The organism is Promicromonospora sukumoe 327MFSha3.1 (assembly GCF_000385135.1).
Taxonomy (GTDB): domain Bacteria; phylum Actinomycetota; class Actinomycetes; order Actinomycetales; family Cellulomonadaceae; genus Promicromonospora; species Promicromonospora sukumoe_B.
Window position 1 is genome coordinate 171899 of record NZ_ARQM01000011.1, and the last position, 57056, is coordinate 228954.

At 72.4% G+C, this 57056-nt stretch carries 50 protein-coding genes and 4 tRNA genes (1 of these 54 cut by a window edge); 23 read left to right on the top strand and 31 right to left on the bottom strand.

The window, feature by feature from the left end; all coding sequences use genetic code 11:
- Positions 1-33 precede the first annotated feature (33 nt).
- On the bottom strand, positions 34-1356 hold the full coding sequence (locus tag H291_RS0114530) for an acetyl-CoA C-acetyltransferase (protein ID WP_020015737.1): 1323 nt from the start codon (positions 1354-1356) through the stop codon (positions 34-36).
- 181 nt (positions 1357-1537) lie between these two features.
- Here H291_RS0114530 and H291_RS0114535 point away from each other — a divergent pair, with 181 nt between their 5' ends.
- Together H291_RS0114535 and H291_RS0114540 are read left to right on the top strand one after the other, a co-directional pair.
- A complete protein-coding gene (locus tag H291_RS0114535) occupies positions 1538-2272 on the top strand; it encodes a TetR/AcrR family transcriptional regulator (protein ID WP_020015738.1) in 735 nt (244 codons plus the stop codon).
- Between the two features lie 59 nt (positions 2273-2331).
- Positions 2332-4470: an acyl-CoA dehydrogenase family protein gene (locus H291_RS0114540; RefSeq protein WP_020015739.1), complete on the top strand. Its 2139-nt coding sequence runs from the start codon at positions 2332-2334 to the stop codon at positions 4468-4470.
- A gap of 108 nt (positions 4471-4578) precedes the next feature.
- Here H291_RS0114540 and H291_RS0114545 read toward each other — a convergent pair whose 3' ends face one another.
- Together H291_RS0114545 and H291_RS32620 are read right to left on the bottom strand one after the other, a co-directional pair.
- Positions 4579-4878, bottom strand: a complete 300-nt coding sequence (locus H291_RS0114545) for a hypothetical protein (RefSeq protein WP_020015740.1) — start codon at positions 4876-4878, stop codon at positions 4579-4581.
- A gap of 265 nt (positions 4879-5143) precedes the next feature.
- Positions 5144-6001 (bottom strand): DUF2599 domain-containing protein, encoded by an 858-nt coding sequence (locus tag H291_RS32620; protein ID WP_020015741.1) that lies wholly within the window; start codon positions 5999-6001, stop codon positions 5144-5146.
- A gap of 93 nt (positions 6002-6094) precedes the next feature.
- On the opposite strand from H291_RS32620, the gene H291_RS0114555 reads away from it, so the two are divergent.
- Complete coding sequence (locus H291_RS0114555) at positions 6095-6784, top strand: hypothetical protein (RefSeq protein WP_157237048.1); 690 nt, start codon at positions 6095-6097, stop codon at positions 6782-6784.
- On the opposite strand, the gene H291_RS34590 is transcribed toward H291_RS0114555, so the two are convergent.
- The 3 genes from H291_RS34590 to H291_RS30195 all read right to left on the bottom strand — a co-directional run bounded on the left by H291_RS34590 (position 6750) and on the right by H291_RS30195 (position 9998).
- Complete coding sequence (locus H291_RS34590) at positions 6750-8117, bottom strand: T6SS immunity protein Tdi1 domain-containing protein (RefSeq protein ID WP_232216072.1); 1368 nt, start codon at positions 8115-8117, stop codon at positions 6750-6752. The two genes, H291_RS0114555 and H291_RS34590, sit on opposite strands and share 35 nt — an antisense overlap.
- A gap of 112 nt (positions 8118-8229) precedes the next feature.
- Entirely contained in the window at positions 8230-8880 is a 651-nt protein-coding gene (locus H291_RS0114565; RefSeq protein ID WP_020015743.1) for a response regulator, read from the bottom strand.
- Complete coding sequence (locus H291_RS30195) at positions 8877-9998, bottom strand: sensor histidine kinase (RefSeq protein WP_020015744.1); 1122 nt, start codon at positions 9996-9998, stop codon at positions 8877-8879. The genes H291_RS0114565 and H291_RS30195 overlap by 4 nt, the downstream gene beginning before the upstream one ends.
- 230 nt (positions 9999-10228) lie before the next feature.
- Between H291_RS30195 and H291_RS30200 the strand changes: the two genes are divergently transcribed.
- Both H291_RS30200 and H291_RS0114580 read left to right on the top strand, forming a co-directional pair.
- Entirely contained in the window at positions 10229-10810 is a 582-nt protein-coding gene (locus H291_RS30200; RefSeq protein ID WP_198012506.1) for a hypothetical protein, read from the top strand.
- Complete coding sequence (locus H291_RS0114580; RefSeq protein ID WP_020015746.1) at positions 10807-11364, top strand: GNAT family N-acetyltransferase; 558 nt, start codon at positions 10807-10809, stop codon at positions 11362-11364. The genes H291_RS30200 and H291_RS0114580 overlap by 4 nt, the downstream gene beginning before the upstream one ends.
- Here H291_RS0114580 and H291_RS0114585 read toward each other — a convergent pair.
- Positions 11322-12260, bottom strand: a complete 939-nt coding sequence (locus tag H291_RS0114585) for an EamA family transporter (RefSeq protein ID WP_020015747.1) — start codon at positions 12258-12260, stop codon at positions 11322-11324. The two genes, H291_RS0114580 and H291_RS0114585, sit on opposite strands and share 43 nt — an antisense overlap.
- A gap of 176 nt (positions 12261-12436) precedes the next feature.
- Here H291_RS0114585 and H291_RS0114590 point away from each other — a divergent pair, with 176 nt between their 5' ends.
- The 10 genes from H291_RS0114590 to purM all read left to right on the top strand — a co-directional run bounded on the left by H291_RS0114590 (position 12437) and on the right by purM (position 28653).
- The gene (locus tag H291_RS0114590) at positions 12437-13315 is read left to right on the top strand and encodes a glycoside hydrolase family 16 protein (RefSeq protein ID WP_020015748.1); all 879 of its coding nucleotides are present in this window, start codon (positions 12437-12439) and stop codon (positions 13313-13315) included.
- A 131-nt stretch (positions 13316-13446) separates the two neighbouring features.
- Complete coding sequence (gene purL, locus H291_RS30205) at positions 13447-15786, top strand: phosphoribosylformylglycinamidine synthase subunit PurL (RefSeq protein ID WP_020015749.1); 2340 nt, start codon at positions 13447-13449, stop codon at positions 15784-15786.
- Between the two features lie 64 nt (positions 15787-15850).
- Entirely contained in the window at positions 15851-16813 is a 963-nt protein-coding gene (locus H291_RS0114600; RefSeq protein ID WP_157237052.1) for an endonuclease/exonuclease/phosphatase family protein, read from the top strand.
- A gap of 48 nt (positions 16814-16861) precedes the next feature.
- Positions 16862-19672 carry an RNB domain-containing ribonuclease gene (locus H291_RS34880; RefSeq protein WP_084468142.1) on the top strand — a complete coding sequence of 937 codons (2811 nt, stop codon included), beginning with the start codon at positions 16862-16864 and terminating at the stop codon, positions 19670-19672.
- Positions 19673-19697: 25 nt separating this feature from the next.
- The gene (locus tag H291_RS0114610) at positions 19698-20141 is read left to right on the top strand and encodes a hypothetical protein (RefSeq protein WP_157237054.1); all 444 of its coding nucleotides are present in this window, start codon (positions 19698-19700) and stop codon (positions 20139-20141) included.
- Positions 20141-20557 carry a sterol carrier family protein gene (locus tag H291_RS0114615; RefSeq protein WP_020015753.1) on the top strand — a complete coding sequence of 139 codons (417 nt, stop codon included), beginning with the start codon at positions 20141-20143 and terminating at the stop codon, positions 20555-20557. Before H291_RS0114610 ends, H291_RS0114615 begins: the two co-directional genes overlap by 1 nt.
- A 358-nt stretch (positions 20558-20915) precedes the next feature.
- Positions 20916-25466, top strand: coding sequence for an ExeM/NucH family extracellular endonuclease (locus H291_RS30215; protein WP_020015754.1), 4551 nt, complete (start codon positions 20916-20918; stop codon positions 25464-25466).
- A gap of 134 nt (positions 25467-25600) precedes the next feature.
- Complete coding sequence (locus H291_RS32625) at positions 25601-25900, top strand: hypothetical protein (RefSeq protein WP_157237056.1); 300 nt, start codon at positions 25601-25603, stop codon at positions 25898-25900.
- 58 nt (positions 25901-25958) lie between these two features.
- Positions 25959-27506, top strand: coding sequence for an amidophosphoribosyltransferase (purF, locus tag H291_RS0114630; RefSeq protein WP_026365759.1), 1548 nt, complete (start codon positions 25959-25961; stop codon positions 27504-27506).
- A 37-nt stretch (positions 27507-27543) separates the two neighbouring features.
- Complete coding sequence (purM, locus tag H291_RS0114635) at positions 27544-28653, top strand: phosphoribosylformylglycinamidine cyclo-ligase (protein WP_020015757.1); 1110 nt, start codon at positions 27544-27546, stop codon at positions 28651-28653.
- A gap of 60 nt (positions 28654-28713) precedes the next feature.
- On the opposite strand, the gene H291_RS0114640 is transcribed toward purM, so the two are convergent.
- On the bottom strand, positions 28714-28926 hold the full coding sequence (locus H291_RS0114640) for a DUF3073 domain-containing protein (protein ID WP_020015758.1): 213 nt from the start codon (positions 28924-28926) through the stop codon (positions 28714-28716).
- Positions 28927-29519: 593 nt separating this feature from the next.
- On the opposite strand from H291_RS0114640, the gene H291_RS33390 reads away from it, so the two are divergent.
- Complete coding sequence (locus H291_RS33390) at positions 29520-29729, top strand: BldC family transcriptional regulator (RefSeq protein ID WP_026365760.1); 210 nt, start codon at positions 29520-29522, stop codon at positions 29727-29729.
- A gap of 64 nt (positions 29730-29793) precedes the next feature.
- On the opposite strand, the gene H291_RS0114650 is transcribed toward H291_RS33390, so the two are convergent.
- The 6 genes from H291_RS0114650 to H291_RS0114675 form a co-directional block, all read right to left on the bottom strand.
- A complete protein-coding gene (locus tag H291_RS0114650; protein ID WP_020015759.1) occupies positions 29794-30117 on the bottom strand; it encodes a DUF3618 domain-containing protein in 324 nt (107 codons plus the stop codon).
- On the bottom strand, positions 30114-30566 hold the full coding sequence (locus H291_RS0114655) for a phage holin family protein (RefSeq protein WP_020015760.1): 453 nt from the start codon (positions 30564-30566) through the stop codon (positions 30114-30116). Before H291_RS0114655 ends, H291_RS0114650 begins: the two co-directional genes overlap by 4 nt.
- 436 nt (positions 30567-31002) lie before the next feature.
- Positions 31003-31467 carry a hypothetical protein gene (locus H291_RS32630; RefSeq protein WP_020015761.1) on the bottom strand — a complete coding sequence of 155 codons (465 nt, stop codon included), beginning with the start codon at positions 31465-31467 and terminating at the stop codon, positions 31003-31005.
- Between the two features lie 129 nt (positions 31468-31596).
- Positions 31597-31669: transfer RNA gene (locus tag H291_RS0114665), tRNA-Phe, on the bottom strand.
- 51 nt (positions 31670-31720) lie between these two features.
- Positions 31721-31794 (bottom strand) — tRNA-Asp (locus H291_RS0114670).
- 144 nt (positions 31795-31938) lie between these two features.
- Positions 31939-32011 (bottom strand) — tRNA-Glu (locus tag H291_RS0114675).
- A 99-nt stretch (positions 32012-32110) separates the two neighbouring features.
- Between H291_RS0114675 and H291_RS0114680 the strand changes: the two genes are divergently transcribed.
- The gene (locus H291_RS0114680) at positions 32111-32455 is read left to right on the top strand and encodes a metallopeptidase family protein (protein WP_084468234.1); all 345 of its coding nucleotides are present in this window, start codon (positions 32111-32113) and stop codon (positions 32453-32455) included.
- 144 nt (positions 32456-32599) lie between these two features.
- Here H291_RS0114680 and H291_RS32635 read toward each other — a convergent pair whose 3' ends face one another.
- The gene (locus H291_RS32635) at positions 32600-33922 is read right to left on the bottom strand and encodes a M15 family metallopeptidase (protein ID WP_020015763.1); all 1323 of its coding nucleotides are present in this window, start codon (positions 33920-33922) and stop codon (positions 32600-32602) included.
- 516 nt (positions 33923-34438) lie between these two features.
- Between H291_RS32635 and H291_RS0114690 the strand changes: the two genes are divergently transcribed.
- Positions 34439-35050, top strand: a complete 612-nt coding sequence (locus H291_RS0114690; protein ID WP_051109496.1) for an antibiotic biosynthesis monooxygenase — start codon at positions 34439-34441, stop codon at positions 35048-35050.
- 3 nt (positions 35051-35053) lie between these two features.
- Here the strand turns inward: H291_RS0114690 and H291_RS0114695 are convergent, their stop codons facing one another.
- Complete coding sequence (locus H291_RS0114695) at positions 35054-35902, bottom strand: glycerophosphodiester phosphodiesterase (RefSeq protein WP_051109497.1); 849 nt, start codon at positions 35900-35902, stop codon at positions 35054-35056.
- Positions 35903-36089: 187 nt separating this feature from the next.
- Between H291_RS0114695 and H291_RS0114700 the strand changes: the two genes are divergently transcribed.
- Entirely contained in the window at positions 36090-36578 is a 489-nt protein-coding gene (locus H291_RS0114700) for a hypothetical protein (protein WP_020015766.1), read from the top strand.
- Here the strand turns inward: H291_RS0114700 and H291_RS0114705 are convergent.
- The 3 genes from H291_RS0114705 to H291_RS0114715 form a co-directional block, all read right to left on the bottom strand.
- Positions 36553-37959: an FAD-binding protein gene (locus H291_RS0114705; RefSeq protein ID WP_020015767.1), complete on the bottom strand. Its 1407-nt coding sequence runs from the start codon at positions 37957-37959 to the stop codon at positions 36553-36555. The two genes, H291_RS0114700 and H291_RS0114705, sit on opposite strands and share 26 nt — an antisense overlap.
- Positions 37960-38164: 205 nt before the next feature.
- On the bottom strand, positions 38165-39079 hold the full coding sequence (locus H291_RS0114710) for an alpha/beta hydrolase (protein WP_020015768.1): 915 nt from the start codon (positions 39077-39079) through the stop codon (positions 38165-38167).
- A 75-nt stretch (positions 39080-39154) separates the two neighbouring features.
- Positions 39155-39227 (bottom strand) — tRNA-Lys (locus tag H291_RS0114715).
- A gap of 221 nt (positions 39228-39448) precedes the next feature.
- Here H291_RS0114715 and H291_RS0114720 point away from each other — a divergent pair.
- Positions 39449-39733, top strand: coding sequence for an iron-sulfur cluster biosynthesis family protein (locus tag H291_RS0114720; protein WP_020015769.1), 285 nt, complete (start codon positions 39449-39451; stop codon positions 39731-39733).
- Between the two features lie 114 nt (positions 39734-39847).
- Here the strand turns inward: H291_RS0114720 and H291_RS0114725 are convergent, their stop codons facing one another.
- Positions 39848-40615, bottom strand: coding sequence for a M50 family metallopeptidase (locus H291_RS0114725; protein ID WP_020015770.1), 768 nt, complete (start codon positions 40613-40615; stop codon positions 39848-39850).
- Between the two features lie 187 nt (positions 40616-40802).
- On the opposite strand from H291_RS0114725, the gene H291_RS30235 reads away from it, so the two are divergent.
- On the top strand, positions 40803-42335 hold the full coding sequence (locus tag H291_RS30235) for a DEAD/DEAH box helicase (protein WP_232216074.1): 1533 nt from the start codon (positions 40803-40805) through the stop codon (positions 42333-42335).
- 119 nt (positions 42336-42454) lie between these two features.
- A complete protein-coding gene (gene msrB / locus H291_RS0114735; protein WP_020015772.1) occupies positions 42455-42853 on the top strand; it encodes a peptide-methionine (R)-S-oxide reductase MsrB in 399 nt (132 codons plus the stop codon).
- 16 nt (positions 42854-42869) lie between these two features.
- Here the strand turns inward: msrB and H291_RS0114740 are convergent, their stop codons facing one another.
- From H291_RS0114740 to acs, 11 genes are all read right to left on the bottom strand, one after another.
- A complete protein-coding gene (locus H291_RS0114740) occupies positions 42870-43415 on the bottom strand; it encodes a MarR family winged helix-turn-helix transcriptional regulator (protein WP_020015773.1) in 546 nt (181 codons plus the stop codon).
- A 68-nt stretch (positions 43416-43483) separates the two neighbouring features.
- Positions 43484-45100, bottom strand: a complete 1617-nt coding sequence (locus H291_RS0114745; protein ID WP_020015774.1) for an MDR family MFS transporter — start codon at positions 45098-45100, stop codon at positions 43484-43486.
- Complete coding sequence (locus H291_RS0114750) at positions 45097-45600, bottom strand: MarR family winged helix-turn-helix transcriptional regulator (protein WP_020015775.1); 504 nt, start codon at positions 45598-45600, stop codon at positions 45097-45099. Before H291_RS0114750 ends, H291_RS0114745 begins: the two co-directional genes overlap by 4 nt.
- A 166-nt stretch (positions 45601-45766) precedes the next feature.
- Positions 45767-47209, bottom strand: a complete 1443-nt coding sequence (locus H291_RS0114755) for a sugar porter family MFS transporter (RefSeq protein ID WP_020015776.1) — start codon at positions 47207-47209, stop codon at positions 45767-45769.
- A 108-nt stretch (positions 47210-47317) separates the two neighbouring features.
- Positions 47318-48322 carry an inorganic phosphate transporter gene (locus H291_RS0114760; protein WP_020015777.1) on the bottom strand — a complete coding sequence of 335 codons (1005 nt, stop codon included), beginning with the start codon at positions 48320-48322 and terminating at the stop codon, positions 47318-47320.
- A gap of 1 nt (position 48323) precedes the next feature.
- The gene (locus H291_RS0114765; protein WP_026365765.1) at positions 48324-48941 is read right to left on the bottom strand and encodes a DUF47 domain-containing protein; all 618 of its coding nucleotides are present in this window, start codon (positions 48939-48941) and stop codon (positions 48324-48326) included.
- Positions 48942-49279: 338 nt separating this feature from the next.
- A complete protein-coding gene (locus tag H291_RS0114770) occupies positions 49280-49879 on the bottom strand; it encodes a hypothetical protein (protein WP_020015779.1) in 600 nt (199 codons plus the stop codon).
- A 94-nt stretch (positions 49880-49973) separates the two neighbouring features.
- A complete protein-coding gene (locus H291_RS0114775; protein WP_232216075.1) occupies positions 49974-50987 on the bottom strand; it encodes an NUDIX hydrolase in 1014 nt (337 codons plus the stop codon).
- Positions 50988-51004: 17 nt separating this feature from the next.
- Positions 51005-53554, bottom strand: coding sequence for an RNA degradosome polyphosphate kinase (locus H291_RS0114780; protein ID WP_020015781.1), 2550 nt, complete (start codon positions 53552-53554; stop codon positions 51005-51007).
- A 114-nt stretch (positions 53555-53668) separates the two neighbouring features.
- Positions 53669-54628, bottom strand: coding sequence for a mycothiol synthase (mshD, locus tag H291_RS0114785; RefSeq protein ID WP_020015782.1), 960 nt, complete (start codon positions 54626-54628; stop codon positions 53669-53671).
- Between the two features lie 90 nt (positions 54629-54718).
- A complete protein-coding gene (gene acs, locus H291_RS0114790) occupies positions 54719-56749 on the bottom strand; it encodes an acetate--CoA ligase (RefSeq protein WP_020015783.1) in 2031 nt (676 codons plus the stop codon).
- A gap of 181 nt (positions 56750-56930) precedes the next feature.
- Here acs and H291_RS0114795 point away from each other — a divergent pair, with 181 nt between their 5' ends.
- Positions 56931-57056 carry the 5' end (the start) of an NADH:flavin oxidoreductase/NADH oxidase gene (locus H291_RS0114795; protein WP_020015784.1) on the top strand. It continues 966 nt past the right edge of the window, so only the first 126 of its 1092 coding nucleotides appear in the window; it begins with the start codon at positions 56931-56933; its stop codon lies beyond the right edge, outside the window.

Here is a 57056-nt window from a genome sequence, read left to right on the forward strand (position 1 = left end):
GATTGCGTGGCGTACGGGCGGGCTCGGCCAGACTTACACGGACTCGACGAGGGCCACCGCGCCCAGGCCGCCGGCCGCGCAGACCGAGATCAGCGCACGCGCCGGCCGGCCGGTCTCCTTGGCCTTCGCGGCGACCAGCTTGGCCGCCGTCGCGATGATGCGGCCGCCGGTCGCGGCGAACGGGTGGCCCGCGGCGAGCGAGGAGCCGTTCACGTTCAGCTTGCTGCGGTCCACCTTGCCGAACGCGCCGTCCAGCCCGAACTCCGTGCGGCAGTACTCCTCGTCCTCCCACGCGGCGAGCGTGGTCAGGACGGTGGAGGCGAACGCCTCGTGGATCTCGAGGAAGTCGAGGTCGTCCAGTGTGAGCCCGTTGCGGGCCAGCAGGCGCGGGACCGCCGCGACCGGGGCCATGAGCAGGCCCTCGTGGCCGTGCACGAAGTCGACCGCCGCCGTCTCGGCGTCCACGAACTTCGCGAGGATCGGCAGCTCGCGCTCCTCCGCCCACGCCCGCGAGGCGAACAGGACGGCGGACGCGCCGTCGGTCAGCGGCGTGGAGTTGCCCGCGGTCATGGTGGCGGGGTCCGCCAGCTTGGCGCCGAACACGGGCTTGAGCTTGGCGAGCTTCTCGAGCGAGGTGTCGGGGCGCAGGTTGTCGTCGCGGGTCAGGCCCTTGAACGGGGTGACCAGGTCGTCGAAGAAGCCGGCCTCCCACGCGCGGGCGAGGTTCTGGTGCGAGTTGTACGCGATCTCGTCCTGCGCCTCGCGGGTGATGCCCCACTTGGCCGTGGTGATGGCCTGGTGCTCGCCCATGGAGAGGTGGGTGCGCGGCTCGCCCGTGCTCGGGGTGGCCGGGGCCAGGTCCTTCGGACGGATCTGTAGCAGCGCCTTGACCTTGGCGCCGGTGGTCTTGGCGTGGTTGGCGTCCAGGAGCGCGGCGCGCAGCCGGTCGCTGACGACGATCGGCGCGTCCGACACGGTGTCGGTGCCACCGGCGATCGCGGACTCGATCTGGCCGAGCTTGATCTTGTTCGTCACCGCGATGGCGGCCTCGAGGCCCGTGGCGCACGCCTGCTGCACGTCGTACGCGGGCGTGGTGGGCGCCAGGGAGGAGCCCAGGACGCTCTCGCGGATCAGGTTGAAGTTCTTGCTGTGCTTGAGCACCGCGCCGCCCACCACCTCACCCAGGCGCTCGCCCTGCAGGCCGAAGCGGGCGACGAGGCCCTCCAGAGCCGCGGTGAACATGTCCTGGTTGCTGGTCCGGACGTACTTCTTGCCGGCGCGGGAGAACGGGATGCGGTTGCCGCCGATGATCACGGCCTCGCGCGTGGACGGGACGGGGGAGGGGGTAGTGGACACGTCGCTGTTCCTTCTCGGTTCGTCGTCGGGGGCTTCGTCGGGTCGAGCCTTGTCGAGACCTTGGCAGGACGCGACCCGGGTTTCGACCCGGGTGGTGCCCAGGACTCACAGTACCTGATACTCTCAGTCTCGTGAGACGAATCACAAGACCTCTAGCGAGTCAAGGTGGGGAGGCGGAGCGATGAGTATCGGAGTCGACGGTCGTTCGACCCGCTGGGACGACCACCGCACGGCGCGTCGGGCAGAGCTCGTCCGTGCCGCGCGCAAGGCCGTGCACCGCCTGGGGCCTGCGGTCTCGATGGACGAGATCGCCGCCGCAGCGGGTACGTCCAAGTCGATCGTCTACCGGTACTTCGACGACAAGGCCGGCCTGCGGCTCGCCGTCGCCGAGACCGTGGTCATGCAGATGCACGACGCGCTGCGCGCCGCCGCGCAGCAAGCGGACAACCCCGAGATGGCGCTGCGCGAGATGGTGCGCGTCTACCTCGAGATGATCGAGAGCTCACCCAACGTCTACTGGTTCGTGACCCGGACCGCGATCGGTGGCAACGAGCCCGCTCCGGTCGAGAGCGGCCGTCGCGGCCGTCGTGCGCCGGCCCCCGCCGCCGACGACGCCGCGCCGACCTCGCCGGCCGACCTGCATCCCCTGGGCGCCTACCTCGACTCCGTGATCGAGCTCGTCGCCGAGCCGTTCGCGCGTGCCACCGACGTCCCTCCCGCCGACGCCGCGGCGTGGGCCGCCGGCGCCGTCGGCTTCGTGCGCGGCTCCGGCGAGTGGTGGCTCGGCCACCGCACCGTCGAGTCGACGCCGCTGACCCGTGAACAGCTCACCGAACGCGTGACGCTCTGGCTCTGGACCGGTCCGGTGGGCGTGCTCCACCAGGCCCGGCCCGGCGCGGCGCCCGCGACCGCCTGATCCCGACCCACCCTCCCGACACCAGACCTGGCCCTCCGGCCGAACACCGAGGAGAACCGATGACGACCACCTCCGAGCCCGTGACCACCACGGCGACGGCCCCGCAGGCCGTGGCGCCCCAGCCCGAGGCGACCCGTCCGGCGTCGGGCACCCGAGTGGACGTGCCGGCCCTGCAGCAGATGCTGCTCGGGCGCTGGCCCGAGGAGCGGTCCGAGGCCCGCCGGATGGTGGCCGAGCACCCCGAGCTGTGGAAGCAGGAGGGGATCACCAAGGAGGAGCACCGGGAGATCACCCTCGCGCAGATGAAGCAGATGGTGCCATACGGCCAGGTGCTGCGGGCCTTCCCGGAGCGGCTCGGCGGTCGCGACCAGGCCGGCGCCAACCTGGTGGGCTTCGAGGAGCTCGTCGCCGCCGACCCGTCGCTGCAGATCAAGTCGGGTGTGCAGTGGGGGCTGTTCGCGTCCGCGATCAACCACCTCGGCACGGAGGAGCAGAAGGACCGCCTGCTGCCGGGCGCCATGGACCTGAGCGTCCCGGGTGCGTTCGCGATGACCGAGACGGGCCACGGGTCCGACGTCGCCGCGATCGGCACGACGGCGACGTACGACCCGGAGACCGAGGAGTTCGTCATCAACACCCCGTTCCGCGGGGCGTGGAAGCAGTACCTCGGCAACGCGGCGAAGCACGGTGTGGCGGCGACGGTGTTCGCGCAGCTGATCACCAACGGCGTGGACCACGGCGTGCACTGCTTCTACGTGCCGATCCGGGACCCGCAGACCATGGAGTTCCTGCCCGGCGTCGGCGGCGAGGACGACGGCCAGAAGGGTGGCCTGAACGGCATCGACAACGGCAAGCTGCACTTCACGGACGTGCGGGTGCCCCGCCAGGACCTGCTGGCCCGGTACGGCCAGGTGGCGGCGGACGGTACCTATACCTCGTCGATCGACAGCCCCGGACGCCGCTTCTTCACCATGCTCGGCGCCCTCGTGCAGGGCCGGGTCTCGCTCGACGGCGCGGCGATCACCGCGGCGAAGATCGGCCTCGCGATCGCCACGAAGTACGCCGAGCAGCGCCGCCAGTTCTCGCCCGCGACCGGCGCCGACGAGCTGACGCTCCTCGACTACGCGACGCACCGCCGCCGGCTCTTCCCCCGGATCGCCGAGGCGTACGCGATGCACTTCGCCCACGACGAGCTGCTGGACCTGTTCGACGACGTCTTCTCGGGCCGTGAGGACACCCCCGCCAAGCGCGAGGACCTGGAGACGACGGCGGCGGCGCTCAAGGCGACCTCCACCTGGTACTCCCTCGACACGCTGCAGGAGTGCCGCGAGGCCTGCGGCGGCGCCGGGTTCCTCTCCGAGAACCGGTTCACCGGGCTGCGCGCGGACCTCGACATCTACGCCACCTTCGAGGGCGACAACCACGTGCTGCTGCAGCTCGCGGCGAAGCGCCTCGTGGGCGACTACGGCAAGAAGATGGCGCGGGCCGCGAAGTCCCCGGCGGGCATGGCGGGCATCGTGGCCGGGCAGGCCAAGGACGCCGTCCTGCACAAGACCCCGCTGCGCCGGTTCGGCCAGTCGGTGGCCGACGGCGGCGCCGCCCGGTCCGCGGGTCGCCTGCTCGACGCGGACGTGCAGCGCGGGCTGATCGCCGGCCGCTACGAGGGCATGGTCGCGGCCACCGCGATGGGCATGCGCCCCGCGCTCAAGGCCGACTCGATCAAGGCGCAGGAGATCTTCGACGACAACCAGGTCAACCTCATCGGGTCCGCGGCCGCGTGGGCCGAGCTGGTCCGCTGGGACGCGTTCACCAAGGCCATCGGCAAGGTGACCGACCCGGGTACCCGTACGGTGCTGACGCTGCTGCGCGACATCTACGGCCTCACGACCATCGAGCGCCACCTCGACTGGCACCTGACCAACGGCCGCATCTCGACGGGCCGGGCCAAGGCCGTCACGGCGACGATCGACCGCATGCTGAAGGCCCTGCGCCCGCACGTGCTCGACGTCATCGACGCCTGGGGCTTCTCGCAGGAGCACCTGCGCGCCCCGATCGCCGACGGCTCCGAGAAGGAGCGGCAGGACGAGGCCCGCGCGTACTACCGCGAGCTGCGGGCGAGCGGCACGGCGCCGGTCAGCGAGAAGGAGCTGCGCAAGCAGGAGGCCAAGAAGGCCAAGGCGGCCGCGCAGGCCCGGTAGGCGGAGCGACGAGCAACCGCAGGCGCGGCGCACACCCTCGGAGGGTGCGCGCCGCGGCTGCGGTTCTCCTTTGTCACGGCGCCGCCGCGGTGGGCGACGGCGACCTGGTCAGGCGGCGTCCGGGACCGCGGCCACGACGGGTACCGGGAGCTGCTGCACCGGGACCGGCTCGGACTCGGTGTCGGGCTCCTCGTTGTCGGCGGGGCGCGCGAGCGGCCCGCTGAGGATGATCGGGGCACCCATGGCGGGCGCCGGTTCGGGGATGGCCCGGACCACGACGAAAATGCCCGCCAACCCGAGGAGGGCGGCGAGCACGGCGAGCGGTACGAGCTGATATGCGAGTGTGATTCCGAGGAGCGCACCGCCGCCGACCGCGACGGATGATCCCAGGATGATGACGCGGGTCATCTGGAGCCTCCCTGCCAAGGTGTCTCCGAGGAGAAGTTGCCCTGCCCCAGGGGGGAACTCTGTGGCGCCGCACCACCGGAAGATGTTCGTCGTGCAGCTGAGGGCGCGCGAGGAACAGGTGCCGGAGCCCGGCTGAGCTGGGGCTCATAGATTGTTTGGCGAGCCTGCCTCGCCGTCTTTCCAGGAAACCCCACCCCGACCTTCCCCGCACCTCGAATGGCTCCGGTACTGGTCACGACTGGGTCACGGCCGCGTTGGCCGCAGCTCAGACCGGGTTGCAGTGCGCGGTGGCCGTGAGGATCAGCCCGACGTCGGGCCGCCACGGCTCCAGGTTCCACGTCTCCTTGTCCGCCGCGCCCAGGGCGTGGCACACGAGCTGGTGCTCCATGGTGTCGCTGTCGGCCTCCGGCTCGGCGGCCACGAGCTGCGTGCGGATCAGGTCGAGGCCCGCCTCCCCGGCGTGCCGGGCCCAGTCCGCCGGGTCGAGGGCGAGGGACCGGCCGCCCTCGTTCTCGCCCCAGCTCATGCCCTCGATCGCCTGCGTGCCCACCACGAACGTGAGGGTGAGCGGCGTGGTGCGCTCCGGTGCGTCCGTGCCCGCGCCGGCCGACCGGTCGTCGAGCTCCACCTGGGCCTTCGTCGCGTCGATCTCGGTGACGTCGATGCGGGGCGCGTCCGCCGCTGCGTCCGCCACGGGCTCGGGCGGGCTCAGCGCCGCGACCGGGGTGCCGTTGCCGTCGAGCACCGTGACGCTGCCGTCGGAGTCGACGTCGAGCGCCCCGGGCGAGGTGAGGGCGAGGCGAGCGGTGCGCCCGGGGGTGAGGTCGAGCGTGACCGTGCGCGTGCCCGGTCCGAGCTCGTCCTCCCGCACCTCTGCGGCCTTCCGCGAGCTGACCTCCAGCACGACGTCGCCGGCGGTGACGGTGACGGTGCTGGTCCGCGCCCTGGGCTTCGCGGTGCTCTGCTCGGGTGTCGGTGTCTCCTGCGATGCTGTGGGCGCCGGGTCGGCGGTCCCGTCCGAGCCCTGCGCGCGCTCGACCAGGCTGCAGCCACCCAGCGCGAGGAGGGTGGCAAGGGCGGCGCACGCGGCCAGGGGCGGCGTGACGGCTCGTCGGATCAGCACGTGCCCATTGTGCGGGCCGCCGGGTGCCGGGCGGGCGGTCAGGGATCGGCGTGCCGGGTGGCGCGCGCCGACCTCACCCCCTACAGTTAGAACATGCGTTCGAACAAGGTGCTGGTGGCTCGCGGTCCGGTCGACGTACCGGGCCAGTCTCCGCGTGGTGCAGCCGTGCCGCGCGAGTCGGGGTTCGCGAGCGGTTTCGCGGACCTTTCGGAGGCGGTCGACGCCGTCGCGGCGATCGACTCCCTGCTCTCCTCGCTCGCGGCGTCCCGCGCCGTGCTGATGGAATCCGTCCGGGAGTGGGTGGCCGACCAGCCCGAACTGTTCGACGCCCCCGAGGTCGAGGCGGACGATCTCGCCGGCCTGGCGCCCGAGCTCGTCGAGCGGCTCGCCAAGGCGCTGCGGGTGCCCGAGGGCTCGGCGGTCGCGCTCATCGAGGAGTCGCGGGCGCTGGTGCACGAGCACCCGCGCACGCTCGCGGCGCTGCGCGGCGGGCACATCACGCACGCCCACGCGCAGACCATCCTCGGGTACACCGACGGCCTGCGGCGGGGCAGCCGGGTGGCGCTGGAGACCCGCCTGCTCAAGCACGCGCGCACCACGACCCCCGGCGAGCTGAGCCTCGTCGCGCGGGCCGAGCGTGAGCGGCGGCTGCGTCCGGGCCGGCGGGCCGACCCACCGGTGCACCGGGCGGAACCACCGGCGCGCAGGCCGGAGCCGCAGGTCGCGGACCGGTCCCGGCGTCAGCGGGTCAGCGCCTACCCCACAGGTCGTCCCATGCCGTGAAGGCTTCCTCTGTGTGCGGGGCCTGCTGGTGGCCTCCGCCGCCGGCGGGGGCCTGGGGCTGGCCGCCCCAGGCCGGCGCGTCCCACACGGGAGCAGGCTGGCCGAACGGGTCGGGCGCGGGGTCCTGAGCGGCTCCGTGCTGGGCCCAGGGCTGCTGGTCGTACTGCGCGGGCTGCTCGGGGGCCTGGGTTGTCGCGCCGTACGGCTCGGGAGCGGCCGGGTAGGCCTGGTCGTACGGGGCGGCGTCGTAGCCCCCGGGCGGGGTGGCCGGCTGCGCTGCCTGGTGCGGCTCGAGCCAGGGCTGCGCGGCCTCGGTCTGTCCTGACCAGGGGGACTGCGCGGGGACGGTCTCCTGCGACCAGGGCAGCTCCGGCGCGCCAGGCGTCTCGTAGGCGGGGGCAGGGCCTGCCGGACCGCTCCCGCCATACCGGCTGCCCCCGAGCTGGCTGCTGCCGAGCTGGTCGCTGCCGAGCTGGTCGCCACCGGCCGGGGTGTCCTCGGCCGGCGCGCCGCCGTGCCGGCCGCCGGCGCGCGGCCTGCTGCCGGCGCCCGGCCGGCCGCCGCCTCCCGGCGCGCCTCCGGGTTCCAGCGCGCCGCCGCCGTAACCCGGGCTGACGTAGCCGGGGGTGTCCAGGGATCCGCTGCCGAACGACGACGTCCCGTAGTCCTGTGCGCCGTACAGCGGCTGCCCGAGCGGGTCCTCCCTGCGGGGCGACGGCGGCAGCGACGGGTAGCGGTCGTCGGTCCGGCGCGGCGCCGAGACCGCCGCGAAGGTCGTCGTGGCCAGGTACTGCTCGAACGGGACGTCGAAGGTCTCGTCGTGCGCCCAGGCCGAGTCCAGGGGTTCGTTGACGGGAGCGGCCGCGGCGCGGCGGCCGCCGTCGGGCAGCGGGGGCAGCCGGATCTCGCCGGAGCCGTGCAGCACGCTGTCGTGCATCTGGCCCACCCAGTTCAGGGCGAGCTCGAAGCGCATGGTGCTCAGGCCGTCCACGCCCAGCTCGCCGCCCACCGCGGGGTGCGGGTTGAACGTGTAGACGTCCTCCTCGCCCAGCACCATGCCGCGGCCGCGGGCCTCGCGGACCAGGTCGTCCATGAGGTACGTGGCACGTCCCTCGGGCGACTCCAGCTCCGCGTACATGGTCACCGCCGAGTTCCAGCGGAGCTCCAGCGTGCCCTCGACCGTGTCCAGGAACCACCAGCCGTCCAGCGACTCCAGGAAGATGTCGCCGAAACAGGTGGCGAACCGCGGGGTCTGCTCACGGAGCCCCATCCAGCGCCACGAGGCCAGCCCGAACTCGAAGGCAACCTTCGGGAAAGTCCGGAGCAGCTTCATGTCCGAATGAAACCACTTTCGGGTAAACGTCGGGAACCCCTACGTGACATCTTTGTTTCACCCTTGACGGCCGGGTTGGTTTCACCCGCGCCGGCCACCCCTGCCGGACGGCTCAGGCGAGCCCGGACTGGTAGGCGAACACCACCAGCTGGGCCCGGTCGCGGGCCGACAGCTTGATCATCGCGCGCGACACGTGCGTCCGGGCCGTGGCCGGGCTGAGCACCAGCTCCTCGGCGATCTCCTGGTTGCTCATGCCCTGCGCCACGAGGCCGACCACCTCGCGCTCGCGGTCCGTCAGGTCACCGATGCGCGGGTGCGGCTCCAGCGCGCGCGGGGACGCCGCCGTGAACTCCCGGATCAGGGTCCGGGTGGCCGACGGCGCGAGCAGCGCACCGCCGTCGTGCACCGTGCGGATCGCCGCCACGAGGTCCGCGGGCGGCGTGTTCTTGAGCAGGAACCCGCTGGCCCCGGCCCGCAGGCCGTCCACCACGTACTGGTCGTGCTCGAACGTCGTCAGCACGATCACCCGGGTCGCGGTGAGGTCCGGGTCCTCGGCGATGCGCCGCGTGGCCTCGATGCCGTCGATGCCCGGCATCCGGATGTCCATGAGCACCACGTCGGGCCGTACGCGCCGGGCCTCGGCCACGGCCGCGATCCCGTCGGCCGCCTCGCCCGCTACCGTCGTGTCCGCCTCGCCCGAGATCAGGGCCCGCAGCCCCATCCGGACCAGGTCCTGGTCGTCCACCAGCAGCACCGAGATCATGCGACACCTCCTGCGGGCAGCGCCGCCCGCACCTCGAACGACTCGTCGACGGGCCCGGCGTCCAGCCGCCCGCCCAGGGACTCGACCCGGTGCCGCATCCCGGTGATGCCGAACCCGGCCACGAACCCGCCGTCGGGCGAGCGCGGGTTGCGCACCGCAAGCCGTACGGCGTCCGGCTCGTACGCCACCTCGACGCGCGCCGCGGCGCCCGCCCCGTGCTTGACCACGTTGGTCAGCGACTCCTGGAGCACCCGGTACGCGGCCAGGTCGACGGCGTCGGGCAGGGGCCGCGGCGTGCCCGTGACCCGGAGGTCCACCGCGACCCCGGCGGACCGGACCCGCTCGGCGAGCACCTCCAGGTTCGCGAGTCCCGCCGTCGGCGCGCGGTCGGGCCCACCGCCGGAGTTCCCGCCGGGGCCGCCGCCGGGGCGGATGTCCGCGAGCGTGGTGCGCAGCTCGGTCAGGGCCTCGTTCGCGGCTCTCGAGATCGCCTCCAGGGCGGCCTGGGCGTCGTCCGGCCGGCCCAGGTGGAGCGCGATGTCGGCCTGCATCTGGATCGCCGCCAGGCCGTGCCCCACCACGTCGTGCACCTCGTGCGCGAGCCGTAGCCGCTCGTCGTCGCGGGCCTGCTGCTCGGCGGCGGCGCGGCTCGCCGACCGCGCCTCGTCCCACGTGCGCCGGGCCACGCCGATGCTGAACGGCACCGCCACGAAGGCGCTCGTGGGCACCAGCCCGGCCGGCACGCCGAGCCCGGCCGGGTGCGTGAACACGGGCAGCACCAGGAGCACGAGCGTGCCCGCCGCGTAGACCAGGGCGGGCCGGAGCGGGCGCCGTCGGGCCAGGGAGTAGACCGCCACCGCGAGGCACAGCATCACCGGCCCGTACGGGTAGGCGAGCAGCAGGTAGCCGACGGTCGCGACCGTGACCACGCCCAGCACGGGCACCGGCCAGCGGGTGCGGAACAGCGTGCCGGCCGCGGCGACGAGCGCCAGCGCGTACCCGAGCGCGTCGACCGGCCGGTCCAGCGGGGACGAGCCGTCCAGGAACGGCATGCTCACGAGCACGAGCGCCACCAGCACGGCGCTGACGCCCACGTCCTCCGGGCGCAGCCTGCCCATCCGCTCACCTCCGCTCCGTCGGTCCGACGAACCCACTGTGTCCGACGGCGTCCGCCCCGTCACCCCCTGCGCGGCGTAGCCCGGACTACGTCCGGGGACGTAGCCGGCCCCGCGAGGCGCCGCCCGGCGGCGCAGGACGGGTGTCGCCCCGCGGCCGATCCCCGCCCAGGCCCGGCCCGGGACGCTGGGAACGAGGGCGCCGGCCGGGCGCCCCGGGAAGGACGGGAACCGTGGGACGAGACCGGACGAAGACCGCCGTGAACCTGCCGCCGCGCGCCCGCAAGGCCGTGCTGACCCTGCACATCGTGTCCGGCGGCGCGTGGATCGGCATCGACGTGCTCGTCGCCGTGCTCGCCGGGATCGGGCTGGGCGGCGGCTCCGACGCGGTGCGCGGGCTCGCCCTGCGCGCCCTCGCGCAGTTCGTGGTGACTCCCATGCTCGTCGCGGCCCTGGTCTGCCTCGCCACCGGCCTGCTGCTCGGCCTCGCGACGAAGTGGGGCCTCCTGCGGTACTGGTGGGTGGCGGTCAAGCTCGTCATGAACCTCGTGCTGTGCACGCTCATCCTGGTGGCGCTCCGGCCCGGCATGGCCGACGTCGGCGCGGCCGGCGGCGCGATCGAGGCCGGCCAGGTGCCGGCCACCGACATCTCGTTCCTGGTGTACCCGCCGACGGTGTCGCTCACGGCGCTCGCGGTGGCCACCGTGCTGTCGGTCTACAAGCCGTGGGGGCGGGTGCGGCGGGCTGCCGGGCGCGCTCCTCGCGGGGCGGCGCGTCCCGGGGTGTCAGAGGCTCGGCCTACCGTTTCCGCATGAGCACCGAGGGAGCGGCCGCCGCAGGGAGCGGCCTCCGGGTACGCGACGCGGACCCCACCGAGTACGACGCGATCGGCAAGATCGTCGAGGCGGCCTTCGCCGCCGACGGGCAGCTCGCCGCGCCCGACTCCGCCTTCTACGCGGGCGTCCTGCGCGACGTCGCCGGCCGGGCGGGCACGGCCGAGATCATCGCGGCGCTGGACGACGGCGTGGTGGTGGGCGGGGTGACCTTCGTGCCGCGCGGCGGGCCCATGGCCGACATCGCCGGGGACGGCGAGGCCGAGATCCGCATGCTCGGCGTCGCGCCGGACGCGCAGGGCCGGGGCGCGGGGTCCGCGCTGATGCGGGAGTGCCTGGCGCGGGCCGCCCGCGACGGCGCCCCGGGGACGCGGCGGGTCGTGCTCTCGACCAACACGATCGCGCACGGCTCGCACCGGCTCTACGAGCGGCTCGGCTTCGTGCGCGACCCCGCCCGCGACTGGACGCCGGTGCCCGGTGTCGACCTGCTCTGCTACGTGCTGGAGCTGGAGCTGGAGCTGGAGCTGGAGCTGTAGCGGCGCGGCGGGCGCAGCAGCCCCGACGTGATCGCCACGCCGAGCAGGAGCAGCAGCCCGCCGCCCACCTCTGCCGCGTTCGGCACCTCGCCCTGCGCGAGCCAGGCCGCCGTCATGCCGAACACGGGCACGAGCATGGTGAAGGGCACCACCGCGCTCGCCCGGTGGCGCGCCAGCAGCGTGTTCCAGATGCCGTAGCCCACCAGGCTCGCGAGCCACGCGGTGTACAGGGTGGACAGCACGGCGGCCCAGGTCGGGTGCGTCAGCGAGTGGCCGACGGCGGCCGGCCCGTCCAGCACGAGCGCCAGCGCGAACATCGGCACCGGCACGACCAGCGCCGACCACACGGTCATGGACAGGCCGGCCAGCGGCGTCGGCAGGGTCCCGCTCGCCTGCGTCACGGTCCCCAGCCGCCGCACGATCACGTTGCCCGTCGCCCAGGACGCCGCGGCGCCGAGCGTGAGCAGGAACGCGAGCCCCGGCGTCGCGGCGGACCGGCCGAGGCCCACGATCACCAGGCCGACGGCGCCGAGCAGCACGCCGACGAGCTGCGGCGTCGTCGGGCGCTCGCGCAGGGCGACGCTCGCGAACAGGACGGTGAGCACCACCTGCGCCTGGAGCACGAGCGAGGCGAGGCCCGGCGGCATGTCCAGCCAGATCGCGGTGTACATCAGCGCGAACTGGCCGAGGCTGAGGAACAGCCCCACCACGAGCACGTCCTTCATCGGCACGGCGGGCCGGGGGACCAGGAAGATCGCCGGGACGAGCACCACCACGAACCGGATCGCGAGGAAGAGCACCGGCGGCACGTCGTCCACGCCGATGTCGATCGCGAGGAAGTTGGTGCCCCAGATGACCATGACGAGCACGGCGAGGAGCGAGTGGCGCAGGGGCATGGCGTCATCGTCGGGCGCTCCGACGCGGTACGTCCATCGCGTATCACTGGCCGATTGTTCAGCGCCGCTGAACGGTGACGACGGTGTGACTACGTACTTTCCCGATCTTGTTCCACCGAGCGGGTGAAATTAGCGTCGCGGGCAACGGGAGACACACGTTCGCGAAGGAGCGTCCGATGCGTAGCACCAGATTCCGCACGACCCGCACCACGGTCACGGCGGCGGCCGCCGCGGCCCTCGTCCTGTCCGCCTCGCTCGTCGCGTCCGCGGCCACCCAGCACGCGCCCGACGGCGGCTCGGCCCCGTCCGCGTCGGAGGCATCCGCCGCGGTGGGCGCCCTGACCTGGTCGGACGAGTTCGACGGCGCCGCGGGCAGCGCGCCGAACCCGGCCAACTGGAACCAGGAGACCGGCGCCGGCGGCTGGGGCAACAACGAGCTCCAGAACTACACGAGCTCGCGGGACAACTCGGCCCTGGACGGGAACGGCAACCTCGTCATCACGGCCCGCCAGGACGGGAACGGCGGCTACACGTCGGCGCGCCTGACCACCGCGGGCAAGGTGGAGCCCACCTACGGCCGCGTCGAGGCCCGCATCAAGATCCCGCGCGGGCAGGGCATCTGGCCCGCCTTCTGGATGCTCGGCGGCCAGATCGACTCCGGCGTGCCGTGGCCCAACTCCGGCGAGATCGACATCATGGAGAACGTCGGCTTCGAGCCGCACATGGTGCACGGCACCATCCACGGCCCCGGCTACTCCGGCGGCAGCGGGATCGGCGCGGCGTACACGCACCCGCAGGGCTGGTCCTTCGCCGACGACTTCCACACGTTCGCGGTGGACCGCGAGCCCGGCCGCATCACCTGGTCGGTCGACGGGAACGTCTACCAGACCCGCTCCACCGCCGACGTCGGCGGCAACCAGTGGGTCTTCGACCAGCCGTTCTTCATGCTGCTGAACGTCGCGGTGGGCGGCAACTGGCCCGGCTACCCCGACGGCACCACCCAGTTCCCGCAGCAGATGGTCGTCGACTACGTCCGGGTCTACGACCAGGGCTGACCACCCCGACACGTGTCAGACGTACAGGTCACAGGAGGGACCTGTACGTCTGACACGTGGTGGCGGGCCCACGTCGTAGACTGGCGGGGCGCTCCGGCGCCCAGAAACCTACCCCGCACGCGAGGAACTACATGACCGCGCCCGCGTCCCAGGCACCCTCCCGCCCGACTCCCGCCGTTCCGTCACTGGACACGGTCGAGGCCGCCGCCGCCACCCCTGACGAGGTGCAGCCGTACGGCGAGCTCGGACTCAAGGAGGACGAGTACCAGCGCATCAAGGACATCCTGGGCCGCCGCCCCACCGCGGCCGAGCTCGCGATGTACTCCGTGATGTGGAGCGAGCACTGCTCGTACAAGTCGTCGAAGGTGCACCTGAGCAAGTTCGGCGAGAAGGTGACCGACGAGATGAAGGAGCACCTCCTCGTCGGCATCGGTGAGAACGCCGGCGTCGTCGACATCGGCGACGGCTGGGCCGTCACCTTCAAGGTCGAGTCGCACAACCACCCGTCGTTCGTCGAGCCCTACCAGGGCGCCGCGACCGGCGTCGGCGGCATCGTCCGCGACATCATCTCGATGGGCGCCCGCCCCGTGGCGGTCATGGACCAGCTGCGCTTCGGCGCCGTCGACCACCCCGACACCGCGCGCGTCGTGCACGGCGTCGTCTCGGGCGTGGGCGGCTACGGCAACTCCCTCGGCCTGCCCAACATCGGCGGCGAGCTCGTCTTCGACGGCTCCTACCAGGGCAACCCGCTGGTGAACGCGCTGTGCCTCGGCGTGCTGCGCCACGAGGACATCCACCTCGCCAACGCCACCGGCCTCGGCAACAAGGTCGTGCTGTTCGGCGCCCGCACGGGCGGCGACGGCATCGGCGGCGCCTCCATCCTGGCCTCGGAGACCTTCGAGGACGGCGTCCCCGCCAAGCGCCCGTCGGTGCAGGTGGGCGACCCCTTCATGGAGAAGGTGCTCATCGAGTGCTGCCTCGAGCTGTTCTCGGCCAAGGTCGTGGAGGGCATCCAGGACCTCGGCGCCGCGGGCATCTCCTGCGCCACCTCCGAGCTGGCCTCCAACGGCGACGGCGGCATGCACGTCGACCTCGACGACGTGCTGCTGCGCGACCCCACGCTGAACGCCGGCGAGATCCTCATGTCGGAGTCGCAGGAGCGCATGATGGCCGTCGTCCGGCCCGACCAGCTCGACGCGTTCCTCGCCATCACGGGCAAGTGGGAGGTCGAGACCGCCGTCATCGGCGAGGTCAACGACTCCGGCCGCCTCACCATCGACCACCACGGCCAGCGGATCGTGGACGTCGACCCCAAGACCGTCGCGCACGAGGGCCCCGTCTACGAGCGGCCCTACGCGCGTCCCGAGTGGCAGGACGGCCTGCAGGCCGACTCGACGACGGCCGCGGGCCTGGCCCGCCCGGCGTCGGGCGAGGAGCTGCGCGAGACCGCGCTGACGCTCCTGGCCTCGCCCAACCTCGCCTCCAAGGCGTGGGTCACCAACCAGTACGACCGGTTCGTCCAGGGCAACACCGCGCTCGCGCAGCCCGACGACGGCGGCGTGGTCCGCGTCGACGAGTCCACCGGGCTCGGCGTGGCGCTGGCGACCGACGCCAACGGCCGCTACGGCAAGCTCGACCCGCGCTCGGGCGCCGCGCTGGCGCTCGCGGAGGCCTACCGCAACGTGGCCACGACCGGCGCCGAGCCGCTCGCCGTCACGGACTGCCTGAACTTCGGCTCGCCGGAGCACCCGGACTCGATGTGGCAGCTCGTCGAGGCGATCGAGGGCCTCGCGGACGCCTGCCAGGAGCTCGGCGTCCCCGTCACCGGCGGCAACGTCTCGCTCTACAACGGCACGGGCGAGCCGGGCCAGATCGACTCGTCGATCCACCCCACCCCCGTGGTGGGCGTGCTCGGCGTGCTCGACGACGTGAGCACCGCGCTCTCGTCCGGCTGGCAGACCGAGGGCCTCTCCCTGCTGCTGCTCGGCACGACGCGGGACGAGCTCGACGGCTCGGCCTGGGCCGACGTCGTGCACTCGCACCTCGGCGGCGTGCCTCCGCAGGTGGACCTGGCCGCGGAGAAGGCGCTGGCCTCGGTGCTCGTGGAGGCCCGCCGGTCGGGCCTCGCGGCCGCCGCGCACGACCTGTCCGAGGGCGGCCTCGTGCAGGCGCTGATCGAGTCCTCGCTGCGGTTCGGCGTCGGCGCGTCCGTGGCGCTCGAGGGTGTCACGGGCCGCGACAAGGTCGACCCGTTCGTGGCCCTGTTCTCGGAGTCGACCGGCCGCGTGGTCGTCGCCGTCGACCCGGAGCACGAGGGCGAGCTGACCCACCTCGCCGAGGACGCCGGCGTGCCGGTGCTCCGCCTCGGCAGCACCGGCGGCGACGCCGTGGTGGTCGAGGGTCAGTTCGAGATCCCGCTGGACGAGGCCCGCGAGCCCTACGAGGCGACCCTCCCGGCCATCTTCGGCTGAGCCGCCCGGCCCCGGATCGGCACGCTGATCCGGGGCCCGGCGGGGGAGCGATAGGGTCCGGCCTGTGCGATTTGTCCGTGGCCTCATCTCCCTCGTGCTCTGGGTCGTCGCGATCCCCCTGCTCCTCGTGGCGGTGGCCAGGGCGCTCCCGTTCGACAACGTGGCGCCGCTGCCGCAGCTCGTCGCGTTCACGCCGTGGGCGCCGATCGTGGTGCTGCCGCTGCTGATCGTGGCCCTGTTCTCGCGCCGCTGGGTGCTGACGGTGCTGCTCGGGGTCTCCTTCGCGGGCTTCCTGTACTGGACGGCGCCCTTCTACATGCCCCCGGAGACGTCGGCGGTCGCGAACCCTGCCGACGCCGGCACCGTGCGGGTCATGACCGTGAACGCCCTCTACGGGCAGGCCGACGCCGAGAGCGTCGTCGGCCTGGTGCGGTCCCAGAACGTCGAGGTGCTGTCGGTCCAGGAGCTGACCCCCGACTTCGAGCAGGCGCTGACCGACGCGGGCCTGGACGAGCTCCTGGCGCACAGCTTCACGGTCCCCGCCGAGGACAGCCCCGGGGGCAGCGGGCTCTGGGCCACGACCGAGCTGACGGACGTGCAGCAGCAGCGCGGGTCGAGCTTCGCGATGCCGTCGGCCCTGGTCGACGTGGGCGGCACCGACGTCCGCGTCACCGTGGTGCACCCGTACCCGCCGATGCCGGACGAGATCACCACGTGGCGCACCGAGCTGGTCGAGCTCACGGAGCGCGTCCACGAGGACGACGCACCGCAGATCCTGGCCGGCGACTTCAACGCCACCTACGACCACGCGACCTTCCGGGACCTGCTCGGCTCGCGCTTCGTGGACGCGAGCCGCGAGTGGGGCGCCGGCCCCGCCGTCACGTGGCCCGAGGGCAACCGGGTCCCGCCGCTCTTCGCGCTGGACCACGTGGTGGTGGAGCGAGACATGCCGGTCTCCGACGTGGTCGCGATGCAGGTCCCCGGCAGCGACCACCGGGCGCTGGTGGCGACCGTCGTCGTCGAATAGCACAGCGACACCGCGCGGTGATCGCGGAACCGGCTTATGTTCGCAGTTGTGCCGATCCGTCAGATGCGCCTCGCGCCCGCCGCCACCGACGACGTGAGTGGTGCCCTCGCGGCTCTTCGCGCGGAGGTCGGCCTGCCCGCGATGTTCCCGCAGGACGTGCTCGAGGAGGCGCGCGCGGCGGTCGAGAACGGCTTCTCGACGGGCCGCGCCGACCGCCGCGACATCGAGTTCGTCACCATCGACCCGCCCGGTTCCAAGGACCTGGACCAGGCGGTGCACGTGGAGCAGTCCGGCGAGGGCTACGTGGTGCACTACGCCATCGCGGACGTCGGCGCGTTCGTGACGCCGGGCGGCGCCCTGGACGCGGAGGCGCACCGGCGCGGCATGACCGTCTACGGTCCCGACGCCCGCACCCCGCTGCACCCGAAGGTGCTGTCCGAGGGCGCGGCCAGCCTGCTGCCCGAGGAGGACCGCCCGGCCGTGCTGTGGACGGTCACCCTCGACGCGCGCGGCATCATCAAGGGCGCCGCGCTGGAGCGCGCCTTCGTGCGCAGCCGCGAACGGCTCACGTACGCCGAGGTGCAGTCGACGCTGGACGCGGGCACGGCGAGCGAGTCGCTGCAGCTCCTGGCCGACGTCGGCCGGCTGCGGCAGTCGCTGGAGCTGGCGCGTGGCGGGGTCTCGCTCTCCGTGCCGGAGCAAGAGGTGGAGCGGCGCGAGGACGGCACGTACACGCTGTCGTTCCGGCGCAACCTGCCGGTCGAGGACTGGAACGCCCAGATCTCGCTGCTCACCGGCATCGCGGCCGCCCACCTCATGCGCGACGCGGGCGTGGGCATCCTGCGCACCCTGCCAGAGGCCGACCCGCGCGACCTGGCCCGGCTGCACCGCACGGCCCGCGCGCTCGGCATCGACTGGCCGGACAGCATGCCCTACGCCAAGCTCGTCCCGACGCTCGTCTCGCGCATCCCCGAGCACGCCGCCTTCCTCAACGAGGCGACCACGCTGTTCCGCGGCGCCGGGTACGTCGCGTTCGGCATGCGAGGGCCCGACGGCGCCGCGGTGCCGCCGCCCGAGAACACCCGGCACGCCGCGATCGCCGCCGACTACGCGCACGTCACCGCACCGCTGCGCCGCCTGGTGGACCGGTACGCGACAGAGGTCTGCCTCGCGGTCTCCGCGGGCCGGCCCGTGCCCGAGTGGGTGCTGGCGGCGCTCCCCGGGCTCCCCGCCGTGATGGCCGAGACCGGCCGCCGGTCCTCCTCGTTCGAGCGCGAGTGCGTGAACATCGTCGAGGCCTCGCTCCTCGCCGACCGCCTGGGCGAGGAGTTCGACGCCGTGGTGGTCGACGTCGACCAGCCGGACAAGGAACTGCAGCGCGGCGAGGTGGTGCTGCGCGACCCGGCCGTCCGGGCGCGCGTGGTCGGCAAGGCGCTCCCGCTCGGCGACGAGGTGCGGGTCCAGCTCGCCGAGGCCGACGTCGCCGCGCGGCGGGTCACGTTCACGCTCGGCGGTCCGTTCGCAGGCCTCCCGGGTCCCGCGGCGAGCCGGTCGCGGGATGCGGGGAGCCGGTCGGGTGGTGGCGCGGGTGCCACGGGTGCCGGCACGGCCGGCGGCGCGGGTGCGAACCGGGCCGCTGGTACGAGCGGGGCGGCGGGAACAGGTGGCACGGGAACGCGTGGCTCGGGCTCGGGCTCGGGCGCCGCGGCCTCGGCCGGCGCCTTCGGCGCGACCGGCGGGACCGGTGCGGCCGGTGAACCCGCCCGCGGCCGCCGCGCGGCCGGGGTGGTCGACGCACCCAGCCGGTCCGGCCGGCGGGCAGCACGCCGAGCCGCCGCGGCGGCGGACGAGCTGACCGCGCAGCCTGTGGACAGGCCTGTGGACAGAGCTGTGGACGGAGCTGCCGGCAGCATGATCCCGGACGGCCCGGCGCCGTCGTACGGCGCGCCTGCCCCGTCGTACGCCGAACCGGCAGCGTCCTACTCCGGGCCGGCCCAGTCGTACGCCGAGCCGGCGCCGGCGCCGGAGACCCCCGCCCCGATGTTCCCACCGAGCGGGTCCGCGCCCCTGCCCACGCGCCGCGCGGCACAGGTGGCCTGGCGCGAGGGCGAGCCCGGCCCGCGCGCGGACCTCGACCACGACGCGCTCCTGCGGTCCGAGGCGCGCTTCCGGTCGGAGGTCCTCCTCGAGTCGGAGGCCGAGCGCAGCTACGAGCCGCAGTTCCTGCCGTCCGCCCAGCTCCGGCCCCGCGAGCAGCAGCAACGCTGGCCCGAACCGGTGGCGAGCCACGAGCCGTGGCAGGCCGCGGAAGCGGGCCCGGACACGTGGCAGCAGGCGCCCGGACCGGATGCCGATGCCTGGCGGCTCGGCCCGGAGCCGGTCCCGGGGTTCAGCCCGGACCCACGGCCCGGCCCGAGCCCGGAACCCAGCCCGAGCCCGCAGCCCAGCCCGGTTCCCCGGCCCATCCCACGGCCGCGCCCGCAGCCCGCGCCCCAGCAGCCGCAGCCGCCCGCGGCCCGGCCGCTGACGTCGGACGCCCCGCACGGCGCGCAGCCCGACGTCCCACGGCGCGCGTCCGCCGACGTCCCCCGCCGCGCACGCCGCGCGGAGTACCCGCCGATGAGCCGCCCGGTGCGTCCCCAGGTCCGGGACGAGATGCCGCTCTCGGAGCCCTGGCCGCGCCACGCCCCCGCCGGCCGGCCTCTGTCGCAGCCGGTGCCCACGGTGCGGACGGGTGCGCAGCCGCACGTCGTGCAGGTCGCCCGGTACCCGTCGGTGTCCTCGCAGGAGCTGCCGATGGTCGTGGCCGCGGACCTCCTCGCGGTCGAGGGCCGGGCACCCGACGGTTACCGGTACTGAGGCCCCGGTCCGCGATACTGGCTCCATGACCAGTGCTGTTCCAGGTACCACGCTGCGCGCGGGGGTCGCCGTCGTGCTCGGTGCCGCCCTCCTGACCGCCTGTACGCCGTCCGACGGGACACAGGAGCTGGAGTCGCTGTTCGACGAGGAGCAGCAGGCCGAGGACGTGCTTCCCGACGCGGTGCTCGACGAGGTCGTCGTGGACGGTGACACCACGCGCCGGCTCGGCGCGGACGACGGCGCCACGTTCTACGCGGCACGGGCGAACGAGGGTGCCTCCACCTGCCTGGTGCTGGTCGACGACGCCGCTGGGGAGGGCGTGTCGAGCTGCACCATGACGCCGAACCCGACGGGGACCGAGGTGTCGAACGGCACCAGCAAGGCCATGTTCGTGGTGCCCGGCACCGACTTCACGAGCCTCGAGCAGTCCGGCTGGACGCGGCTCGGCGACTTCCTGGCGGTGCGGTAGTGCCCCCGCGGCGCCGGACCGACCCGGTCTCCGGGCGCGCCGCCGTCGGCGTCTGGGCCCGGGGCGAGGCGGAGCGCAAGGACGTGACGACGGCCGTGCGGTTCACGCTGGAGGAGCTGGCCGAGGTCGCGCCCGGGAACTCCGTGGAGGTGCGCGTGCCGCCCGCGGGCGCGGTGCAGGCCGTGGCCGGGCCGCGGCACACGCGCGGCACCCCGCCGAACGTCGTCGAGACCGACCCGGAGACCTGGCTCGGCCTGGCCACGGGCACCCTGACCTGGGCGGACGTCGTCGCGGACGGGCGGGTGCGCGCCTCGGGCGACCGCTCCGACATCTCGCACCTGCTGCCGCTGACCGCCGGACGCCGGGCGGCGTCCGCGGCGGGTGCCGAGCCGGAGCCCCCGGCCGCCGGCGGGTGAACCCGCCGCCGTCGGCGTGTACCGCACCGTGGATGTCGGTGGCACCCGCTAGCCTCGGCGTCGATCTCGTGGCTCGGCCGCGGGCGGGTTCACCCGGCGCCGGGACCGCAGTTTTCCCGGCGGGTGTCCGTCCGTAACCGCCGGTTCACGATGCAGTGATTGGTTGGTGCCGCTCGTGCCGGACCGCCTGCGCAACTGACGCGCGCCCGGCCGCGGCGATGCCGCCGAGCAAGACGTCCACCAGCAGTGCACTCCACCCCGGCCTCGGTCGGCTATTGCAGAAGGAGTCAGCGTGAGACCCAGCACGCTCCGGTCCCCGAGTCAGCACCCCCGACCCCGTGGAACGACCGCGGTCGCGGTGGCCCTGTCCGCGGCGCTCACCGTGCCCGCGACGGCGGCCGTCGCCGCTCCCGCGGTCGCCGCGGACGGCCCGGACTCCGGGCACGTCGTCATCAGCGAGGCGTACCTCGTCGGCGGCAGCTCCGGCCAGCCGTACCGCAACAAGTTCGTGGAGCTCTACAACCCGACGGACGAGCCCGTCAGTGTCGACGGCTGGTCGGTCCAGTACAAGTCCGCGACGGGTGCGTCGTTCTCCGGGCTCACCGCCCTGAGCGGCACCATCGCCGCCGGCGGCCACTACCTGGTCCAGGGCGGGTCGAACGCGGCCAACGGCGAGGCGCTCCCCACGCCCGACGCCGTCGGCAGCCTCAACCCGAGCGGCACGGCCGGCGTGATCGCGCTCGCGTCGCAGGCCACCGCTGTCACGCCCGCCAAGGGCGCCGTGCCGGCCGAGGGCGCCGCAGGCGTCGTCGACCTGCTCGGCTACGGCACCGCCGACACCTTCGAGACCGCCCAGGGCCCGGCAGGCAAGGGCACCGGCGTCGTCGGCTCGCTGGAGCGCACGGGCGACGCGGGCGACAACTCCGCGGACTTCGTGTTCAGCGACGAGGTGACCCCGACCAACAGCGAGGGCGGGGAGCCCGAGCCGGAGCCGTCGGAGCCGACCGAGCCGGGCGACGTCATCCCGATCGCCGAGATCCAGGGCACCGGCGACACCAGCCCGCTCGTCGGCGACACGGTCACGACGCAGGGCGTCGTCACCGCCGTCTACCCGACGGGTGGCTTCAACGGCCTCTACCTGCAGACCGCCGGCACGGGCGGCGGCGAGGACCCGACGCCGGGCGCGTCGGACGCCGTCTTCGTGTTCTCCGCGGCGGCCGCCGCCGACCTCTCGGCGGGTGACCACGTGGAGGTCACCGGCACGGTCTCGGAGTTCAACGGCCTGACGGAGCTCACGCCGTCGGCGGGCGGCTGGACCGTCCTGGACGAGCCCGCGACCGTCGAGCCGACCGTCACCGCCTGGCCCGCCGACGAGGCCGGCCGCGAGGCGCTCGAGGGCATGCTGCTCGCGCCCGAGGGCGACTTCACGGTGACGGACAACTACGACACCAACTACTACGGCACGGTCGGGCTGGCGGCGGGCGACAGCCCGCTGGTGCAGCCCACCACGGCCGGGCGGCCCGGATCGGCGGAGTACGACGCGCAGGTCGCGGACAACGCGGCGCGCGCCGTGCTGCTCGACGACGGCTCGTCCACGAACTACAACTCGACCGCCAACAAGTCGAAGCCGCTGCCCTGGCTGACCGGCGGCGCGCCGCTGCGGGTGGGCGCGGCCGTCACGTTCACGCGTCCCGTCGTCCTGGACTACCGGTTCGACGCGTGGGGCTTCCAGCCGACGTCGCACCTGACGCCGGACGTCGCCGACGCCGTGCAGCCGGCCACGTTCGAGAACACGCGCGAGGACGCGCCCGCCGAGGTGGGCGGCGACCTGAAGGTCGCCACGTTCAACGTGCTGAACTACTTCACCACCACGGGCGACGAGCTCACGGGCTGCACCTACTACACCGACCGCGCCGGTGACCCCGTCACCGTCTCGGGCGGCTGCGACGCCCGCGGCGCCGCCGAGGAGGAGGACCTGCAGCGCCAGCAGACCAAGATCGTCGCGGCGATCTCGGCGCTGGACGCCGACGTGGTCGCCCTGCTGGAGATCGAGAACACGGCCTCGCTCGGTGGCGAGCGCGACCAGGCGCTGTCCGACCTGGTCGACGCCCTGAACGCGGCCGAGGGTGCCGGCACGTGGGCCTACGCGGCCTCCCCGGCCGAGGTGCCCGACGCCGAGGACGTCATCCGCAACGCCTTCATCTACCGGACCGCCACGGCGGAGCCGGTCGGCGACTCGACGATCCTGGTGGGCGACGAGGCGTTCGGCAACGCGCGCCAGCCGCTGGCCCAGACGTTCCAGCCCGCGGGCGGCGTCGCCGACGCCGGTGACGACGTCGTCGTGATCGCCAACCACTTCAAGTCGAAGGGTTCGGCCGGCCCGTGGCCGGGCGACGCGGACCAGGGCGACGGCCAGGGCGCCTCGAACGAGTCCCGCACGCGCCAGGCGACCTCGCTCGCGGCCTTCGCCGAGGAGCAGGCCACCGCGGCCGGCACCGACAAGGTGCTGCTGGTCGGCGACTTCAACGCCTACGAGCAGGAGGACCCGATCCAGGTCCTCACCGACGCCGGCTACACGGACCTCGGTCCCACCACCGGCGAGTACACCTACAACTTCGACGGCATGGTCGGCTCGCTCGACCACGTGCTCGCCTCCCCGGCGGCCGCCGAGGCCGTGTCCGGTGCGGACATCTGGAACATCAACGCGTACGAGCCGGTGGCGAACGAGTACAGCCGCTACAACTACAACGCGACGATCCTGTACGACGAGACGCCGTTCCGGTCGTCCGACCACGACCCCGTCCTGGTCGGCCTGGACCTGGGCGACACCACCACCGAGCCCGGCTCGGTGGACCTGGACCTCGTGGCCATCAACGACTTCCACGGCCGCATCGACAACAACACGGTGAACTTCGCGGGCACCGTGGAGGAGCTGCGGGCGCAGAACCCCGAGGGCACGGCGTTCGTCTCGGCGGGCGACAACATCGGCGCCTCGCTGTTCGCGTCCGCGCTGCAGCAGGACCAGCCCACGATCGACGTGCTGAACGCGCTCGGCCTGAAGACCTCGGCCGTGGGCAACCACGAGTTCGACCAGGGCATGTCCGACCTCACCGGCCGCGTCGCCGACGCCGCCGACTGGGACTACCTCGGGGCGAACGTCTACGACGAGGCCACGGGCGAGCCGGCCCTGCCGGAGTACCAGGTGGTCCCGGTGAACGGCGTCGACGTCGGCTTCGTCGGCGTGGTCACCGAGGAGACCCCCACGCTGGTCACGCCCTCGGGCATCGAGGGTCTCGAGTTCGGCGACCCGGTCGAGGCGCTCAACCGCGTCACCGACGAGCTGCTGGACGGCGACGCCGCCAACGGCGAGGCGGACGTGGTGGTCGCCCTCGCGCACGACGGCGCGAGCGCGGGCACGCCCGACGGCGCCACGCTGGAGGAGGAGATCGCCGCCGGCGGTCCGTTCGCCGACCTGGTGCAGCAGACCGACCCGCGCGTCGCGGCCATCTTCACGGGCCACACGCACAAGCAGTACGCGTGGGACGCCCCGGTGCCGGGTGCGGAGGGCGAGACCCGCCCGATCATCCAGACCGGCAACTACGGCGAGTTCCTGGGCCACGTCTCGCTCACCGTCGACACCGAGTCGTTCGACGTGACGAGCTACAAGGTCGAGAACGTCGCGCGGACCACGACTCCCGCGGCCGAGCTCATCGAGACCTACCCGGCGGTCGCCGAGGTCGACTCGATCGTGGACGCCGCGCTGGCCAAGGCCGAGGAGATCGGCGCCCAGCCGATCGGCGAGGTCACGGCCGACGTCACCACAGCGTTCTCGGGCGGCTCCTACACCGACGGCGGCTACGCCGGCGGCAACCGGGACGACCGCGCGTCGGAGTCGGCGCTCGGCAACCTCGTGGCCAACTCGCTGCGCGACTCGCTCGCCGCGGACGAGCGGGGCGGCGCCGACATCGGCATCGTCAACCCGGGCGGCCTGCGCAACGAGCTGTACTTCGGCGAGGACGGGATCATCACCTACGCCGAGGCCAACGCGGTGCTTCCGTTCGTCAACAACCTGTGGACGATCACGCTCACCGGCGCACAGCTCGACACGCTGCTCGAGGAGCAGTGGCAGACCGACGCCAACGGCAACCGCCCCTCGCGCCCGTACCTGGCGCTGGGCCTGTCGGACAACGTGTCGTACACGGTGACCACGGCCGACCCGAACGCGACGCCGGGCGACAACGTCTCCTCGATCACGATCGACGGCCAGCCTGTCGACCCCGCCGCGGAGTACCGCATCGCGACGTTCTCGTTCCTGATCTCGGGCGGGGACAACTTCCGGGCCTTCACCGAGGGCACGGACGGCCGCGACTCGGGCCTGGTGGACCGCGACGCCTGGATCACCTACCTGAAGGACTCGTCCCCGGTCACGCCGAGCTTCGCCCGCACCCGCACGGTCGCCGGGGCCCTGCCGGGCACGGTCGAGGCGGGCGCCTCGACGGACGTCAGCCTGTCGGGTCTCGACCTGACCTCGCTGGGCGCCCCGCAGAACGCCTCGGTCGAGACCTTCCTGGTCCCGACCGGCGGCGAGCCCGCGGACGGCGTCTCGCTCGGCACCAGCCCGGTGACGAACGGCGCGACGTCGGCCACCGTCACGGTCCCGGCCGGTACCGCGGCCGGCGCGTACCAGCTCGTGGTGACGGCGACGCCGTCGGGCACCACCGCCCGGCTGCCGATCACCGTCGAGGCCACGACCCCCGAGGAGCCGCAGGCTCCGGCGTGGGTGCCGTGGAAGCTCTACTGGTGGGGCGACCAGGTGTCCTACAAGGGCAAGGTCTACGAGGCGACCCGGCCGACGATCCTCCAGATCCCGGGCTTCAAGAAGCACGGCCCCTGGAAGCTGATCGGCTGACCTCCTCGCCGAGGTAGAACCGCAGCGAGGTAGAACCGCAGCGCATCTCCCGCGGGTGCGCTGCGGTTCTGCTTCGCCGGGCTCCTGCCGCGCCGGGTTCCGTCCCGGTGCCGGGCGGCGCGTACCCTGGTCGGGTGAGTGAAACCCAGGCACCGCGCGAGTCCTCCGACGACGTGGAGGTGCGTGACGTCGTCGACCCGGCGACCGTGCGCCGTGCCCCGCGGTACAAGGCGTTCTTCCTGACCGGTGCGCTGGTCGGGGTCGTCCTCGGCCTCGCGCTGTCGTTCTACCTGGTCAGCACGCCCTCGGGCACGGCGCTGATGAAGCCCGGCGTGTACGTCACGGTGCTGACCGCCTTCGTCACGACCGTGACCACGCTGCTGGCCGGCCTGTTCGCGGTGATCGCGGACCGCCGGAGCCTGCGCGGGCGCTGACACAGAGGTCACAGAGCCGGCTGGCAACTTCGTTCCGGCCGCGTGGGATACTCGGATCATGCCTCTGCGCGGAGATGGCCGACTCAACCACGACCTCATGCCCGGCGAGAAGGGCCCCCAGGACGCATGTGGCGTCTTCGGGGTCTGGGCACCCGGCGAGGAGGTCGCCAAGCTCGCGTACTTCGGTCTGTACGCCCTGCAGCACCGCGGACAGGAGTCCGCGGGCATCGCCACCAGCAACGGTGAGCAGATCCTCGTCTACAAGGACATGGGACTCGTCTCCCAGGTCTTCGACGAGACCGCCCTCAACGCCCTGACCGGACACATCGCCGTCGGGCACTGCCGGTACTCCACCACCGGCGGGGTCACCTGGGAGAACGCCCAGCCGACGCTCGGCGCCACGGCGTCCGGCACGGTGGCCCTGGGCCACAACGGCAACCTGACCAACTCGGCCGAGCTCGTCAACCTCGTCGCGGAGCGCTACGGCGCGCAGCGCAGGGGCGAGCTCGCCCGCGGCAACACCACCGACACGGCCCTGATCACCGCGCTCTTCGCGGGCGACGCCGACCACACGCTGGAGGCCACGGCCCTCGAGGTGCTGCCGCGCCTCCGTGGCGCGTTCTCCCTGGTGTTCATGGACGAGAGCACGCTGTACGCGGCGCGCGACCCGCAGGGCGTGCGCCCGCTCGTGCTCGGCCGCCTCGACCGCGGCTGGGTGGTCGCCAGCGAGACCCCGGCCCTCGACATCGTCGGCGCCTCCTACGTGCGCGACGTCGAGCCCGGCGAGCTCATCTGCATCGACGCCGACGGCATGCGCTCGGTGCGGTTCGCCGAGCCCGAGCGGGCCGGCTGCGTCTTCGAGTACGTGTACCTGGCCCGGCCCGACAACACGATCAACGGGCGCTCCGTGCACGCCGCGCGCGTCGAGATGGGCCGCACCCTGGCGCGCGAGCACCCCGTCGACGCCGACCTCGTGATCCCGACGCCGGAGTCCGGCACCCCGGCCGCCGTCGGCTACGCCGCCGAGTCGGGCATCCCGTTCGGCCAGGGCCTCACCAAGAACGCCTACGTGGGCCGCACGTTCATCCAGCCGTCCGACACGCTGCGGCAGCTCGGCATCCGCCTGAAGCTCAACCCGCTGCGCGAGGTCATCAAGGGCAAGCGCCTGGTGGTCGTGGACGACTCGATCGTGCGCGGCAACACCCAGCGCGCGCTGATCCGGATGCTGCGGGAGGCAGGCGCGGCCGAGGTGCACGTGCGCATCTCGTCGCCGCCGGTCAAGTGGCCCTGCTTCTACGGCATCGACTTCGCGTCGCGGGCCGAGCTCATCGCGAACGGCCTGGGGGTCGAGGAGATCGGCCAGTCGCTCGGCGCCGACAGCCTCGGCTACATCAGCACCGAGGGCATGATCGCCGCGACCGAGCAGCCCAGCTCGCAGCTGTGCGCCGCCTGCTTCACGGGCAAGTACCCGATCGAGCTGCCCCCGGACGACCAGCTGGGCAAGCACCTGCTGGAGCAGGCGGAGCTGCCGCTCGGCCAGCCCGAGGACGGGCTCACGAAGCTCACCGTGAGCACCGGCGGCTCGACCGCGCTCGACCACCCGTGATCCCCACGTACACCACCCGAACGACGCAGGAGCACCAGTGACTTCCGAAGGCCTGACGTACGCCGCCGCAGGCGTGGACACCGAGGCGGGCGACAAGGCCGTCGAGCTCATGAAGGACGCCGTGCGGCGCACGCAGGGCCCCGCTGTGCTCGGCGGCGTGGGCGGCTTCGCCGGCCTCTACGACCTGTCGGCGTTCAAGGGCTACCGCGCGCCGCTGCTCGCCACGTCGACGGACGGCGTCGGCACCAAGGTCGCGATCGCGCAGGCCATGGACAAGCACGACACCATCGGGTTCGACCTGGTGGGCATGGTCGTGGACGACATCGTGGTGATGGGCGCCAAGCCGCTCTTCATGACCGACTACATCGCCACCGGCAAGGTGGTCCCGGAGCGCATCGCGGACATCGTGCGCGGCATCGCGCAGGCCTGCGAGGTGGCGGACACCGCCCTGGTGGGCGGCGAGACGGCGGAGCACCCGGGCCTCCTGGACCCCGACGAGTACGACGTCGCCGGCGCCGCGACGGGCATCGTGGAGGCCGACAAGGTGCTGGGCCCGGACCGGGTCCAGCCCGGCGACGTCCTCATCGCCATGGCGTCCAGCGGCCTGCACTCCAACGGGTACTCCCTGGTGCGCGCCGTGATCAAGCAGGCCGGCTGGGCGCTGGACCGGCACGTGGACGAGCTCGGGCGGACCCTCGGCGAGGAGCTGCTGGAGCCCACGCGCGTCTACGCCTCGGACTGCCTGGCGCTGGCCGCGGACGAGGCGGCGCAGGTCCACGCCTTCACCCATGTCACGGGTGGCGGGCTCGCGGCCAACCTGGCGCGCGTGCTCCCCACGGGTCTCGTGGCCACGGTCGACCGTGCGTCCTGGGACGTCCCGGCCGTGTTCCAGCTGGTGCGGAGCCTCGGCGGCGTGCCGCGGGGCGACCTGGAGAACACGCTGAACCTGGGCGTCGGCATGGTCGCCGTGGTCGGCGCAGAGGGTGCCGACGCCGCGCTGGCGCGACTGTCCGCACTCGGCGTGCCGGCATGGACGCTGGGCAGCGTGGAGACCTTGGACGCCTCGACGGCACAGGAAGACCTGGTCGCGGGGACGAAGGGCGTGTCCGGCGGCGCGGTCAGGCTCGTGAACGACTACCGCCCCTGAGGCGGTGGCTGGGCCTGACCGAGGAGCGGACGCGGGGCCGGCGCGAAGGCGCCGGCACCCTCAGCGCTTGTTGTCGTCCTGCTCTGCCCAGTCGGAGTACCTGTTGTCGTACTCCTCGTCCTCCGAGGATTCCCATCGCGACTGCGTCGCAACATCTGTATGGGAGGCTCCGCTGAGCTCCTGCTCGAGGGCGTGATAATTGGTGTCCGGGCTGTAGTACTTCAGCTCGCGAGCAACCTTGGTCTGCTTAGCCTTCTGACGGCCGCGGCCCATGGCTCCGACCCCCCTCAACGTAGGAGCGGGGCGGCACCGTGCATGGACGTGCGGCCCCGTAGCGTTTCGTCTGTCCAGGTTCCAACGTTACATGCTGGTACAGCGTTTCTTCCAGTCCGTGGACGTGATTCGTCCCATCCGCCGCTGTGACATTCCAGTCGTCCGGCCGGGCGCGGCGACCCGTTTGCGCCGAGTGTCTGACCATGTCTTGACTTATCCTTGATGTCGAGCAGGCTGGCGTGGTGGCCGGACGGCGTGCGGGGTGCCCTGGCCCGGACGGGCCGCCCCGAGTTTGCCGGCGGCCAATTCCACGCTTTGCCGACTCCTGGCGGGCGGGTGATCGCTGCTCCGGCAAGGCCTCGCGGTGATCACCAGGCTGTGCAGAGGTGTGGACCGAAAGGTGGTGTCCGTGTGTCGCACGTGTCCGAGACTCGCCCGAAACGGGCGCGCGTGGCGAGTGGCGGAGAAAGTGAGGGAATAAACCCCGTCCCCAAGTCGCCTAAATCCCGTTTGCTGCTAACAATGGTGCAAGAGCGGGTGTCGTCAACCGCCTGGTACGGCCAGGCCGACACCGTTCCGGAGGAGGTGCGGGGATGTCCATCCACGGAGAATCCGAGGTCCTGCTCACGCCTGCCGAGGTAGCGAGCTTGTTCCGTGTTGACCCCAAGACAGTAACGCGTTGGGCAAAAGCGGGAAAGCTCTCGTCGATCCGGACACTTGGCGGTCACCGCCGCTACAAGGAGTCCGAGGTTCGAGCGCTGCTCGGTGCGGCAGCGGACAGCTCGGGCGACACCGACAACTAGTCGGACGTCGTTGACGGATTGGTCGGCAAGTAGGACGAAGGCGCGCCGGGTGCTGCCCCCCAGCTCAGCCCCGCGCGCGCCTGAGCACAGCGGTTACGACCACAGCGGTGCCGATGGCCACGAGCCCGATGGCGGCACCGATCACAACCTTGGCGTTGCGGGCCCGGCGCGGATCTGGCGCCGGGCCGTTCTTGTGCCCGAACGCGCCGGTGGCCATCGCCCCGGCGTCGCTCGCGGCCTGCTTGGCCTCCTTGGCGATGCGTGAGGCCTGGTAACCCGGGCTGAGCCGGGTGGTGAGCTCGTCGATGGTGGCGGCGAGGTCCGCGCGGGTGCGGAGCACCTCGGCCTCGAGCTCGCTGCTGCTGGGCTGCGGTGTCTCGGTGCTCATCGCTGCATCCCTTCCTTGATCGACGTGATGTCGTCCTTGACCCGCTGCACGCTCTCGGGCGGGGTGGTGGCCTTCTTCAGGAGCTGGGCGCCGACGAGCGCCAGGACGGCCACCACGAGCACCATGAAGCCGCCGATGGCGAGTGCCGACAACCAGAGGGGCCAGACCGTCCCCAGGCCGTACACGGCCGCCAGGAGCAGCACGCCGACGGCATAGGCGAAGATCAGGAGCGCCACGACGAGCAGCCCGACACCGATGCCGGACTTCTTGGCCTTCTCGGCCAGCTCGGCCTTGGCGAGCGCGATCTCGGCGCGGACGAGCCGGGAGGCCTGCTCGGAGACCTGCTCGACCAGCTTGCCCAGCGAGGCCGGCCTGTCGGGTCCTTGAGCGCCTGCGGGAGTGCTTCCTGCCGGTCCTGTCTGGTCGTCGAACTTCACGTCGTCGATCATCTGCCCCTCCCGTGCCGCCGGTTTCGGCCTGCGCCGCTGAAGACAACTCAACAGGCCAAGAGCTCATGGGGCAATTCCTGGCGCGGCGTGGCTTCCAGGAAAAGGCATGAAGAGGATCACGCGGCAATGAAAAATTGGTGGAAGGAATTACCTCGGAGGCGGCTGGGCGTGGTGTTCGCGACGGCTGGGTAGCGGCGTCGGAAGTTGCCTCGCCAGGGAAGGTTTCCGGCCGGATCTGCCTGAGGCTGGAAACGCGCACGCGGCCTCGGCCCGGAAATGCCGACGGGTCGTACTACCGACGACGTTCGGACCATCTCGATCGCCGGATCCTGCGGTCCGGCTGGAGGTCGATTGCGGGCGTGGGGGTTCAAGTCCCCCGGACGCTCGTCGAGACGGCACCAGCGGGGCGCCCGAACCTCGAGATCGGCCCAGGGCGTCAGAGGCCCGCCGTGATGGCGCTCGCGCTCACGAACCAGATCACGTAGGCGGCAGTAGACACGGCGATCATCACTCCGCTCTTCGCGCCCGTCGACAGCCTGCTCCCGGCGATCCTGAGGTTGGCGATGATCGCGATCACCGCGACCAGCGCACCCACGAGCCCACCGAACGGGCCGAGGAAGATCGGCAGCATGGCGATGACGCGGACGAATACGGGAGGCGGCTCGACAGCGGCATACGTTTCACCGTTCACCTCGACGGGCGGCGCCGACACGAACATGGTGGTGCGCCCGAGCGTCGCAATCACGGGGAGGCCGTCCGCACCCTCCAGGATGAAGGCCCGCTTGCCGGCGCTCGGCGCCTTGCTGCCGTCGACGGTCAGGTAGCTGCGCCCCCACCACATGTCGGGGACGAGCTCGACGCGCCCGGTCGTGCCGGGGATGTCGAGGGGGTGGGAAGCCATGGCCTGGAAACTACCAGTTCCACTGTTTCGACCAACCGGGCGCGGTGTCGCGCGCTTGTGCAGCGGAACCCGCAGGATCCGAGCAAAGAAGAACCCCCGGGACCTCAGAGGTTCCGGGGGTTTTCGCTGTGGCTCCGACCGGCGTCGATCCGGTGACCTTTCGATTTTCAGTCGAACGCTCTACCAACTGAGCTACAGAGCCCTAGCGCGAACGCCCGGATAGTCGAGACCGACAATCCGGGCGCCTCTCGCGCGACCCTGACGGGACTTGAACCCGCGACCTCCGCCGTGACAGGGCGGCGCGCTAACCAACTGCGCTACAGGGCCATGGTCGCTACCCGCGACCGGGGGGCTCGTTCCGAACCGTGAGTACCCTAACCCACCCTGGGCCAGAACCTGAAATCAGATCCGGACCTTGCTGGGATGACCTGCCTCACAGCGGTCGAAACCTGGCTCGAGCGAGCCCCTTCGTACCCCCAACGGGATTCGAACCCGTGCTACCGCCGTGAAAGGGCGGGGTCCTAGGCCGCTAGACGATGGGGGCCAAGACCGGGCAAGTCTACAGGCGCTCGACCCCCTTCCCGCACGTCGAGGCCGAGTCCTGGACGTGTCGCCGGTCGGGGATGATGGGTGCGTGGTGGAGATGACGCGGGAGGACTTCGAGACGGCCGTCAGCGAGGGGCTGGACCTCGTCCCGCCCGACCTCGCGGCGCAGATGGACAACGTGGTGGTGCTCGTCGAGGACGACGCGCCCGCGGACGATCCCGAGCTGCTGGGCCTCTACGAGGGGGTTCCGCTCACGGAGCGTGACCACATGTGGGCCGCCGGCGCCCTGCCCGACCGCATCACGATCTTCCGGAACCCCACCCTCGCGATCTGCGAGACGCGCGAGGACGTCGTGGAGGAGGTGGCCGTCACCGTGGTGCACGAGATCGCCCACCACTTCGGGATCGACGACGCGCGGCTGCACGAGCTCGGCTGGGACTGAGCGCCCGGAACCGATCGTCCTGGGACTGATCGTCCAGGAACCGAACGTCCCGGAACCGACGAGCCCCGGGTCACGAAGCGAGGCTTCGTGACCCGGGGCTCGTGGTCGGGCTTCCCGGCGCGGGACCGGGGCGCCGCGTGCGGCTCAGTACTTCGTGCCGTACTCCCAGTGCCAGGCCTCCGGCTTGCTGCCGCCGGCCTGTGCCCAGCCCGGGTGCTTCCAGCCGAACTTCCCGGCGTTGGCCTGCATCCAGCGGAACTCGGCGCTGCCGAACGACTGGATGCCGCCGGACAGGTCCACCGCCTGGCCCAGGCCGTGGTTCGACGTGCCGGGCACCGCGGCGAGGGCGCCGCGGGAGGCCGCGACCGCCACCTGCTCCCCGTAGGAGCGGTAGCCGTCCGTCAGCTTCAGGTTCCGGCCGAACTTGCCGTGGAACGCCTGGTTGAGGTCCTCGAGCGCTACCGCGGCGTCGCACCGCAGCTGCTCGCCCTTGGCGAAGCTGAGTCCGCAGAGCACGCTCGACGGGATCTGACCGTTGCCGTAGTTCTTCGCGGCCTTGGCCATCTGCTTGGCACGCGCCGCGGCCTTCTCCCGGGCCTCCTCGGCCTTGCGCTCGGCCCGGCGCTCGGCGCGGGCCTCGCGCCGCTCCTCGGCGGCCTTCTTCGCGGCGGCGATCTCCTCGGGCGTGGGGCCCGGCTTGACCGACACGACGGCGTCGCCGTCGGTCTTGGTGATGAGCCGCTGGAGCGACGTCGTCACCTTCTCGATCCGGTCGGCCGACGGCGCTGCCGCCGCGCTCTCCGCGGCTGCCTTGGTGTCCTCGGCGTCGGCGGACTTCCACGCCTGCTCCGACGCTTGCTCCGACTCCTGCGCCGCCGCGGTGCTCACGACCGAGTCGGCGAGCGGGGTGGCGAGGATCGGCAGGCTCTCGGTCTGCTGCCCGCCGAGCGGGGTGACGTTCGTGGCCGCGACGGCCAGGTTCGTCGGATCGGTGGCGTCCGCCGCGGTGTCGCGGGCGGCGTCATCGGTGGTGGCGCTCCCGGCCGACGTCGAGGCGTCGGCCGCGCGGTCGGCGAGCGACGTGCGCTCCGTGCTCCGGGATGCGGCGGTGTTCTGCCGCAGCCCCGTGGCGGTGACGGCGGCGTCGCGGGCCACGCTGACCATGTCCCTGAGCTCTCTGGTGGCTGCCCGGAGCTTCCGGCGCTCCTTGGAGTTGAGGTCGCCCTCGCGGGTCACGTAGTCGGCGTCGGTCAGGACGGCGTCCGCCTTCTCGGAGGCGGACCGCACCTCGGGGTCCGTGACGACCGCGCTGGTGATGGCGACGGGCTGGGTGGTCGGCTGGGCGACCTTCTCGGCGGCCGACGCCACGGCGTCGCTGTTGTCACCGGTGAAGCTGACTGCGGCCGTGGTGGTCAGGGCCACCGTGGTGAGTGCCGCCGCGACCGCGAAGGACGAGCGGCGCACCATCCGGCTGGATCGTGCGGTGTGCCCCGCGGCCGGGACGGCAGCGTGAGCACCCTGTGCGCCCGGGCGCCGCGTGCGGCGGGGGACGAGGGCGTGGTCTCCGTGCCTCAAGGGCGCTCCATGGGCTCGGGGACAGGGGCAAGGCACGCGGTGTGCACGACGGGGTTCGGCGTCTGGGGCACGCGGGCTTCCGTTCTGCGGCTGGGCACGGGCGACACCGTGAGGGGAGTTCCCCTCTGGGGGACGGTGAAGAATGCTCCGGCTGCTGTCTGGCCACGGCGCGCGCCAGGGCACGGGTCATGGCAGTTGCCGCGAAGAACTCGGCTCGAAGGCCCAGGGGGTGAGTTCTTCGCGGCAACGTTTAATGTTGAACGACCGTCCACGAGTTGCGGAACCCCCCGACCGGAGGTATGGCTCACAAAAACCGCGCAGGGACGGTGGCCGAGCCGTGAAGGCGGGACAACCTGGGGTGTGTGCGCTCACATTGATGGGTCCGAGGCCATGTATGAGACTTCGGGCATGGCCCATCACGATCAGGCCGCGAACGGATCCGTGCCCACCCCTGCCGGACAACCCGTGACCGTGTCCATCCACCGCATCGTCCACCCCGAGCACGTCCCCGAGGTCACCCGCTGGGTGCAGTCGGGCGTCAACCTCGCCAACCGCTGGGACGGGTTCCTCGGCTCGGGCTGGATCCGCGCCGCCGAGGGATCCCGCGACTGGCACATGCTCTACCGGTTCGCCGACGCCGAGCGGCTCGCCGCCTGGGAGCAGTCGGCCGAGCGGCGGGACTGGCTCGCGCAGGGCACCGGCCTCGTCGAGGAGCTGCGCTACCAGCAGCGCACGGGCATCGAGGGCTGGTTCGAGGACCCCACGCGGGTGGACGAGCCGGCCGACGTCGCCGCCGTCGTCGTGCCGCCGCGGTGGAAGCAGGCCACCAGCATCTGGCTCGGGTTCTTCCCGGTGAACCTGTTGTTCACCGCCCTGTTCACCTACCTGGTGCCCGGCTGGGGCGACGTGCCCCTGGTGCTCAAGGTGCTGGTCTCGACGCTGATCCTGACGCCGATCATGGCGTACTGGGTGCTGCCCTGGGTGACCCGCCGCCTGCACGGCTGGTTGCACCGCGCCTGACGGCTACGCCCGGCCGACGGCCAGTCGTCGTGCCGGGGCGGGTCGCCGTCCGCGCAGGCGGATGCCGCCCCGGCCCGGCACGGGCAGGGCAGCGGCCTGGCCGGTGCGGCCCGCGAGCCACCCCGTCAGCCGCTCGGGCCGGTCGGTGATGATGCCGTCCACGCCGACGCCGGAGTCCGCGGTCACGAGCGTGGTCCACGCCTCCGGGTCGTTCGCCGTCCACGACATGACGCGCAGGCCCGCGGCGTGCAGGCGGGACACCAGGCGCGGGCTGCCCGCGATCGTGGCCACCGACGGGTTGCAGGCGACCACGCCGAGACGTTCGCACAGGCGCAGCAGCCCGGGCGGGTCGAACGACACGAGCAGGCCGCCCGGCAGGTGGGGTGCGACGTCGCGCACCGTGGCCACCGTGCCCGGCCAGAAGCTCTGCACCAGGACCCGGCCGTCGAAGCCGGCGGTGTCGATGGTCGCCACCACCCGCTCGACCTGCTCGGCGTCCCATGCGCCCTTCAGCTCCAGCAGCAGGTCCGTGCCGGGGTGCCGGGCCAGCACGGTGAGCACCTCGTCGAGCGTGGGGACGCGCTGCCCCGAGAAGGCCGGCGAGAAGTGCGCTCCGGCGTCGAGCCCGAGCACCTCCTGCGCGGTGAGGGCGGAGACCTTGCCGGTCCCGTCCGTGGTGGCGTCGACGGTCTCGTCGTGGATCACCGCGCCCACGCCGTCGGCGGTGGGCTGAAGATCGATCTCGACGTAGTCCACGCCCGCGTGGCAGGCGGCCTCGATGGCGGCGAGGGTGTTCTGCGGTGCCACCGCGGAGTACCCACGGTGGGCGACGACTGCGGGACGAGCGGCCATGCTGACCTCCGGATCTGCGGCTCTGCTCGCCACGTTAGCCGCTCACGGGGGCCTTCCCGGCGCCCCGGTGCGAATTCGAGGAGAGTTCCAGGACCGTTCACCACCCGGCCCCGAGGGCGCCGCGTCGGCCACCCGGGCGAAACCCGCCGGATGCAGATTCTCAGCGCCAGGTGGTTACATGTGCGCCATGGTTCGACCTGCACCGCGCGCGACCCGCGCCCGCGGGGCGCTCGCTGCCGCGACGCTCCTCCTCGCAGTCCTCGCCGGCTGCTCCGCCGGCGGCGAGGACCCGGCGGCCGACGGCGGGGCGAGCGCGACGCCGTCGGCCGCCGCGACCGCCACCGCCGACGACCGGGACGCGCCCCTCGACGCGAACGAGGCGTGCGCCGCCATGTACGTCAAGGGCGACAAGACGCTCGAGGAGCGCATCGGCACCGCGCTCGTCGGCGCGAGCGACGGGCTCGACGCCACCGCGGCCGATCAGATGCACGCGATCGCGGTGGAGCTCGGTCGCCTGGAGTCCCGCGTGCCCGAGGAGTTCCAGGGCCCGGTGCAGAAGGTGCGGGTCCCGTTCCTGCAGCTGCAGAAGTCCCTCGACGACGGCACGCAGGAGCAGATCGAGCTCGACGTCGCCTCGACCGTCGAGGGGCTCAAGGAGTACCAGGCGCTCTGCTGAGCGGCTCGAAGATGCCCTGTCCCGGGGTCAGGACGCCGCGCGGGTCGAAGCGGTCCTTGGCGCGCAGCACCGCCGGCCAGCGGTCCCCGTAGTGCGTGCGCCAGCCGGCGGGCGTCAGGCGCAGGGCGTTGACGGGGTACTGCGTGCCACCGGCTGCGAGCACCCGGGCGTAGAGCGCGTCGTTGTCGGCGATCAGGCGCTCGGCCTCGGCGTCGTCGGGCGGGCTCACCGCGCGCAGGAGCGCGAGCAGGAAGAAGACCTCGCCGTCCGGCACCCGTACCTGGGGGCGCGTGATGAGCGAGCTCCGGGCCGGGTAGAGCAGGGCGACGCCGCCGGCGTCGGCCGGGGTGAGCGTGGTGAGGAGCTCCGTGACGATCGCGTCGGTGGCGGCGTCCGGGAGGAACGCGTTGAGCCAGGGCCCGGGCAGCCGGAGCGCCTCGATCTGCTCCACGGTCTCGTAGATCCGGTTCAGCCACTCGAAGTACGGCACGTCCACGACGTCGACGCCGGTGGGCTCGATGCCGGCCAGCACCGCCTCGTCGTCGGGCGGCTGGGCGGTGTACCAGGAGCCGCCCTCCAGGACGAAGGCGAAGTCGTCGTCGTCCGTGGGGACGAGCTGGCCCTCGAGGTAGTCGAAGCGGCCGTCGGCCAGCGCCGTCCGCTGGGCCGCGGTCAGGTCGGTGATGCCGGGGTAGGTCAGCGTGTAGACGCGCGCCATGGTGGGCGCGGGGACCAGGCGCACCGTCGCGCGCACGATGATCGCGAACTGGCCCAGGCCGCCGAGTACCGCCTCGAACAGCTCGGGCTCGTGGTCGGCGGAGCAGGTGACCAGCCGGCCGTCGCCCGTGACGACCTGGAGCTCGAGCGTGTTGTCGACGAGCATGCCGTGGTGCTGGGAGGCGCCGCCGATGCCGCCGACGCAGAGCGTCCCGCCCACGGAGAGGCCCAGGTAGTCCGTGCTCACCGGGGGTGCGACGCCGTCCTTGAGCGTTATACGTACCAGGTCAAGCCATTGGACGCCCGCGTCCACCACGGCGTGACCGGGCGTGATCTCGTGGACGGTGGCGAGGGTGCGGGAGTCGATCACGACGCCGGACGCGGCCTGCGCCTGGCCGAACGTCGAGTGGCCCTGACCGCGCACGGCGACGACGATCCCGTACTCGTTGGCGAACCGCACGAGGGTCACGACGTCGGCGACCGAGCCGGGGCGCAGCACCGCGCGGGGCCGGTCGTGCACCAGGTGTCCGTAGTCGGTGGCGGCCTCGGTGAGGGCGTCCTCGTCGGTGACGAGCTCGCCGTCGAGGTGGGGGAGCTGAATCGCGGTGGAGTTCTCCGGGAGGCTGCTCAGCCACCGGGAGTCGGCCGGGTCGAATGCGACCACGGCGGCGCCTGCCAGAAATGTGCGACGGTCTAGCTGTGCCATGTGGGCCCCTCGGCGTTCGGGTGGGCGACTACGGTACAGGCCAGGGTATGCGCGGCGTAAGAGTCTTCTGTGGAGGTGCGCGGGCGACCTTTTTCGCGTGGCGGAGGCAGGTCGCGGGAAATAACTGCCGCGCGATGTCGCCCGGGGCGACCGGTCCAGCCGCCTAGCGCGCGCCGAGGTACCCAGCGAGCCAGGAGTCGATGTCGTCCAGAGCGGCCTGCGCCATGGGCGTCGGGTGCCCCGTGAACGCGTGCGGGGCGTCCGGGTAGAGGCGCAGGTCGACGTCGACGCCCGCCGCCGAGAGGCGCGCGGCCATGGCGAGGTTGTCCGCCAGCAGGATGTCCGCCTCGCCGACGACCACGAGGACCGGCGGCAGACCGGCCAGGTCGGCGTAGACCGGCGAGAGGTCCGGGACGGTGCGGTCCGGGGCTTTGCCCGCGTACGCCGCGATGAAGTACTCGTCGGCGATCAGGCGCCCGGCTGGCGTCCGCGCGCTGAGGTCGTAGGTCCCGAACTGGAGCACGGCCGCGTCGACGACGCCCACTCCCCGGTCGCGCAGGCGCAGGAGCGTGGTCACCGCGAGCGTGGAGCCGGCGGAGAAGCCGCCGATCGCGAACCTGCTGGTCCCGAAGCGCTCCGCCAGGTGCTCGGCGATCCAGAGCGCGGCGGTCTCGCAGTCGTCCGGCGCCGCGGGCCACGGGTGCTCCGGGGCCAGGCGGTAGTCGACGCCGACCACGGTGACGCCGAGCGCGTCGGCGAGCCTGCGGTTCCGGACGTCGCCGCCGGCCGCCGTGCCCATGTAGAACCCGCCACCGTGGAGCTGGAGGACGACGCCGGAGCTCGGCCTGCCGACCGGTTCGTGGATCCGCACGGGAACGCTGCGGCCGTCGGCGCTCGCGACCTCCTCGACCGCCGGCGGGTCCGCGGGGGCGGGGTTGGCGAGCCGCTCGCGGACGGCGAGGAGCTCTTCCAGGTTCGCCGGGCCCTGTCCGGCCGGGCGGTTCGCGTAGAACTCGCTGGTCGGCTCGACGAGGGGCAGGAGCCGGGGATCGATCAGGTGGGCGCGTCCGAGGTTCATCGAGACCCAACGTAGGGGTGGGCCGGGGTGTCCTGCCAGGACAAATGGGAGGCGTGAGGTGTCGTGAGGAGAGGGTGGGCCCCCCGGGGATCGAACCCGGAACCCGCGGATTAAAAGTCCGCTGCTCTGCCAGTTGAGCTAGAGGCCCGCGTGCCCGGCGTCCGGGCGGCGCGAGACGAAAGCCTACCGGTCAGCTCCCGGATGCTGGTGCGGCCCTCCGAGCGGGGCACCATAGAGCCTGTGGCGACGCCTGTCATCCGCTGTCCCAGCCAGTGGGAGATATCGGGTTAAATGCGTCTCACGCTTGCGGTGAGTGGGAGGGCTTGGTTCGGTGGACAGGACCACGAGAACCAATGTGAGGAGCTCATCGTGCTCACCGTGACTGACAACGCTCGTACCGCCGTCCAGGACCTCGCTCAGCAGGCCGGAGTGCCGGTCGAGGGTGGTCTGCGTATCGCGCAGGCAGCCGACCAGCCGGGGAACTTCGAGCTCGCGCTGGTTCCGGCCCCGCAGCCCGACGACCAGGTCGTCGACGCCTCGGGTTCCACCAACGTGTTCGTCGAGGCGCAGGCAGCCCCTGCTCTGGAGACGCTGACCCTGGACGCGGACCCGCGTGCCGAGGGTCCGGGATTCGTGCTCACGCCCACGGCGTGACCTTCCGGCGCCCGTCCGTCGGGCGTCGAACCGCGAAGGCCCCCGGGGCCACCTCTCAGGTGGCTCTCCGGGGGCCTTCGTCGTGCGCGAGGGGGCCTTCAGGCGGCGCTCCCCTCAGAGCGCCACCCCGAGGATCCACGAGCCGCCCAGCACCAGGGCGCCGAGGGTCACGAGCAGGAAGAGGAACACCCAGAGCAGGCCACCCACGCCGGTCAGCCGGGCGAGCATGTCGGCGTCGGAGGTCCTGGCCTGGCCGCGTGAGCGCTGGACCTGCAGCTCGAATACCGGCCGCACCGCCCCGAGCAGCAGGAACCAGGTGACGGCGTAGGCCACGGCGCTCTGCACCTCGGGCGCCAGGAACCACGTGACGAACACGAGGGCCGCACCGCTCACGAGGATCGACCAGAGGCCGAACCAGTTGCGGATCTGCAGGAGCAGCAGCGCGAGCAGGGCCACGAGCAGCCACAGCAGGCCCACGGCGTAGCCGAGCTTGAGCAGCCACGCGGCACCGAGGCCGATGAGACCCGGGCCCACGTAGCCCGCGAACGCCGTGATGACCATGCCCGGGCCCCGCGGCTTGCCGCGCGACACGGTCAGGCCCGAGGTGTCGGAGTGCAGCCGGATGCCCTCGAGCTTGCGGCCCGTCAGCAGGGCGCCCAGGCCGTGCGACGCCTCGTGCGCGATGGTGATCATGTGCCGCGCCAGGTGCCACAGGGGCCGGAAGAGCACGACGACCAGGGCGACCGCCGCCATGGCCAGCACCATGACGTTCGACGGCGGGTCGACCGGGGTGACCGCGTTGGTCCAGATTGTGCCGATCACGTCGCCGATGGCGGCGAACGGTCCGGCGGAGCTGGTCGCTGCGGAATTCATGCGCCACATAGAACCACACCGGACGTGACGTGCGCCGCAGCCACCGGCTCCCGAACGTGCGAGAATGTCCGGTCGTGGGCGGCACAGGCTGCCCGACGTCGTGGCCCCGGCCCGGGTGTGCAACCCGCCCGCCGGTGTGAGCACGGCGGACCACCGGCGCGAACCGCGCCGCCACCGAGCCCGAGAGGCCCAACCCTTGACTACGTTTGCCGACCTCGGTCTGCCCGCGCCCGTCGTGCGCGTCCTTGCGGACCGCGGCATCACCTCGCCGTTCCCCATCCAGACGGCTTCCCTGCCGGACTCCCTCGCCGGGCGCGACGTGCTCGGCCGCGGCCGCACCGGCTCCGGCAAGACCCTCGCCTTCGCCCTGCCCGTCGTGACGCGCCTCGCGATGTCCGGCGCCCGTTCCGCCGCCTCGGGCCAGCCCCGCCGCGCCGCGGGCCGGCCCCGCGCCCTCGTCCTGGCCCCGACCCGTGAGCTGGCCAACCAGATCGACGAGTCGGTCGCGCCGCTCGCGCAGGCCCTCGGCCTGAAGACCACCACGATCTTCGGCGGCGTGGCGCAGTCGCGCCAGGTCACCGCGCTGAACGCAGGCGTCGACATCGTCATCGCCTGCCCCGGCCGGCTCGAGGACCTGCTGGGCCAGCGGCACCTCACGCTCGACGACGTCGAGATCACCGTGCTCGACGAGGCCGACCACATGGCCGACCTCGGCTTCCTGCCCGGCGTGAAGCGCATCCTCGACAAGACCGGCGCGCGCACGCAGCGCCTGCTGTTCTCGGCCACGCTCGACAACGGCGTGGACGTGCTGGTCAAGCGCTACCTGCACCAGCCCGTCACGCACTCCGTGGACGACGCCGCCGCGCCGCCGCCGCAGATGACGCACCACATCCTCGCCGTGGCCGACAAGGACGCGAAGAAGAACGTGGTGCAGCAGCTCGCGCAGGGCACCGGCCGCCGTGTGCTGTTCACGCGCACCAAGCACCAGGCCAAGAAGCTCGCCAAGCAGCTCACCGCCGCGGGCGTGCCCGCCGTCGACCTGCACGGCAACCTCGGCCAGGGCGCGCGCGAGCGCAACCTCGCCGCGTTCTCGTCCGGCGAGGTGAAGGTGCTCGTGGCGACCGACATCGCGGCCCGCGGCATCCACGTCGACGACGTCGAGCTCGTGGTGCACGTGGACCCGCCCGCCGAGCACAAGGCGTACCTGCACCGCTCCGGCCGGACGGCGCGTGCGGGCTCCGGCGGCGACGTCGTGACCCTCATGCTCCCCGAGGAGCGCGGCGACGTGCGTGACCTGACCCGCAAGGCGAAGATCACGGCCCGCCCGCAGGACGTCGCCCCCGGCGACGCCACGGTGACCAGCCTGGTCGGTGAGGTCGCCCCCTACGTGGAGTACGTGCCGCCGGCCCCGCAGCAGCCGGCCCGCCAGGGTCAGCCCAAGCGCCAGGGCGGCCGCGGCCGGTCCGGCCAGGGCGCGGCCCAGGGCGGACGCCAGGGCTCCGGCCAGGGCGGCGTGCAGGGCGGCCGGCAGGGTCAGTCCCGCGGTCAGGGCACCGGCGGCACCGGCTCCGGCCAGGCGGCGGGCCAGCGCGGCGGCGGGCGTCCGGCGTCGGGCGGCGGCCGTACCGCCGCGGACCACTTCCCCCGGCCGGACGGCGCCCCGCGTCGTCGTCGGCGGGGCGGCCGCGGCCGCGGCGCGGGCAACCCGAACGCACCCGCCGCGAACTGACGCCCGAACGAGTCAGACCCACAGGTCACGCGAGTGATCTGTGGGTCTGACCCGTCTCCGGGGAGTCCGGAGGGAACACTCGCGAAGGGCGCGAGGTTGACATGGCTGGAGGTGTCGAGATGACCTACAAGGTGTCCAAGTCCGACCAGGAGTGGCGCGAGCAGCTGTCGTCGCAGGAGTACGCGGTGCTGCGCCAGGCGGGCACGGAGCGTGCGTGGACGGGCGAGCTGCTCGACGAGAAGCGCACCGGTGTCTACCGGTGTCGCGCGTGCGACGCCGAGCTGTTCCGGTCGGAGACCAAGTTCGACTCCCACTGCGGGTGGCCGTCGTTCTACAGCCCGCTCGCCGGCGACTCCGTCGAGCTGATCGAGGACCGTTCGCTGGGCATGGTGCGCACCGAGGTGCGCTGCGCGAACTGCGGCTCCCACCTGGGGCACGTGTTCGACGACGCGCCCCAGACCCCGACGGGCGACCGGTTCTGCATGAACTCGGTCAGCCTCACGTTCGAGGAGGCCTGACGGCGGGCGTGCCGCGTCAGCGCACGCTCTGCTTCCACGCCACGATGTCCGCCGAGTAGCGGTTGAGCAGCCTGGCGAGCTGGGCGACGTCCTCCGTCTCCCAGGTCGCCAGGGCGCCCTCCAGCATGGCGACCCGGCTGGTCCGCGCCCGCTCGAAGCGGTCGACGCCGTCGGGCGTCAGGGTGATGCGCTGGCCCCGGCTGTCGTCGGGGTCGACGGTGCGCTCCACCAGGCCGAGCTCGACGAGGCGGCTGAGCTGCCGCGACACGGTGGCGCGTCCGACGCCGAAGAAGGTGGCGAGGTCCGAACCCCGGGCCCCGGGCCGCTCGGCGATGTGCGCCAGCAGGGGGTAGGCGCTCGCGTCGAGCTCGGGATGGACGCGGGCGGCGATCGACGCGCCGTTGGACTGTGCGCGGCGGATCACCAGGCGCACCTCGCGCTCCAGGCCCTCGAACGGCCCCGGAGCGGTCGCGCGCTCGTCTGCGGTGTCGCCGCCGGCGCCCTTGCCGGCGGCGACACCCTGCGCCGCGTCCTTGCTGGACCTGCCTGTACTCGAGAGCATGCGCCCATGATGACGCGTCAAGCGCCTGGATCACAGCCCGCGGGCACGAAATCCCCCGCTTGCCAGCCTTAGACCTCGGAGGCTTCGAGGTCTTGGAGCTGGTCGATGCCCGACCGGTGACCCAGCGGCACCTCCTTGATGAGGGAGACGCAGACCAGGGCGACCAGCGCGAGCGGTACGGCGGCGAGGAAGATGTCCGCGATGCCGTTCGCGTAGGCCTTCTCGACGACCTCGACCAGCAGGGCCGGGAGCGTCGAGAGGTCGGGCAGCGTGCCGCCGCCGGAGGACAGGGCCGTCGGGTCGATCCCCTGCTTGGCGAGCTCCGGGGCGATCTCCGTGACGCCGGACCTCAGGTTCTCCTTGACGCTGTGCCCCAGGATCGCGCCGAGCGCGGAGACGCCGATGGCGCCACCGAGCGAGCGGAAGAACGTCACGGTGGACGTACCCGATCCCGAGTCCTTGATGTGCAGGGTGTTCTGCGTGGCCAGCACCATGTTCTGCATGAGCATGCCCACGCCCGCGCCGAGCACGAACAGGTAGATCGACACCAGCACGAAGGACGTGTGGTAGTCGAGCGTCGACAGGAGCAGGAGGCCGCCCGTCAGGAGCACGCCGCCAGTGACCATGTACGGCTTGTACCGGCCGGTCTTCGAGATCAGCTGGCCGCTGATCGTGGAGGACAGGAACAGCCCGACGACCATCGGGATGGTGTAGAGGCCGGACTCCGTGGGCGTCTTGCCGCGGGAGAGCTGCATGTACTGGCTCAGGAACACCGAGGAGCCGAACATCGCGACGCCGACGGCGACCGAGCCGATGACGGCCAGCACGAGCGTGCGGTTCTTGAACAGGTACATGGGGATGAGCGGGTTCTTGACCCGCAGCTCGACGAGCACCGCGATCGCCAGGATCACCAGGGATCCGCCGACCATCGCGAACGTCTGCCACGAGACCCAGTCGAACTCGCTGCCCGCGAAGGTGATCCACAGCAGCAGGGTGGCGATGCCGACCGAGATCAGCGTGGCGCCGATGACGTCGATCCGGGCCGAGCCCTTCGGCCGCTTGGGCAGCTTCAGGGTCATCTGCAGCACGATGATCGAGGCGATCGCGAACGGCAGGCCCACGAAGAAGTTCCAGCGCCAGCTGATGGCGTCCGTGAGGAAGCCGCCGAGGATCGGGCCGCCGACCATGCCGATACCCATGATCGAGCCCATGAGGCCCATGTACCGGCCGCGCTGGCGCGGGCTGATGATGTCGGCGATGAGCACGGCGGCGAGGGACTGCAGGCCGCCCGCGCCGATGCCCTGGAAGGCGCGGAACGTGATGAGCTGGCCGACGTCCTGCGAGAAGCCCGCGGCCGCGGCAGACAGCACCGAGATGACCAGCGCGATCTGGATCAGGGTCTTGCGGTTGGTGAGGTCGGCGAGCTTGCCCCAGATGGGCGTCGAGATCGTCGAGGTCAGCAGGGTCGCCGTGACGACCCAGGTGAAGGCCGACTGGCCGCCCTCCAGGTCGGTGATGATCTTCGGCAGGGACGACGAGACCACGGACATCGCCAGGACGGAGACGAACATGCCGAGGAGGATCCCGGACAGTGCCCGGAGAACCTCCGTGTGGGTCATGGCGGGTGGTTCGCCCTGCAGGTGGTCGGGTTCGACCACCGTGGACGTGGTGTTGGGGCTGGTCATGCACACTCCTGCTGGTTCTGGGTAGTTCTCCGGTGCGTGGTGTTCGCACTGATGGTGTCGACGAGGCGGTCCAGCGTGCGGGTCGCCTCGGCGAGGTCTTCGGGCGACCAGGCGGCGAACGCCTGGTCGATGAGGATCGAGTACTGCTCGGTGGCCTCGGCCGCGAGGGCACGGCCCGAGTCCGTCAGCTCGACGGTGCGCACCCGGCGGTCCTCCTCGTCGACGGTGCGCACGACGTACCCGGCGTCGGCCAGCGTGCTCACCTGACGGCTCGCCACGGAGAGGTCGACGCGCTGGCGCGCCGCGATGTCGGACAGGGAGGCCGGGCCGCACCTGTCGAGCAGGTGCAGCACGGCGACGCCGGCCCTGGGCCAGTCGAGCTCGTGGGCGATACGTGCCGCCGCCTCCCGCTGGGCGCGGGAAAGACTCTGGAGCGCGGTGATCAGGGCGACGGCCGGAGCTTCGGTGCCGGACGGCGTCCGGCTGCTGTGGGAAGTCATGGTGCCTCGCGTTTGATTGCTTAGAGCAACTATATCTCGATGGTTGCCGAATGCAAGGGTCTTGCCGACGTCGGTACGGGTGACGGGGTGTGACCTGCGCGACAAAGCGGACGGCGCCGCTCCCCGGTGGGGAGCGGCGCCGTCCGGTCAGGATTCGGCGACGGCGTCAGGCGCCGGCGCGGGACTCGTCGCCCATGTCCTCGAGCTCGACGCCCTTGGTCTCGGGCACCTTGGTGAACACGAAGAAGAAGCTCAGCGCCGCGAAGGCCGCGTACATCAGGTACGGCACGCTGGCGCCGAAGGCGGACAGCAGCGGCGGGAACGTCAGGGTGATCGCGAAGTTGGCGATCCACTGCATGGCCGCCGCGACGCCGAGGGCGGCGGCGCGGATGCGGTTGGGGAACATCTCGCCGAGCAGCACCCATACGAGCGGGCCCCACGAGGCGCCGAAGAAGACGACGAAGGCGTTGGCGCAGACCAGGGCGATGACGCCCCAGGGGCCGCTGAGCGAGATGTCCTCTCCCGTGCCGGTCGCCTGGGTGAACGCGAGGGCCATGAGGCCCAGGGACACCGTCATGCCGGCCGAGCCGATGAGCAGCAGCGGACGGCGGCCCACCTTGTCGATCAGCGCGATGGCGATGAACGTGACCGCGACGTTGGTGACCGAGGTGATCGTGGAGACCAGGAACGCCTGGCTCTCGTCGAACCCGACCGCCTGCCACAGCGTGCTCGAGTAGTAGAAGATCACGTTGATGCCGACGAACTGCTGGAACACCGACAGCAGGATGCCCACCCAGACGATCGGCTTGAGGCCCAGCGCGCTGCCCCGCAGGGAGCCCTCGGACGCGTTGGCCTCGTCGATCACGATGCTGCGGTGGATCTGGGAGAGGCGGTCGTCGACGTCCTCGTCCGGGCCCAGCACGCTCGCCAGGACGGCGCGGGCCTCGGCGTCGCGCCCCTTGGCCGCGAGGTAGCGGGGCGACTCGGGGATGCGCAGGGCCAGGATGCCGTAGACCGCGGCCGGGACGACGGCCACGAGGAACATCCAGCGCCAGGCCTCCCAGCCGAACCAGAGGACGTTGGCGGCGCCGCCGGCGGACTCGGCGAGGATCTGGTCGGAGAGCAGGGCGGCGAAGATACCGACGGTGATCGCGAGCTGCTGCAGCGAGCCGAGGCGGCCGCGCATCGCGGCGGGCGCGATCTCCGCGATGTACGCCGGCGCGATCACGGAGGCGATGCCGATGCCGACGCCGGCCATGAACCGCCAGACGGCGAGGTCCCACGCCGAGAACGCGATGGCCGACAGGATCGAGGACACGAAGAACAGCACGGCGCCGAGCACCATGACGTTGGTGCGGCCCCAGCGGTCGGCCAGGCGGCCGCCGGCCCAGGCGCCGAGCGCGCAGCCGAGCAGCGCGACGGCGACCACGAGCCCGGTGATCGTCGGGTTGAGCGAGAACTGACCCTGGATGGCGTCGACGGCCCCGTTGATCACGGAGCTGTCGAAGCCGAACAGGAAGCCGCCCACCGCCGCGGCGAAGGCAAGCGCCGTCGCCTTGCGGTGGGCCGATTGCGCGGAGGCGTTCGGGACCGTGTGACCAGTGCTCATGCTGCGATGCTAAGTCGCCCCCCGGGGCAGTCGCGCGGCGAGCAGTCCGCCCGATGTCCCGGGCGCCGTCCGCGGACCGCCCCGGAGGGCGCCGGCATCAGGTGGGCCTCAGGTGAGGAAGGGCCAGAGCGCCCAGGTCGCCAGCGCGGCCACGAGGGCTGCCGCGGGGATGGTCAGCACCCACGCGATCGCGATGTTCTTGGCCACGCCCCAGCGGACGGCGGAGAGCCGGCGCGTGGCGCCCACGCCCATGATCGCCGAGGTGATCGTGTGCGTGGTGGAGACCGGGGCGTGCAGCACGAACGCGTTGACGTACAGCACGAGCGCCGAGACCGACTCGGCCACGAAGCCGCGGGCCGGGTCCAGCTCGATGATCTTGCGGCCCAGCGTGCGCATGATGCGCCAGCCGCCCGAGTAGGTGCCCGCCGAGATGGCGGCCGCCGCGGAGAGCTTGACCCAGAGCGGGATGCCCGCGTCCGGGTTGGCCCAGCCCACGGTCAGCAGGGCCAGGTAGATGACGCCCATGGTCTTCTGCGCGTCCTGCAGGCCGTGGCCCAGCGCCATCGCGGCCGCCGAGGCGGTCTGCGCGATCCGGAAGCGCCGGTGGGTCTTGGCCGGTGCCGCGCTCTTGAAGATCCACAGCACCGCGATCATCCCGGCGAAGGCCAGGCCGAAGCCCACCAGCGGCGAGATGACCATGGGCAGCACGACCTTGTCGACGATCGCGGACCAGTAGACGGCCATGCCGCCCGCCAGCCCGGCCCCGACGAGCCCGCCGATGAGGGCGTGCGTGGACGACGACGGCAGCCCGAACCACCAGGTGATCAGGTTCCACGTGATGGCGCCGAGCAGCGCGCACAGCACCACGGCGAGCTCGGAGTGGGTGCTGGCGCCCGTGAGGTCCACGATCGAGGTGGCGATGGTCTCCGCGACCTCGGTGCCCAGCAGGGCGCCCGCGAAGTTCATGGTCGCCGCCATGAGGAGGGCGACGCGGGGCGTCAGCGCCCGGGTCGACACCGACGTCGCGATCGCGTTGGCGGCGTCGTGGAAGCCGTTCGTGTAGTCGAAGCTCAGGGCGAGCGCCACCACGAGGACGACGAGGGCGACCTCCAACTCAGGACTCCTTGAGGGCGATGGTCTCGACCATGTTCGCCACCTTCTCGAAGCTGTCCGCGGCGTTCTCGAGGACCTCGACGATCTCCTTCAGCTTCATGAGCTGGACCGGGTCGCCGGCGAGGTCGTCGAAGAGCTGCGCGATGAGCTTGCGGTGCAGCTTGTCCGCCTGGTTCTCCAGGCGGTTCACCTCGACCCAGTAGTCGGCGAGCTTGTCCATCGAGCGCAGCCGCGGCATGGCCTCGGCTGTCAGCTCGGCGCACCGCTGCAGCACCTGGACCTGGTCCGAGACGCGGTCCGGCAGGCCCTCGACCTTGTACAGGACGATCAGGTCGGCGGCCTCGTCCATCTCGTCCATGCAGTCGTCCAGCGCCGAGGCCAGACTCGAGATGTCCTCGCGGTCGAACGGCGTCACGAAGGTCTGGTTGAGGCGCCGCATGATCGAGTGCGTGGCGTCGTCGGCGAGGTGCTCGACGTCGTGCATCTCCTCGGCCAGCTTCTCGCGGCCGGCCTTGTCGGCACCGAGGAGCTCTGCCAAGAGGGACGAACCCCTCACGAGATGCTGGGCCAAGGCGGCGAGAAGGTCGAAGTACGTGGTGTCGCGCGGAGTAAGGCGCACGAGGGCTCCCGTTCTGAGGGCTCTGGAACAGAGATCAGCGTAGGGCTGTTGCCGACTATCGCCAATTTGCAAGGTCGTGCTTTGGCAACTCGTGACACACGGCACAGGCCGGGGAGCAGCACGATCCGGGCGGCCCCGAGGGCCGGCAGGAGGGGAAGTAGAGCGACGCCGAACCGGGAGCGCCTCTCGGCGCGGGGCCGCTCGTAGCGGCTTGAGGTGGAGCCCGGGGCTACCGCAGCCCGGCGTCGCGTGAACCATACTAGTCGCGCGTGCGGATCTGCCAAGGGGGTCGGACGTCACAGGGCACGCCCGTGCGGAGGGCTTGACAGCGTTCCGGGCTACTCCAGGGACCCGGCACGCCACAGGTCAGCGGCGCGTTCCAGCTCCTCCGCGGTGCGCAGGAGGGAGCTCGCGCCCCGGGTCATGCGGGTGGCGCCGGTGGGGTCGGCGATCTCCCGGGAGTCCGCGTCGAAGGCCGCCCCGGTCGACAGGATCCGGCAGAAGGCGCCGGCCCGTTCGAGCGCGACGGCGAGGTCTCCGGTGAACACGCCGGAGAGCACGGCGTCGGCCAGTACCTGCAGGTCACCGGGTTCCGGCGGGCTCGGCACGCCCGCGACGGCCTCCTGGACCGGGGCGGCTTCCACACCGAGTCGATACCTGAGCATGACGGTGGGCATGTCCCGGCGGACCCACTCACGGAGCACGTAGAGGCGCCACAGGGCGCCGGGCAGGGAGACGGCGGAGGCGTCGGCCCACAGGCCCGCGACGGTGTCCAGGCCCTCGTTCTCGACGAGGTGGATGAGCCGCTCCACCACCTTCGGGTCCTCGGTGGTGCGGGCGCGGTCCACGAGGGCCCGGGCGGTCGCGTGCGCGATCTCGTCGCGCAGGGCAGGGTCCACCTCGCCGGGAAGCGCGTCGGCGTCCCGGGGGTCCAGCATGGCCGGCCGTCTCGGCGGTCGTTGGTCGCTGCTCATGGTGACCGATAGTGCGCCGAAATGGAACGTGTGTCCACCACGATGGTGGCCGAGCGGGTCACCAGACCTGCGGACTTATCTTCTCGGTGGCCACGACGCGCGGCCCGGCGGGCGTCTCGGCGATGTGCGCCACGAGTGCTTCGCCGGGCTCGAGGAACGGGTCCACCGTGGGCAGGCCGGCCGCCACCGTGCCCGTCGCGTGCTGGGCCAGCACGTCCAGCACCGTGGGCAGCACGGGGCGGTGGGTGCAGATCACGGACGACTCCGTGGTCTCCTCGAGCAGCTCGCCGACGGTCGCGGCCACGCGCGACGGCGAGCGCTCGTGCTGCGCCTCGGTGAGGTACTCGCTGTAGCTCGGCCGCACGCCGGACGCGCGCACGTACGGGTCGATCGTGGTGGCGCAGCGCTCCCAGCGGGAGCTGATCACGTGCTCGACGCCGTACGCGGCCAGCACCGGCACGAGCGCGGCGGCCTGCCCGTGCCCGAACGGTGTGAGCGGGCGGTCGCGCTCCCCGCCGTGCCAGGACGTGCGGGACACCGCGCGCCCGTGCCGCGCGATGACGAGCGCGCGGGTGTCCAGCACGCCCTCGGCCTCGGCCGCCAGCAGGGCGTCCAGCGGCCTGCGGTCCGAGACGCGCGTGAGGCGGACGGCGGCGTCGTCGGCGTCCAGCCACTCCGTCGTGTCGACCTCCTCGCGGTCCACCGGGGCAACCGGCGCGCGCGCCGCGAGCCCGGCGCTGTCCCGGCCCCGGCGCGCCCGGCGCGACGCCCAGTAGTGCACGCGCTTCACGCGGCCCTCGGGCGTGAGGTACTGCAGGCCGGGCAGGGGGCGGCCGAGCACGATCTGCCGGCCCGTCTCCTCACCGACCTCGCGGATCGCGGCGTTCTGGAACGTCTCGCCGTTCTCCAGCTTGCCCTTGGGCCACGACCAGTCGTCGTACCGGGGCCGGTGCACCACCTGCACCTGCACCTTGCCGGCCCGGCGGCGCCAGACGATCCCGCCGGCGGTCATCACGACAGGGGTGTGCGTCCCCGCCGGGGGCGAGGTCGCCGTCGTCGGCTCGGTGCCCACCACCGACCTCCGCCCCGTCACCGGACGGGCTCGAGCCGGCGCCGCTGCCGCTGGATCAGGACCGCCTGCAGGTCGCGGAGGCCGTTGCCCTCCGAGCCCGAGGAGGGTCGTTCCCAGGTGCCGTCCGGCAGCAGGTGCCAGGACGCCGTCGTGTCCGCCATGGACTCGTCGAGCAGCCCCAGGAGCTCGCCGACGTGGGTCGGGTCGGAGATCCGGATGAGCGTCTCGACGCGGCGGTCGAGGTTGCGGTGCATGAGGTCGGCCGAGCCGATGAACACCTCGGGGCCGGACTCGGGCCCCTCGGCGATGGCGGGGCCCACCGAGTTGGCGAACGCGAAGATGCGCGAGTGCTCCAGGAACCGGCCCAGGATGGACCGCACCCGGATGTTCTCGCTCAGCCCCGGCACGCCCACGCGGACGGCGCAGATGCCGCGCACCACCAGGTCGATCTTCACGCCGGCCTGGGAGGCGCGGTACAGGGCGTCGATCACCGTCTCGTCGACGACCGAGTTGATCTTCATCTTGACCCACGCCTCGTGGCCCGCGCGGGCGGCGGCCGCCTCGCGCTCGATGCGCTCGACCAGGCCCGACCGCACGGCGCGGGGTGCCACGAGCAGGCGGTGGAACGTCGACTTCGGCGCGTACCCGGAGAGCTGGTTGAACAGGCGGGTCAGGTCCTGGCCCACGTCCGGGTCGCAGGTCAGGAGGCCGTGGTCCGTGTACAGGCGCGCCGTCTTGGGGTGGTAGTTGCCCGTGCCGACGTGGCAGTAGCGCAGCAGGGAGCCGTCCGGCTCCTGGCGCACCACCAGGGAGAGCTTGCAGTGCGTCTTGAGGCCCACGATCCCGTACACGACGTGCACGCCCGCCTCCTCAAGCTTGCGCGCCCAGGAGATGTTGGCCTCCTCGTCGAACCGCGCCTTGATCTCGACCAGGGCGAGGACCTGCTTGCCGGCCTCGGCGGCGTCGATCAGCGCGTCCACGATGGGCGAGTCGCCGGAGGTCCGGTACAGCGTCTGCTTGATCGCCAGCACGTTCGGGTCGGCCGCTGCCTGCTCCAGGAACGTCTGCACGCTCGTGGAGAAGCTGTCGTACGGGTGGTGCAGCAGGATGTCGCGGCGGCGGATCGCGGCGAACACGTCCGTCGGCTTGGAGCTCTCCACCTCCGCGAGGTGCCGGTGCGTCGACGGCACGAACGGCGGGTAGTGCAGCGAGGTCAGGTCGAGGTCCGCGATGAGGTTGAGCCCCGTGAGGTCCAGCAGCGCGGGCAGCTCGTAGACCTCCTCCTCCTTGACGCCCAGCTCGCGCACGATCAGGTCCCGGATGCGGGGGCTGATGTCCTTCTGGATCTCCAGCCGCACCGGCGGGCCGAAGCGGCGGCGCAGCAGCTCCTTCTCCATCGCCTGGAGCAGGTTCTCGGCGTCGTCCTCCTCGACGTCCACGTCCTCGTTACGGGTCACGCGGAACGTGTGGCTGTCCCGCACCTCCATCCCGGGGAACAGGTAGTCGAGGTGCTGGGCGATGACCTCCTCCAGCGGCACGAACGAGAGCGGCCCGCGCTGCGGGTCGGCCTTCTTGGTGCCGGGGCGGCGCGGCTTGCCCGACGCGTCGACCGCGATGAAGCGCGGCAGCAGCGGCGGCACCTTGACGCGCGCGAAGTGCTCCTTGCCCGTGGCCGGGTTCGCGACCACGACGGCGAGGTTGAGCGAGAGGCCCGAGATGTAGGGGAACGGGTGCGCCGGGTCCACCGCCAGCGGCGTGAGCACCGGGAAGATCTGCTTGCGGAAGAACTTGTGCAGCCGTTCCTGCTCCTTGGTGTCCAGCTCCTCCCAGTGCACCAGCGTGATGCCCTCGGCGGCCAGCGCAGGCTGCACCTCGTCCTCGAACACGCGCGCGTGCCGGGTCATCAGCGTGTGCGCGCCCTCCGAGATCGCCGACAGCGCCTGCCGCGGGCTGAGGCCCGAGGCGCTGGTGACAGCGATGCCCGTCGCGATGCGGCGCTGCAGGCCGGCGACCCGCACCATGAAGAACTCGTCCAGGTTGGACGCGAAGATCGCGAGGAAGCGCACGCGCTCCAGCAGCGGGATGCGCGGGTCCTCCGCGAGCTCCAGCACCCGCTGGTTGAACGCGAGCCAGCTCAGCTCGCGGTCGGCGAACCGGTCCACCGGCAGCGGCTCGCCGAGCAGCGGGTCCAGCACGCTGGTGCCACCCGGACTCTCCGCGATGTGCTCCGCGATGTGCGCGGCCAGGCTCGGGTCCAGAGGGTGCGGCGCCAGGATGTCCTCCGCCGGGGCCTCGCCCGCCGGGGCCGCCGGCTTGGGCAGGGCCTGCCGGGGCGTGGACGCCTTCGACTGCGACTGCGCCGTCCTGGGCTGCGCCTCCTTGGCCGCGGCCGTCTTGGCCGGGGCCTGCTTGGCCGGTGCTTCCTTCGCCGGTGCTTCCTTGGCCGGGGCGGTCTTCACGGACCCTGCGGCGGCGACGCCGTCGGTCGGTGCGTCGACCTGCCCTGGGCCGTCGCCGGCCGAACCGTTCGTGGACTCAGGGCTCGCCGGACGGGGAGTCTGCTTCATGAATCGCCCATTCTTGTCCCGGGTCCTGGCGGGGGCGTTCCCAGCGCTGTCCTTCATGTGGTTCATGGTGTCACCGTTCGGTACACAGTGGGTGACGCTCCCGGAGAGCGTCCGTCACGGGCGGGCATACTGCACGTGTACAGCTGCCCGCGTGAAGCCCGCCCGCTCGTAGGTGGCCAGCGCGGGCGTGTTGTCGCCCTCCACGTAGAGCACGGCCCGCGTGGCGCCGGCCCGCACGAGATGGTCCAGCCCGACGTCGGTCAGCAGCCGGCCGAACCCCTCGCCCTGGTGGTCCGGGTCGACACCCAGCGCGTAGATCTCGCCGTCGCGGGCGTCGTCCGGCTGGCCCGGCTCCGTCTTGGTCCACTGGAACGCGACCGGGTCGGGCTCGGTCCCTGCCCCCTCGGACGCGTCCGGGACCAGGAGGAAGAAGCCCTCCGGGTCGAACCACGGCTCGGCCTGGCGGGCGCGCAGGTCGTCGAGCGACATGCGGCCCTGCTCCGGGTGCGTGGCGAAGGCGCGTGCGTTGACCCGGAGCCAGGCGTCGTCGTCGGCCCCGGGGCGGAAGGTGCGCACGTGGTACCCGGCGGGTGGCTCGGGAGTCTCGTCCACCGACGGGAGCGGGCGGGCCAGGAAGAGGAGCTCGCGCACGGGCCGCAGCCCCGATGCGGTCGCGAAGGCGCGGGCCGACTCCAGGTCGCCGTGCGCCCAGACCCGTAGCTCCTTGCCCTGCTGGCCCGGCTCGCCGGACCGGGACGGCAGCGTGGCGTCGCGCTCCGCGGTGCGCAGCAGCACCCGGCCGCGACCGTTCCGGCGGTGGTCGGGGTGCACCACCAGCTCGGCGCTCGCGGTCTCGCCGGAGCGGTCGATCTGCACGTAGCCGACGGTGCTGCCCGCGGTGTCGTGCGCGACGACGTGCGTGATCCACTCCGCGTCGGTGCCGAGGTTGAGCAGGGGCTGCTCGGACAGCGGTGCGACGCCGTCGTGCGCCTCCGCGGCCTTGGCCAGGTCCCGGACGGCCTGCTGGGCGTCGGCGTCGAGCGGGCCGATCTCGATGGGGGCGGCGATTCGCATGACCTCATCTTCTCGCGGTGGTCGAGCTTGTCGAGACCAGGGTCTCGACAAGCTCGACCGGCGGCCGGGCAGGATGCCCGGCCGAAGCGGTCAGTCCTCCGAGGAGGCCGACGGCGCCGCCAGGCCCGCCGTGATCAGGTCCATCACGGAGGAGTCGGCCAGCGTCGTCGCGTCGCCGACGGCGCGGTCCTCGGCGACGTCGCGCAGCAGGCGGCGCATGATCTTGCCGGACCGGGTCTTGGGCAGCTCCGGCACCACGAGGATCTTCTTCGGCTTGGCGATCGGGCCGATCTCCTTGCCGACGTGGTCGCGCAGCTCCTTCTGCACCTCGGCGGCGCCCTCCGGCGTGGAGGCCCGGCCGGCGTGGCTGCCGCGCAGGATCACGAACGCGACCACGGCCTGGCCGGTCGTGTCGTCGGCGGCGCCGACGACGGCGGCCTCCGCCACGATCTCGTGCGACACGAGCGCCGACTCGATCTCGGTGGTGGACAGCCGGTGCCCGGACACGTTCATCACGTCGTCCACGCGGCCGAGCAGCCAGATGTCGCCGTCCTCGTCCTTCTTGGCGCCGTCACCGGCGAAGTAGAGGCCGTCGAAGCGCGACCAGTACGTGTCCTTGTAGCGCTCCAGGTCGCCCCAGATGCCGCGGAGCATGGACGGCCACGGCTCGGAGAGCACGAGGTAGCCGCCACCGCCGTCGGGCACGGGCTGGGCCTCGTCGTCGACCACGGTCGCCGCGATGCCGGGCAGCGCGACCTGCGCCGAGCCGGGCTTGGTCGCCGTGACGCCCGGGAGGGGGCTGATCATGATGGCGCCGGTCTCGGTCTGCCACCAGGTGTCGACGATCGGGGCCTTGTCGCCGCCGATCACGCGGCGGTACCACATCCACGCCTCGGGGTTGATGGGCTCGCCCACCGAGCCGAGGACGCGCAGGGAGGACAGGTCGAACCCGCCCGGGATGTCGTCGCCCCACTTCATGCAGGTGCGGATCGCGGTCGGGGCCGTGTACAGGATCGAGACCTTGTACTTCTCGATGAGCTCCCACCAGCGGCCGCGGTGCGGGGTGTCGGGCGTGCCCTCGTACAGCACCTGCGTGGCGCCGTTCACGAGCGGCCCGTAGACCACGTAGGAGTGGCCGGTGACCCAGCCGACGTCGGCGGTGCACCAGTAGACGTCGGTCTCGGGCTTGAGGTCGAACACGTTCTTGTGCGTGTACGCGGCCTGCGTGAGGTAGCCGCCGGTGGTGTGCAGGATGCCCTTCGGCTTCCCGGTGGTGCCGCTCGTGTACAGGATGAACAGCGGGTGCTCCGCCTCGACGGCGACCGGCTCGTGCTGGTCGGAGGCCTCGGCCAGCGCCTCGTGCCACCAGACGTCCCGGCCCTCGACCCAGTCGACGTCCTGCTCGGTGCGCCGCACGACGAGCACCTTGCGGACCGTCGTGGGCTCGGCGCCCTCCTTCGGGGCCAGCGCCTCGTCGACGGCCGGCTTGAGGGCGGACGGCGCGCCGCGGCGGTAGCCGCCGTCGGCCGTGATGACCAGGGTGGCCTCGGCGTCGGCGATCCGGCTGCGCAGGGCGTCGGCGGAGAAGCCGCCGAAGACGACGGAGTGGGCGGCGCCGATGCGCGCGCAGGCCAGCATGGCGACGACCGACTCGACGAGCATCGGCAAGTAGATGACCACGCGGTCGCCGGTCTGCACACCCAGCGCCGTCAGCGCGTTGGCCGCGCGGGAGACCTCCTGCTGCAGGTCGGCGTAAGTGACGGTGCGGGTGTCGCCCGGCTCGCCCTCGAAGTGGATGGCGACCCGGTCGCCGTTTCCGGCCTCGACGTGCCGGTCCACCGCGTTGTACGCGGCGTTGAGCGTGCCGTCGGCGAACCAGCGCGCGACGGGGGCACCGCTCCAGTCCAGGGTCTCGGTGAACGGGGTCTTCCATGTCACGAGCTCCCGGGCCTGGGCGGCCCAGAACTCCAGGCGGTCGGCCGACGCCTTCTCGTACAGGTCGGCCTGTGCGTTCGCCTGAGCCGCGAACTCCTCGCTGGGCGGGAAGCTCCGGGTCTCGTGCAGAAGGTTCTCGAGGCTGGGGCTGGCTGCCGAGCCCGTCGTCGGGTTGGTGTCTGTCACGGTGACCTCCGGTGCGCGTCTTCGCGTTCGTTCGGGCAGGTGCTTGGGGCTGCCTTGACGTTCTCTCTGGTCGGTGAGTGTAGTCCCGGACGGTGACACCCCTCACAAATGGGTGTCACTTCCTGAGACGTCGGGCGACGGCCCCGGAATGGGGCGGCTACCGGCCACGTTGGGGGCTGGCGTGAGCCTCCTCCTCGAACCCGTCGCGCTCCGCGGCCTCTCCCTGCCCAACCGTGCCTGGCTGGCGCCGATGTGCGAGTACTCGGCGGACGACGGCCTGCCGAACGACTGGCACCTCGTGCATCTC

Excerpts from the sequence above, each read along its gene's own strand:
- H291_RS34590 (WP_232216072.1), bottom strand. The coding sequence starts at position 8,117 with ATGAAGCTGCTCCGGACTTTCCCGAAGGTTGCCTTCGAGTTCGGGCTG.
- purL (WP_020015749.1), top strand. The coding sequence starts at position 13,447 with ATGACCGCGCCCGCGTCCCAGGCACCCTCCCGCCCGACTCCCGCCGTT.
- H291_RS0114640 (WP_020015758.1), bottom strand. The coding sequence starts at position 28,926 with ATGGGCCGCGGCCGTCAGAAGGCTAAGCAGACCAAGGTTGCTCGCGAG.
- H291_RS0114680 (WP_084468234.1), top strand. The coding sequence starts at position 32,111 with ATGACGCGGGAGGACTTCGAGACGGCCGTCAGCGAGGGGCTGGACCTC.
- H291_RS0114565 (WP_020015743.1), bottom strand. The coding sequence starts at position 8,880 with ATGATCTCGGTGCTGCTGGTGGACGACCAGGACCTGGTCCGGATGGGG.
- H291_RS0114750 (WP_020015775.1), bottom strand. The coding sequence starts at position 45,600 with ATGACTTCCCACAGCAGCCGGACGCCGTCCGGCACCGAAGCTCCGGCC.
- H291_RS0114770 (WP_020015779.1), bottom strand. The coding sequence starts at position 49,879 with ATGCTGGACCCCCGGGACGCCGACGCGCTTCCCGGCGAGGTGGACCCT.
- msrB (WP_020015772.1), top strand. The coding sequence starts at position 42,455 with ATGACCTACAAGGTGTCCAAGTCCGACCAGGAGTGGCGCGAGCAGCTG.
- H291_RS32635 (WP_020015763.1), bottom strand. The coding sequence starts at position 33,922 with ATGGTGCGCCGCTCGTCCTTCGCGGTCGCGGCGGCACTCACCACGGTG.
- H291_RS30195 (WP_020015744.1), bottom strand. The coding sequence starts at position 9,998 with ATGGGCAGGCTGCGCCCGGAGGACGTGGGCGTCAGCGCCGTGCTGGTG.
- H291_RS0114780 (WP_020015781.1), bottom strand. The coding sequence starts at position 53,554 with ATGAAGCAGACTCCCCGTCCGGCGAGCCCTGAGTCCACGAACGGTTCG.
- H291_RS0114555 (WP_157237048.1), top strand. The coding sequence starts at position 6,095 with ATGCGTTCGAACAAGGTGCTGGTGGCTCGCGGTCCGGTCGACGTACCG.
- H291_RS0114710 (WP_020015768.1), bottom strand. The coding sequence starts at position 39,079 with ATGAACCTCGGACGCGCCCACCTGATCGATCCCCGGCTCCTGCCCCTC.
- H291_RS0114590 (WP_020015748.1), top strand. The coding sequence starts at position 12,437 with ATGCGTAGCACCAGATTCCGCACGACCCGCACCACGGTCACGGCGGCG.
- H291_RS0114610 (WP_157237054.1), top strand. The coding sequence starts at position 19,698 with ATGACCAGTGCTGTTCCAGGTACCACGCTGCGCGCGGGGGTCGCCGTC.
- purF (WP_026365759.1), top strand. The coding sequence starts at position 25,959 with ATGCCTCTGCGCGGAGATGGCCGACTCAACCACGACCTCATGCCCGGC.
- H291_RS0114540 (WP_020015739.1), top strand. The coding sequence starts at position 2,332 with ATGACGACCACCTCCGAGCCCGTGACCACCACGGCGACGGCCCCGCAG.
- H291_RS0114690 (WP_051109496.1), top strand. The coding sequence starts at position 34,439 with ATGGCCCATCACGATCAGGCCGCGAACGGATCCGTGCCCACCCCTGCC.
- H291_RS0114580 (WP_020015746.1), top strand. The coding sequence starts at position 10,807 with ATGAGCACCGAGGGAGCGGCCGCCGCAGGGAGCGGCCTCCGGGTACGC.
- H291_RS32630 (WP_020015761.1), bottom strand. The coding sequence starts at position 31,467 with ATGGCTTCCCACCCCCTCGACATCCCCGGCACGACCGGGCGCGTCGAG.
- H291_RS0114650 (WP_020015759.1), bottom strand. The coding sequence starts at position 30,117 with ATGAGCACCGAGACACCGCAGCCCAGCAGCAGCGAGCTCGAGGCCGAG.
- H291_RS0114725 (WP_020015770.1), bottom strand. The coding sequence starts at position 40,615 with ATGTGGCGCATGAATTCCGCAGCGACCAGCTCCGCCGGACCGTTCGCC.
- mshD (WP_020015782.1), bottom strand. The coding sequence starts at position 54,628 with ATGCGAATCGCCGCCCCCATCGAGATCGGCCCGCTCGACGCCGACGCC.
- H291_RS0114655 (WP_020015760.1), bottom strand. The coding sequence starts at position 30,566 with ATGATCGACGACGTGAAGTTCGACGACCAGACAGGACCGGCAGGAAGC.
- H291_RS0114585 (WP_020015747.1), bottom strand. The coding sequence starts at position 12,260 with ATGCCCCTGCGCCACTCGCTCCTCGCCGTGCTCGTCATGGTCATCTGG.
- H291_RS0114535 (WP_020015738.1), top strand. The coding sequence starts at position 1,538 with ATGAGTATCGGAGTCGACGGTCGTTCGACCCGCTGGGACGACCACCGC.
- H291_RS0114745 (WP_020015774.1), bottom strand. The coding sequence starts at position 45,100 with ATGACCAGCCCCAACACCACGTCCACGGTGGTCGAACCCGACCACCTG.
- H291_RS33390 (WP_026365760.1), top strand. The coding sequence starts at position 29,520 with ATGTCCATCCACGGAGAATCCGAGGTCCTGCTCACGCCTGCCGAGGTA.
- H291_RS0114695 (WP_051109497.1), bottom strand. The coding sequence starts at position 35,902 with ATGGCCGCTCGTCCCGCAGTCGTCGCCCACCGTGGGTACTCCGCGGTG.
- H291_RS0114755 (WP_020015776.1), bottom strand. The coding sequence starts at position 47,209 with ATGAGCACTGGTCACACGGTCCCGAACGCCTCCGCGCAATCGGCCCAC.
- H291_RS0114545 (WP_020015740.1), bottom strand. The coding sequence starts at position 4,878 with ATGACCCGCGTCATCATCCTGGGATCATCCGTCGCGGTCGGCGGCGGT.
- H291_RS0114740 (WP_020015773.1), bottom strand. The coding sequence starts at position 43,415 with ATGCTCTCGAGTACAGGCAGGTCCAGCAAGGACGCGGCGCAGGGTGTC.
- H291_RS0114700 (WP_020015766.1), top strand. The coding sequence starts at position 36,090 with ATGGTTCGACCTGCACCGCGCGCGACCCGCGCCCGCGGGGCGCTCGCT.